The 56,495-nt window shown below is 61.5% G+C and carries 54 protein-coding genes, 1 tRNA gene and 1 other RNA gene (2 of these 56 cut by a window edge); 32 read left to right on the forward strand and 24 right to left on the reverse strand.

Annotated elements, in window-relative coordinates; translation table 11 throughout:
* The 4 genes in view from SJY36_RS04985 to pcaC are tightly spaced (each overlapping or abutting the next) and all read right to left on the reverse strand, a layout consistent with a single transcriptional unit that may run on beyond the window.
* On the reverse strand, positions 1-270 hold the start of the coding sequence (locus SJY36_RS04985) for a 3-keto-5-aminohexanoate cleavage protein (protein WP_386173417.1). 561 nt of this gene lie to the left of the window's left edge; the window shows 270 of its 831 coding nt (coding positions 1-270); it begins with the start codon at positions 268-270; the stop codon falls past the left edge of the window.
* Complete coding sequence (gene pcaG, locus SJY36_RS04990) at positions 263-868, reverse strand: protocatechuate 3,4-dioxygenase subunit alpha (protein ID WP_289079679.1); 606 nt, start codon at positions 866-868, stop codon at positions 263-265. Before pcaG ends, SJY36_RS04985 begins: the two co-directional genes overlap by 8 nt.
* Entirely contained in the window at positions 868-1,599 is a 732-nt protein-coding gene (gene pcaH, locus SJY36_RS04995) for a protocatechuate 3,4-dioxygenase subunit beta (protein ID WP_037943727.1), read from the reverse strand. The genes pcaG and pcaH overlap by 1 nt, the downstream gene beginning before the upstream one ends.
* Positions 1,596-1,976, reverse strand: a complete 381-nt coding sequence (pcaC, locus tag SJY36_RS05000; RefSeq protein ID WP_184582682.1) for a 4-carboxymuconolactone decarboxylase — start codon at positions 1,974-1,976, stop codon at positions 1,596-1,598. Before pcaC ends, pcaH begins: the two co-directional genes overlap by 4 nt.
* 234 nt (positions 1,977-2,210) lie before the next feature.
* On the opposite strand from pcaC, the gene SJY36_RS05005 reads away from it, so the two are divergent.
* From SJY36_RS05005 to SJY36_RS05020, 4 genes are all read left to right on the forward strand, one after another.
* Entirely contained in the window at positions 2,211-3,323 is a 1,113-nt protein-coding gene (locus SJY36_RS05005) for an S-(hydroxymethyl)glutathione dehydrogenase/class III alcohol dehydrogenase (RefSeq protein ID WP_005852224.1), read from the forward strand.
* 176 nt (positions 3,324-3,499) lie between these two features.
* A complete protein-coding gene (locus SJY36_RS05010) occupies positions 3,500-3,958 on the forward strand; it encodes a (2Fe-2S)-binding protein (RefSeq protein ID WP_005852225.1) in 459 nt (152 codons plus the stop codon).
* A 1-nt stretch (position 3,959) separates the two neighbouring features.
* Positions 3,960-6,200, forward strand: coding sequence for a xanthine dehydrogenase family protein molybdopterin-binding subunit (locus SJY36_RS05015; protein WP_386173420.1), 2,241 nt, complete (start codon positions 3,960-3,962; stop codon positions 6,198-6,200).
* Positions 6,197-6,808: a hypothetical protein gene (locus tag SJY36_RS05020; RefSeq protein WP_386173422.1), complete on the forward strand. Its 612-nt coding sequence runs from the start codon at positions 6,197-6,199 to the stop codon at positions 6,806-6,808. Before SJY36_RS05015 ends, SJY36_RS05020 begins: the two co-directional genes overlap by 4 nt.
* Here SJY36_RS05020 and SJY36_RS05025 read toward each other — a convergent pair whose 3' ends face one another.
* Complete coding sequence (locus SJY36_RS05025) at positions 6,809-8,323, reverse strand: malonyl-CoA synthase (RefSeq protein ID WP_386173424.1); 1,515 nt, start codon at positions 8,321-8,323, stop codon at positions 6,809-6,811.
* A gap of 155 nt (positions 8,324-8,478) precedes the next feature.
* Here SJY36_RS05025 and SJY36_RS05030 point away from each other — a divergent pair.
* The 5 genes from SJY36_RS05030 to SJY36_RS05050 all read left to right on the forward strand — a co-directional run bounded on the left by SJY36_RS05030 (position 8,479) and on the right by SJY36_RS05050 (position 14,026).
* A tRNA-Gly gene (locus SJY36_RS05030) sits at positions 8,479-8,553 on the forward strand.
* Between the two features lie 137 nt (positions 8,554-8,690).
* Positions 8,691-10,490, forward strand: a complete 1,800-nt coding sequence (locus SJY36_RS05035; RefSeq protein ID WP_386173426.1) for an ABC transporter transmembrane domain-containing protein — start codon at positions 8,691-8,693, stop codon at positions 10,488-10,490.
* 67 nt (positions 10,491-10,557) lie between these two features.
* Positions 10,558-10,989: a peptidoglycan-binding protein LysM gene (gene lysM, locus SJY36_RS05040; RefSeq protein WP_037943733.1), complete on the forward strand. Its 432-nt coding sequence runs from the start codon at positions 10,558-10,560 to the stop codon at positions 10,987-10,989.
* Between the two features lie 218 nt (positions 10,990-11,207).
* On the forward strand, positions 11,208-13,085 hold the full coding sequence (locus tag SJY36_RS05045; protein ID WP_386173429.1) for an acyl-CoA synthetase: 1,878 nt from the start codon (positions 11,208-11,210) through the stop codon (positions 13,083-13,085).
* Positions 13,082-14,026: an alpha/beta hydrolase gene (locus SJY36_RS05050; RefSeq protein WP_386173431.1), complete on the forward strand. Its 945-nt coding sequence runs from the start codon at positions 13,082-13,084 to the stop codon at positions 14,024-14,026. The genes SJY36_RS05045 and SJY36_RS05050 overlap by 4 nt, the downstream gene beginning before the upstream one ends.
* 9 nt (positions 14,027-14,035) lie before the next feature.
* Here SJY36_RS05050 and SJY36_RS05055 read toward each other — a convergent pair whose 3' ends face one another.
* The 6 genes from SJY36_RS05055 to SJY36_RS05080 form a co-directional block, all read right to left on the reverse strand.
* Positions 14,036-14,872: an alkaline phosphatase family protein gene (locus SJY36_RS05055; protein WP_386173433.1), complete on the reverse strand. Its 837-nt coding sequence runs from the start codon at positions 14,870-14,872 to the stop codon at positions 14,036-14,038.
* A gap of 69 nt (positions 14,873-14,941) precedes the next feature.
* Entirely contained in the window at positions 14,942-16,579 is a 1,638-nt protein-coding gene (locus SJY36_RS05060; RefSeq protein ID WP_005852242.1) for an ABC transporter ATP-binding protein, read from the reverse strand.
* Complete coding sequence (locus SJY36_RS05065) at positions 16,576-17,391, reverse strand: ABC transporter permease (protein ID WP_009826461.1); 816 nt, start codon at positions 17,389-17,391, stop codon at positions 16,576-16,578. Before SJY36_RS05065 ends, SJY36_RS05060 begins: the two co-directional genes overlap by 4 nt.
* A 133-nt stretch (positions 17,392-17,524) precedes the next feature.
* A complete protein-coding gene (locus tag SJY36_RS05070; RefSeq protein ID WP_386173435.1) occupies positions 17,525-18,481 on the reverse strand; it encodes an ABC transporter permease in 957 nt (318 codons plus the stop codon).
* Positions 18,482-18,495: 14 nt separating this feature from the next.
* The gene (locus SJY36_RS05075) at positions 18,496-20,100 is read right to left on the reverse strand and encodes an ABC transporter substrate-binding protein (protein WP_386173437.1); all 1,605 of its coding nucleotides are present in this window, start codon (positions 20,098-20,100) and stop codon (positions 18,496-18,498) included.
* Between the two features lie 132 nt (positions 20,101-20,232).
* Positions 20,233-22,227, reverse strand: coding sequence for a CocE/NonD family hydrolase (locus SJY36_RS05080; protein ID WP_386173439.1), 1,995 nt, complete (start codon positions 22,225-22,227; stop codon positions 20,233-20,235).
* A 366-nt stretch (positions 22,228-22,593) separates the two neighbouring features.
* On the opposite strand from SJY36_RS05080, the gene SJY36_RS05085 reads away from it, so the two are divergent.
* The 5 genes from SJY36_RS05085 to SJY36_RS05105 all read left to right on the forward strand — a co-directional run bounded on the left by SJY36_RS05085 (position 22,594) and on the right by SJY36_RS05105 (position 30,918).
* Positions 22,594-24,894, forward strand: a complete 2,301-nt coding sequence (locus tag SJY36_RS05085) for an Ig-like domain-containing protein (protein ID WP_386173441.1) — start codon at positions 22,594-22,596, stop codon at positions 24,892-24,894.
* Positions 24,895-24,983: 89 nt separating this feature from the next.
* Complete coding sequence (locus SJY36_RS05090) at positions 24,984-26,069, forward strand: Ig-like domain-containing protein (protein WP_386173443.1); 1,086 nt, start codon at positions 24,984-24,986, stop codon at positions 26,067-26,069.
* Positions 26,070-26,204: 135 nt separating this feature from the next.
* Positions 26,205-27,512 (forward strand): TolC family protein, encoded by a 1,308-nt coding sequence (locus tag SJY36_RS05095; protein ID WP_386176447.1) that lies wholly within the window; start codon positions 26,205-26,207, stop codon positions 27,510-27,512.
* Positions 27,509-29,731, forward strand: a complete 2,223-nt coding sequence (locus tag SJY36_RS05100; protein ID WP_386173445.1) for an ATP-binding cassette domain-containing protein — start codon at positions 27,509-27,511, stop codon at positions 29,729-29,731. The genes SJY36_RS05095 and SJY36_RS05100 overlap by 4 nt, the downstream gene beginning before the upstream one ends.
* Positions 29,728-30,918: an HlyD family type I secretion periplasmic adaptor subunit gene (locus tag SJY36_RS05105; protein ID WP_037963187.1), complete on the forward strand. Its 1,191-nt coding sequence runs from the start codon at positions 29,728-29,730 to the stop codon at positions 30,916-30,918. The genes SJY36_RS05100 and SJY36_RS05105 overlap by 4 nt, the downstream gene beginning before the upstream one ends.
* A gap of 60 nt (positions 30,919-30,978) precedes the next feature.
* Here SJY36_RS05105 and dtd read toward each other — a convergent pair whose 3' ends face one another.
* From dtd to SJY36_RS05155, 10 genes are all read right to left on the reverse strand, one after another.
* The gene (gene dtd / locus SJY36_RS05110) at positions 30,979-31,425 is read right to left on the reverse strand and encodes a D-aminoacyl-tRNA deacylase (RefSeq protein ID WP_386173448.1); all 447 of its coding nucleotides are present in this window, start codon (positions 31,423-31,425) and stop codon (positions 30,979-30,981) included.
* Position 31,426: 1 nt separating this feature from the next.
* On the reverse strand, positions 31,427-32,101 hold the full coding sequence (locus tag SJY36_RS05115; RefSeq protein WP_386173450.1) for a nitroreductase family protein: 675 nt from the start codon (positions 32,099-32,101) through the stop codon (positions 31,427-31,429).
* Positions 32,098-33,228 carry a TFIIB-type zinc finger domain-containing protein gene (locus SJY36_RS05120; RefSeq protein ID WP_064217395.1) on the reverse strand — a complete coding sequence of 377 codons (1,131 nt, stop codon included), beginning with the start codon at positions 33,226-33,228 and terminating at the stop codon, positions 32,098-32,100. The genes SJY36_RS05115 and SJY36_RS05120 overlap by 4 nt, the downstream gene beginning before the upstream one ends.
* 66 nt (positions 33,229-33,294) lie before the next feature.
* Positions 33,295-33,849, reverse strand: coding sequence for a cytochrome b/b6 domain-containing protein (locus SJY36_RS05125; RefSeq protein ID WP_386173453.1), 555 nt, complete (start codon positions 33,847-33,849; stop codon positions 33,295-33,297).
* Positions 33,850-33,891: 42 nt separating this feature from the next.
* The gene (locus tag SJY36_RS05130) at positions 33,892-35,010 is read right to left on the reverse strand and encodes an SPFH domain-containing protein (RefSeq protein WP_386173455.1); all 1,119 of its coding nucleotides are present in this window, start codon (positions 35,008-35,010) and stop codon (positions 33,892-33,894) included.
* A 33-nt stretch (positions 35,011-35,043) separates the two neighbouring features.
* Positions 35,044-36,003: a DUF2927 domain-containing protein gene (locus SJY36_RS05135; protein WP_386173457.1), complete on the reverse strand. Its 960-nt coding sequence runs from the start codon at positions 36,001-36,003 to the stop codon at positions 35,044-35,046.
* Between the two features lie 26 nt (positions 36,004-36,029).
* Positions 36,030-37,205, reverse strand: coding sequence for a toxic anion resistance protein (locus tag SJY36_RS05140; RefSeq protein WP_005852269.1), 1,176 nt, complete (start codon positions 37,203-37,205; stop codon positions 36,030-36,032).
* Between the two features lie 36 nt (positions 37,206-37,241).
* Positions 37,242-38,129, reverse strand: coding sequence for a 5-bromo-4-chloroindolyl phosphate hydrolysis family protein (locus SJY36_RS05145; protein ID WP_009826473.1), 888 nt, complete (start codon positions 38,127-38,129; stop codon positions 37,242-37,244).
* A gap of 3 nt (positions 38,130-38,132) precedes the next feature.
* Complete coding sequence (locus SJY36_RS05150; protein WP_005852271.1) at positions 38,133-38,363, reverse strand: hypothetical protein; 231 nt, start codon at positions 38,361-38,363, stop codon at positions 38,133-38,135.
* A 97-nt stretch (positions 38,364-38,460) separates the two neighbouring features.
* Positions 38,461-39,468 carry a pseudouridine synthase gene (locus SJY36_RS05155; protein ID WP_005852272.1) on the reverse strand — a complete coding sequence of 336 codons (1,008 nt, stop codon included), beginning with the start codon at positions 39,466-39,468 and terminating at the stop codon, positions 38,461-38,463.
* A 64-nt stretch (positions 39,469-39,532) separates the two neighbouring features.
* Between SJY36_RS05155 and SJY36_RS05160 the strand changes: the two genes are divergently transcribed.
* The 3 genes from SJY36_RS05160 to SJY36_RS05170 are packed head-to-tail and all read left to right on the forward strand — an operon-like array spanning position 39,533 to position 41,046.
* Positions 39,533-39,988, forward strand: a complete 456-nt coding sequence (locus SJY36_RS05160; RefSeq protein WP_278375645.1) for a nucleoside deaminase — start codon at positions 39,533-39,535, stop codon at positions 39,986-39,988.
* A gap of 6 nt (positions 39,989-39,994) precedes the next feature.
* A complete protein-coding gene (locus SJY36_RS05165; RefSeq protein ID WP_386173460.1) occupies positions 39,995-40,615 on the forward strand; it encodes a DUF5671 domain-containing protein in 621 nt (206 codons plus the stop codon).
* Between the two features lie 20 nt (positions 40,616-40,635).
* The gene (locus SJY36_RS05170; protein WP_386173462.1) at positions 40,636-41,046 is read left to right on the forward strand and encodes a hypothetical protein; all 411 of its coding nucleotides are present in this window, start codon (positions 40,636-40,638) and stop codon (positions 41,044-41,046) included.
* A gap of 6 nt (positions 41,047-41,052) precedes the next feature.
* On the opposite strand, the gene SJY36_RS05175 is transcribed toward SJY36_RS05170, so the two are convergent.
* Positions 41,053-41,745, reverse strand: coding sequence for a metal-dependent hydrolase (locus tag SJY36_RS05175; protein WP_005852276.1), 693 nt, complete (start codon positions 41,743-41,745; stop codon positions 41,053-41,055).
* A 188-nt stretch (positions 41,746-41,933) separates the two neighbouring features.
* On the opposite strand from SJY36_RS05175, the gene gatC reads away from it, so the two are divergent.
* From gatC to SJY36_RS05210, 7 genes are all read left to right on the forward strand, one after another.
* Positions 41,934-42,221 (forward strand): Asp-tRNA(Asn)/Glu-tRNA(Gln) amidotransferase subunit GatC, encoded by a 288-nt coding sequence (gene gatC, locus SJY36_RS05180; protein ID WP_386173464.1) that lies wholly within the window; start codon positions 41,934-41,936, stop codon positions 42,219-42,221.
* Positions 42,221-43,708, forward strand: a complete 1,488-nt coding sequence (gene gatA / locus SJY36_RS05185) for an Asp-tRNA(Asn)/Glu-tRNA(Gln) amidotransferase subunit GatA (protein WP_386173466.1) — start codon at positions 42,221-42,223, stop codon at positions 43,706-43,708. The genes gatC and gatA overlap by 1 nt, the downstream gene beginning before the upstream one ends.
* A gap of 38 nt (positions 43,709-43,746) precedes the next feature.
* Entirely contained in the window at positions 43,747-44,493 is a 747-nt protein-coding gene (locus SJY36_RS05190) for a hypothetical protein (protein ID WP_074635520.1), read from the forward strand.
* 5 nt (positions 44,494-44,498) lie between these two features.
* Positions 44,499-45,167, forward strand: a complete 669-nt coding sequence (locus SJY36_RS05195; protein ID WP_386173469.1) for an N-acetylmuramoyl-L-alanine amidase — start codon at positions 44,499-44,501, stop codon at positions 45,165-45,167.
* Positions 45,168-45,268: 101 nt separating this feature from the next.
* An RNA gene (gene rnpB / locus SJY36_RS05200) (RNase P RNA component class A) lies at positions 45,269-45,680 on the forward strand.
* A 181-nt stretch (positions 45,681-45,861) separates the two neighbouring features.
* Entirely contained in the window at positions 45,862-46,029 is a 168-nt protein-coding gene (rpmG, locus tag SJY36_RS05205; protein WP_005852281.1) for a 50S ribosomal protein L33, read from the forward strand.
* 127 nt (positions 46,030-46,156) lie between these two features.
* On the forward strand, positions 46,157-46,846 hold the full coding sequence (locus SJY36_RS05210) for a VIT1/CCC1 transporter family protein (protein WP_005852282.1): 690 nt from the start codon (positions 46,157-46,159) through the stop codon (positions 46,844-46,846).
* 331 nt (positions 46,847-47,177) lie between these two features.
* Here the strand turns inward: SJY36_RS05210 and SJY36_RS05215 are convergent, their stop codons facing one another.
* The gene (locus SJY36_RS05215) at positions 47,178-47,954 is read right to left on the reverse strand and encodes a Bax inhibitor-1/YccA family protein (protein WP_005852283.1); all 777 of its coding nucleotides are present in this window, start codon (positions 47,952-47,954) and stop codon (positions 47,178-47,180) included.
* 859 nt (positions 47,955-48,813) lie between these two features.
* On the opposite strand from SJY36_RS05215, the gene SJY36_RS05220 reads away from it, so the two are divergent.
* The 4 genes from SJY36_RS05220 (at position 48,814) to SJY36_RS05235 (ending at position 51,893) form a co-directional block, all read left to right on the forward strand.
* A complete protein-coding gene (locus SJY36_RS05220) occupies positions 48,814-49,188 on the forward strand; it encodes a helix-turn-helix domain-containing protein (protein ID WP_005852284.1) in 375 nt (124 codons plus the stop codon).
* Positions 49,189-49,257: 69 nt separating this feature from the next.
* Complete coding sequence (hisN, locus tag SJY36_RS05225) at positions 49,258-50,052, forward strand: histidinol-phosphatase (protein ID WP_386173471.1); 795 nt, start codon at positions 49,258-49,260, stop codon at positions 50,050-50,052.
* Entirely contained in the window at positions 50,049-51,389 is a 1,341-nt protein-coding gene (locus SJY36_RS05230) for an 8-oxoguanine deaminase (protein ID WP_386173473.1), read from the forward strand. Before hisN ends, SJY36_RS05230 begins: the two co-directional genes overlap by 4 nt.
* Before the next feature lie 69 nt (positions 51,390-51,458).
* A complete protein-coding gene (locus tag SJY36_RS05235) occupies positions 51,459-51,893 on the forward strand; it encodes a CAP domain-containing protein (RefSeq protein WP_386173475.1) in 435 nt (144 codons plus the stop codon).
* Between the two features lie 81 nt (positions 51,894-51,974).
* On the opposite strand, the gene guaD is transcribed toward SJY36_RS05235, so the two are convergent.
* Entirely contained in the window at positions 51,975-53,267 is a 1,293-nt protein-coding gene (guaD, locus tag SJY36_RS05240) for a guanine deaminase (protein WP_386173477.1), read from the reverse strand.
* 117 nt (positions 53,268-53,384) lie between these two features.
* On the opposite strand from guaD, the gene mgtE reads away from it, so the two are divergent.
* The 4 genes from mgtE to SJY36_RS05260 form a co-directional block, all read left to right on the forward strand.
* Positions 53,385-54,788, forward strand: a complete 1,404-nt coding sequence (mgtE, locus tag SJY36_RS05245) for a magnesium transporter (RefSeq protein WP_386173479.1) — start codon at positions 53,385-53,387, stop codon at positions 54,786-54,788.
* Complete coding sequence (locus SJY36_RS05250; RefSeq protein ID WP_386173481.1) at positions 54,785-55,345, forward strand: 5-formyltetrahydrofolate cyclo-ligase; 561 nt, start codon at positions 54,785-54,787, stop codon at positions 55,343-55,345. Before mgtE ends, SJY36_RS05250 begins: the two co-directional genes overlap by 4 nt.
* Positions 55,346-55,422: 77 nt before the next feature.
* Positions 55,423-56,235 (forward strand): TIGR00282 family metallophosphoesterase, encoded by an 813-nt coding sequence (locus tag SJY36_RS05255; protein WP_009826492.1) that lies wholly within the window; start codon positions 55,423-55,425, stop codon positions 56,233-56,235.
* Positions 56,236-56,386: 151 nt separating this feature from the next.
* Positions 56,387-56,495, forward strand: the start of a protein-coding gene (locus SJY36_RS05260) for an SLC13 family permease (protein WP_009826493.1). Its footprint extends 1,664 nt past the window's final position; only the first 109 of its 1,773 coding nucleotides appear in the window; the start codon lies at positions 56,387-56,389; its stop codon lies beyond the right edge, outside the window.

The following is a 56,495-nucleotide window of genomic DNA, read 5'->3' on the forward strand; positions in this document are numbered from 1 at the left end:
CGCACCTGACCGCCCGCCGGTCGAGAACTGGATGATCATCCCGGGGCAGTGTTTCTCCAGCCCCTCTTTCAACCGCGCGAATTTTTCAGGGTCAGAGGAGGGCGTCTCGTCTTCATTGCGCACATGGGCGTGGCAGATGCTTGCCCCGGCTTCAAAGGCTTCATGCGTGCTTTCAATCTGCTCGGTGATCGTGACGGGCACGGCGGGGTTGGCGGCTTTGGTCGGTACGCTGCCGGTGATGGCAACGCAAAGAATGCATGGATCAGACATCTAGGAACACTGTTTCTTTCTCGCCCTGAAGGTAAATATCAAACCGATAGACGCCATCGGTTTCTTTCTCCGCGATCAGGGTCGCAACGCGGTTTTGATGTTCAATACGGGTCAGCAGCGGGTCGGCGCTGTTATCGGCATCGGGGAAATACATGCGTGTATTCAAGCCGATATTGATCCCGCGCGCGACGATCCACAAGCTGATATGCGGGGCCATCATACGCCCGTCGGGAAAGGGCACGGCACCGGGGCGGATGGTGTCGAACTGCCATTCGCCGGTGTCATAATCGCCCGCCTTGCGCCCCCAGCCGGTAAAGTTCGGATCGGCGGCCCCACGGGGGTCGTTGCCCGGATACAGCCCCGCCGCATCGGCCTGCCAGATCTCGACCAGCGCGTCTTTCAGCGGCGTGCCGGTGCCATCATAGATCGTGCCCTTCACCGTGATCCGTTCGCCTTTGGTCTCGGCATTGACCATACGCGCGCCCAGATCCTCGGGGTAGACGCCGGTGATGTCGCAAAAATTCGGCACGCAGCCGATATGCACATAGGGCCCCGCGGTCTGCGACGGGCTTTCTTTCAACTGGGTCAGCTCTTGCATCAGTTCCCCTCCATCCGGTTTTCAAACATGGTGGACCGGCGGCCCCTGAGCACGATGTCGAATTTATAGGCCCGCGCATCCATAGGCACGGTATTGTCCATGTCCAACGGCGCGATCAACTGCTCTACCGCGGCGCGCGACGGGATCGTCTGCACGATGGGGCATTTCCAGATCAGCGGGTCACCCTCAAAATACATCTGCGTGATCAAGCGCTGCGCAAAACCCTGTCCGAAAACGGAAAAATGGATATGCGCCGGGCGCCAGTCATTCACCCCATTGGGCCAGGGGTAGGCACCCGGTTTGACCGTGCGCAGGCTATAGCCGCCGTTCTCATCGGTCACAGTGCGGCCACACCCACCAAAATTGGGGTCGAGCGGGGCCAGATATCCCTCTTTCTTGTGGCGATAGCGCCCGCCCGCATTGGCTTGCCAGAATTCAAGCAACACACCAGGCACACCGCGCCCGTTCTGGTCGAGCACACGACCATGCACGATGATCCGCTGGCCAATCGCCATCTCGCCCTCGGCGGCGTAGTTGAGGATCAGGTCATTATCCAGCGCCCCCAGCATATTGTGGCCAAAGACCGGGCCGGTCTGCTCGCTCAGCGTGGTATTCATCGAGATCAGCGCCTTTTGCGGCGACCGCACCACCGATGTCTTATAGGCCGGTGCCAGCGCGGGCGGGTGCCAGCTGCGGTCACGGTGAAAGAACGCTCCGTTCTGATCGGTCATTCGGCGGCTTCCATTTCCTGATAGGTCTGTTTGGCGAGTTTAAGCGCATGGTTCGCCTTTGGCACCCCCGCATAAATGGCAACATGCTGGAACGCCTCGATCACATCGGATTTGCTGGCACCGGTATTGGCGGTTGCGCGGATGTGCATGGGGATTTCCTCGAAATTGCCGGTCGCCGCCAGCAGGGCTAGCGTCAGCATCGACCGTTCGCGGTGGCTGATCTTGTCGCTGGCCCAGACGGTGCCCCAGGCCGCTTCGGTGATCAGACTTTGGAACGGCGCGTCCAGCTCGGTCTTGGCGGCTTCGGCGCGGTCCACATGGGCATCGCCCAAAACGGCGCGGCGGGTGGTCATACCGATCTCGGTTCGGTCGGCCATGTTCTTCTCCTCGGTCACGGTGGGTGTTCATTGTCGCGCTGCCGATTGGACAGGAAAAACACGCGGCGCGCAAACGCATATCCGCCCTTCCAAATGGATGAAAATCCCGGGGGAGGGGCCGCAAAGCGGTGCCGGGGGCAGCGCCCCCTTATGCCTGTCCGGCCTCCCCCTGACCTTGACATCGCAGCGCTTTTTCGTCCTTTTGGCCGAAACAGCAAAAGGACGCTTCTTATGATGAAAACACGCGCCGCCGTCGCCGTTGCCGCAGGGCAACCGCTTGAAGTGATGGACGTAAATCTCGAAGGCCCCAAGCGGGGAGAAGTCCTGATCGAAATCAAGGCCACCGGCCTGTGCCACACCGATGAATTCACCCGTTCGGGCGACGACCCCGAAGGGATTTTCCCGGCCATTCTGGGCCACGAGGGCGCAGGCGTCGTGCTTGAGGTCGGCGAGGGCGTCACCACGCTCGAGGTCGGCGATCACGTGATCCCGCTTTACACGCCCGAATGCCGCGAGTGTGAGTATTGCCTATCGGGTAAAACCAACCTCTGTCAGGCGATCCGCGTGACCCAAGGCCAAGGGCTGCTGCCCGATGGCACCACGCGGTTCTCGATGATGGATGGCACGCCGATCCACCACTACATGGGCTGTTCGACCTTCGCCAATCACACGGTCATCCCTGAAATCGCCCTTGCCAAGGTCCGCAAGGACGCGCCCTTTGACAAGATCTGCTATATCGGCTGCGGTGTGACCACGGGCATCGGCGCGGTGATCAACACCGCCAAGGTAGAGATCGGCGCGCGCTGCGTGGTCTTTGGCCTGGGCGGCATCGGGCTGAACGTCATTCAGGGCCTGCGCATGGCGGGGGCCGACCAGATCGTCGGCGTCGATCTGAACGACGACAAGGAAGAGACAGGCCGCTACTTCGGCATGACCGACTTTGTGAATCCCACCAAGGTCGAGGGCGATATGGTCGCGCATCTGGTCGAGCTGACCAAAGGCGGCGCGGATTACACCTTTGATGCCACAGGCAATACCAAGGTCATGCGGCAGGCGCTTGAAGCCGCGCATAAGGGCTGGGGGGAGTCGATCATTATCGGTGTTGCACCGGCGGGGGCCGAAATCTCGACCCGTCCGTTCCAGCTGGTCACGGGCCGCGTCTGGAAAGGCACGGCATTCGGCGGGGCCAAGGGCCGCACCGATGTGCCCAAGATCGTGGATTGGTACATGAACGGCAAGATCGAAATCGACCCGATGATCACCCACAAGCTGACGCTGGATCAGATCAACGAAGGGTTCGAATTGATGCACAAAGGTGAATCCATTCGCGCCGTCGTTGAATTCTAGGCGCGCATTCGTAAAACTTGCGACAAACGCCGTCCTCACGGGGGCGGCGTTTTATGTTTTCTGAAACCCCTCGTGACACGATGTTTTGACGTGAGGGCACGAAGGGATGCGGGACAGATTGGGTTTACCACCCCGTTCCCGCTGGTATTTATAGAGTGAACGTCGGGAGACAAGGCATGAAACTTACAGTAAATGGCGTGACACATGATGTGGACGTCGAGGAAGACATGCCCATGCTCTGGGTCTTGCGCGACGTTCTGGGGATCACCGGCCCGAAATACGGCTGCGGGATCGCGCAATGCGGGGCCTGCACCGTGCATATGGACGGGATCGCGGTCCGGTCGTGCCAGTTGGCCGCGGGCGATGTCGAGGGCGAGATTACCACCATCGAAGGATTGGGCTCTCCGGCGGTGCGCCATGCGGTGCAGGAGGCCTGGATCGACCTGCAGGTCGCGCAATGCGGCTACTGCCAATCGGGGCAGATCATGCAGGCGGCCTCTTTTCTTGAGCTGAACCCGACCCCTACGGATGACCAGATTGACGCCGCGATGAGCGGGAACCTTTGTCGTTGCGGCACCTATCCCCGTATTCGCGAGGCGGTGAAATCCGCCGCGATCAAGCTCAAGGCGGTGTGATATGGGACGTGTGAAAACAATTGCGCGCCGCAGCTTCCTGATCGGCTCTGCCGCTGTTGCAGGCGGCGTCGTCTTTGGCACCTATCTTTACAAACGCGAGGGCGCGAACCCGCTGCTCGACGGGTTGAAACCCGGCGAAACCGCGATCACCCCCTACGTCAAGATCGACGCTCAAGGGATCACGCTGATCACGCCGCGCGCGGATGTGGGGCAGGGCGCGTGGTCGATGCAGGCGCATATGATCGCCGAAGAGCTCGACATTGATCCACGCAGCGCCAAGCTGTCGCCCGGTCCGGCGGATGCGATTTACTACAACGGCGTTGTCGGGGCAGAGGCGCTGCCGATTGCCGCGACCTCTGACACGATGCTGGCACGCGGCGGGCGCGGTGCGGTTGATGTCATGGGCAAGCTGATGGGGCTGCATATCACCGGCGGCTCGTCCACCGTGCCTGATATGTATGATCGCCTGCGCATGGCCGGTGCCGTCGCACGCGAGACGCTGATCAAGGCTGCGATGAAGCAGACCGGCCTGCCGCGTGACCAACTGGGGACAGAGAACGGCTGCATCGTGCTGCCGGATGGGTTGAAGATCGAATACATCGACCTTGCCAGCATCGCCGCTGAGATCGAGCCGGTACAGGATGTCACCCTGCGTGATCCATCGGAATGGCGCTATCTGACCAAGCCGCAGAAGCGGACCGATATCGTGGCGAAATCCACCGGTCGGCAGATCTACGGCATCGACATGCAGATGGACGGTATGGTGATCGCCACGACCCGCACCAATCCGGCGATTGGCGGCGGGCTGAACGGTTTTGACGCCGAGGCGGCACGCCAGATGCGCGGGGTCAGCGCGGTCTTGCCCATCACCGGCGGCATCGCTGTGGTGGCGGATAACACATGGCGCGCGTTTCAGGCGGCTCAGGCGGTTGAATGTGACTGGGGCCCGTCGCCCTATATCGGTGACAGCGCCGACCAGTTTGCCGCTGTGGCGGCCTCTTTCACCGACGATCACCGCGACAGCCGGTTCAAGGATGAAGGCGATGTAGAGGAGGCGTTGCAAGATGCCTCGGTGGTCGAGGCGGAATACCGCATCCCCTATCTGGCCCATGCGCCGATGGAACCGATGAGCGTCGTGGTCAAGCTGACCGAGGGGCGGCTGGATATCTGGACCGGCACGCAAATCCCCCGTTTCGTCAAGGCGAATATGGCGCGGCTGACGGGGTTGGACGGGGATGACATCCACGTGCATGTGCTGATGTCCGGTGGCAGCTTTGGCCGGCGCCTTGAGGATGATTATATCGCCCAAGCGGTCGAGATCGCGATGCAGATGCCGGACACGCCGATCAAGATGATCTGGCAGCGCGAGGAAGACTTCACCCATGATTTCCCCCGCCCGCTGGCCATTGCGCGCGGGCGCGGTGCTGTGGCGGATGCCGGTATCGCGGCGTTTGATCTGTCTATCGCGGCCCCTTCGGTCGCTGAATCCTCGCTCGCAAGGTTGAACCAACCCGCCTTCGGCCCTGATGTCGCGATTGTCGCGGGGGCCTGGGACCAGCCGTTCCAGATCCCCAACTACCGCGTCACTGGCTACCGCACGCCAGCGATGGTGCCCATCAGCTCTTGGCGGTCGGTCGGGGCGTCGGGCAACGGGTTCATGCACGAAAGCTTCATGGACGAGATGTGCCACGCAGCGGGTGCAGACCCGTTGCAAGAGCGGCTGCGCCTGTGCTGGCACGACGCATCGCGCAAGGTGCTGGAGGCGGTGGGCGAGATGTCGGAGTGGGGCAGCGATCTGGGGCCGAACCGGGGCCGGGGGCTGGCCTTTACGCTGGCCTTTGGCGTGCCCGTGGCCGAGGTGGTCGAGGTCACCAATACCCCAGACGGCATCCGTATCGACAAGGTGTTCGTCGCCGCCGATGTGGGCCGCGTGCTGGACCCCGTGAACTTTGAGGCGCAGCTGCAAGGCGGTGTGATCTTTGGCCTAGGCCACGCGATGAACTGCGAGCTGACCTATCGCGACGGCGTGGCAGAGCAGGATAACTACCACGCCTACGAAGGGATGCGCCTGCACCAGACGCCTCAGATCATGGTGCGCGGGCTTGAGAATGGCGACAAGATCAGGGGCATCGGTGAACCCGCCGTCCCCCCCGCAGCACCTGCTTTGGCCAATGCGATCTTTGCCGCGACGGGGCAGCGTATCCGCGAACTGCCGCTGTCCAAGTCGATCGACTTTGTATGATCTCCCTTCGCGGGGGGATCATCGGCGGGATCATTGCGCTGGTCTGCGCGGGCGGTGCTTTTGCGCAAGAAGCACCCGATCGCGCAGCGGCGCTGGCGGCGTGGGATGATATCCACACGGTCGTTTCGCATCCGCGCTGTACCAATTGCCACGTGGGCCCTGCTGGCGTGCCGCTCTGGGAGGGGTTGGGCCACGAGGAGGCTGGCGACCAAGCGCCCGTGCACGGCATGAACATCCTTGCCGATGAAAGCCGCATCGGGGCCGAGACGATGCCTTGCCGCACCTGTCACATCAGCGCCGCGTCGGAAAATACCGTCCCCCACGCGCCACCGATGATTGCGGACGCATGGCGGCTTCCCCCGATAGAGATGGCGTGGAAAGGCAAGACCAGCGCCGAGATATGCGTACAACTGCGTGACCCCGACAGCAACGGTGCCTTTGCGCCCGAAGACCTCTCCGATCACCTGCGAACGTCGGCCTTTGTGGCATGGGGCTTTGACCCCGGCGCAGGGCGCGCGGCGGCCCCCGGTAGCATCCCCGAGATGCAGGAGGCGCTGGCGATCTGGGTGGCAGGCGGCACGCCCTGTGTGGGCGACCCGCACCCGTAGTCAGCCCTTGAACAGATCCGCATAGGTTTCGCGCAGCCGGTTCTTTTGCACCTTGCCCATCGTATTGCGGGGCAGGGCATCAACCACCACCAGCTTGCGCGGACATTTGAACCGCGCCAGCGATTGCGCGACGGTCTGCGACAGCGCCTCTAGGTCCAGATCACGGCTGCCATCGGCGACCAGCACACCAACCGGTGCCTCGCCCAGATCCCCATGAGCCACGCCGATCACGGCGCTTTCCAGCACGCCGGGTTGATCGTCCAGCACCTGTTCGACCTCTTTGGGATAGATGTTATAGCCGCCGGATATGATCAGATCCTTGCCGCGCCCGACGATCTGCACATAGCCGTCTTGATCAATCAGCCCCAGATCGCCGGTGATAAAGAACCCGTCAGCGCGCAGTTCAGCGGCGGTTTTTTCGGGCATCTGCCAATAGCCTTGGAAAACATTCGGCCCGCGGACCTCGACGACGCCGATCTCTCCCTGTGGTAGGGTTTCGCCGGTATCGGGGTCGCAAATCTTGAGCTCGACCCCCGGCAGGGGCGTGCCGACGGTACCGCCGCGCCGCGGCCCGTCATAGGGGTTCGAGGTGTTCATATTGGTTTCCGTCATCCCGTAGCGTTCCAGAATACGGTGGCCTGTGCGTTCCTCGAACTGCTTGTGCGTTTCGGCCAGCAAGGGGGCAGAGCCCGAGATGAACAGACGCATATGCGCCGTCAAACCGGCGGTGAAGTCATCAGAGCCCAGCAAACGGGTGTAGAAGGTCGGCACGCCCATCAACGCGGTGGCCTGCGGCATGAAACGGATCAACTGATCGATATCGAGCTTGGGCAGGAACACCATCGCGCCACCGCTGAGCAGCATGATATTGGTCGCCACGAACAGCCCGTGTGTGTGGAAAATCGGCAGCGCATGGAGCAGCACATCAGCCTTGGTAAATTGCCAGACATCGACCAGCGTTTCGGCGTTGCTCAGCAGGTTTCGCTGGCTCAGCATCGCGCCTTTTGATCGGCCCGTGGTGCCCGAGGTATAGAGGAAGGCGGCCAGATCCTCGGCCCCGCGGTCGACGGCCTCGAATGTGTCGGGCAGGGTGGCTGCCAGATCGCGCAGCGTGCCACGGCCGGTGTTGTCCATCGTCTCTACCGCAGCACCGGCGGCGGCAGCGACCGGCGTGAGTTCGGTAACATCGGCAGGATCGCAAACCAGCAGCCGCGCGCCCGAGTTGCCGACGAAATAATCCACCTCGGACGCGGTGTAGCCGGGGTTGAGCGGCAAGAACACCAGCCCTGCCTGCACGCAAGCGGCATAAAGCGCCAGCGCATCCGGCGATTTGCCGACCTGCACCGCGACACGGTCGCCCGCTGTCAGCCCCTTGTCCGAAAACGCATTGGCATAGCGCGCGGCAGAGCGGATGAATTGGTCATGGGTGATGGTGCGCCCGTCCGGCAGGATCAGGAACGGCGTGTTTTGCCCGATGTGGCGACCGAATAAAGCGTCGTAAAGCGGGTTGGGCATCGTCGTCTCCTTCTGACCTTTGGTAGCGCGGAATTTGCGCCATCGGCAGGGCCAGGTAAAGGGCGGCAAATGGCGCATTTTGATCTTTGCTGCATTTCGCGCGTGCAGACGGCCTTGACGACCCGCAGCGTATGACTTACCCCTCCTCCCGTAGCGCGGGCGTTGTGTAATGGTAAGACCTTCTGCCTTCCACGCAGAAGACGCGGGTTCGATTCCCGCCGCCCGCTCCACTCCTTTCCCGACATCCTTTTGATTTTGGCTATTTGCGCTGGATCAATGCGCTTTTGTCGCAAGCGCCTTAGGGGTGCAGCCCTTGACCCCGCGCGATGTGCGGGCGATGACACGGCAGCACTCCAAAGGATATCTCATGGCACGTACCCCGACGCCCGGCCCCGGCACCGAAGAACGCGAAAAATCGCGTGAGTTGGGGGCCCTGCGCGCGCTGCTGCCGTTTCTTGCGCCCTATCGCGGGCTGATGATCGCGGCCATTCTGGCGCTGGTGCTCACGGCGATGATCTCTTTGACGCTGCCGCTGGCCGTGCGCCGCGTGATCGATAACTTCGGCACCGGTGAGGCCGAACTGCTGGACCAGTATTTCGTTGCCGCCCTGATCATCGCGGCACTTTTGGCTGTGGGCACGGGGCTGCGCTATGCGCTGGTGACGCGCTTTGGCGAACGGGTCGTTGCCGATATCCGCAAGTCGGTGTTCGATCGCGTGATCTCGATGAGCCCGGCGTTCTACGAGAACCTGATGACCGGCGAGGTGCTGAGCCGGATCACCACGGACACCACGCTGATCCTGTCGGTGATCGGGTCGTCCGTGTCCATCGCGCTGCGCAATATGCTGATCGTGACCGGTGGGTTGGTGCTGATGTTGTTCACCTCGGCCAAGCTGACGGCGATGGTGTTGTTGATCGTACCGGCGGTAATTGTGCCGATCCTTGTTCTGGGGCGGCGCTTGCGGGTGCTGAGCCGCGAAAATCAGGACTGGATCGCGGCCAGCTCGGGCAATGCGTCCGAGAGTTTGGGCGCGGTGCAGACCGTTCAGGCTTTTACCAACGAAGCCGCCAGCCAGTCGCAATTCGCACAGATGACCGAGGCGTCCTATGATGCGGCGCAGCGTCGGATCAAGACCCGCGCGCTGATGACGATTATTGTGATCTTTCTGGTATTTGCCGGCGTCGTGGGCGTTTTGTGGATGGGCGCGCGGGATGTGCGTGCCGACCAGATGACCCCCGGTGCCTTGGTGCAATTCGTGATCTATGCCGTGATGGTGGCAGGCGGGGTCGCGGCGCTGTCCGAGATCTGGGGTGAACTTCAACGCGCCGCCGGTGCCACCGAACGTCTGGTAGAGCTGTTGCGGACCGAAGACACCGTGCAAGATCCCGCTGCGGCCATCGCCTTGCCCAGCCCTGTCGCCGGTCGGATTGGCTTTGAGGACGTGCATTTCAGATACCCTGCGCGCCCCGATGTGCAGGCACTGGACGGGGTCAACCTGTCGATCAACCCCGGTGAAACGGTCGCGTTCGTCGGGCCCTCGGGTGCAGGCAAGACCACGATCATTCAGTTGATTCTGCGGTTCTATGACCCTGCTTCGGGGCGGATCACCCTTGACGGGGTCGATCTGCGCGATGTTTCGCGTGCGGCCTTCCGCCGGTCGGTCGCCTTGGTGCCGCAAGATCCGGTGATCTTCGCCGCCTCTGCCCGCGAGAACATCCGCTTTGGCCGCCCCGACGCCACAGACGCCGAGATTGACGCCGCCGCCGAGGCCGCCGCCGCCCACGGGTTCATCAGCGCATTGCCCGACGGCTACGACAGCTATCTGGGCGAACGCGGGGTGATGCTGTCGGGCGGGCAAAAGCAGCGTATCGCCATCGCCCGCGCCATCCTGCGCGACGCGCCGGTGCTGCTGCTGGACGAAGCCACAAGCGCCTTGGATGCAGAAAGCGAACGCGCCGTGCAGGCCGCCGTGGATCGGTTGAGCGCGGACCGCACCACCCTGATCGTTGCGCACCGTCTGGCGACGGTGAAAAAGGCCGACCGCATTGTCGTGCTGGAAGCAGGGCGGATCGTCGATATGGGCACCCATGACGAGCTGGTCACCAAGGGGGGGCTCTATGCGCGCCTGGCGCGGCTGCAATTCACCGATGGGCGCGCGGCCGTATAAAAAACCTTGTGAATTTTACGGTTAGATGGAAACAATCACACCCGAATGGATCCAGAAGGAGAACAACATGGGTTTGTGGAGTTTCGTAAAAGACGCCGGCAAAAAAGTATTTGGCGGCGGTGATGATACCGAAGTCACCGGAGCCGCGCTTCAGGATGAATTGAAAGACCTCGGGCTTGACGCCGAAGGGCTCGATATTTCTGTCGAAGGCGACAAGGTCAAGGTATCGGGCAAGGCGGCGAGCCAAGAGATGAAAGAAAAGGTCATTCTGGCTGTGGGGAACGTCGAAGGCGTTGCCGCGGTTGAAGAAGACATGGACGGCGGCGAGGGGGACGGCACCTTCCACACCGTTGAAAAAGGCGACACGCTTTGGGCCATCGCGGCCAAGACCCTTGGAAATGGCGCGCGCTATGAAGAAATCTTTGAAGCGAATAAACCCATGCTGACCCACCCCGATAAAATTTACCCCGGTCAGATGCTGCGTATTCCTGCCAAGTAATCGCACTACACATAAGGGGTGTGCCACGCGCTTTTACCCCATAAAAGAGAGCGGCAGGCGGCGTCTGCCGCTCTTTTTCGAGCCTTCCGTTGGGTCAGTGGGCTTGAACGCAGCGTTTGAGCGCCTGCAAATGCTTGCGAAAGCTGAAATTAGCAATCATCTTTGACAACAGGGAATAACGGGATGCGGGCAAACCGCACCACTAAGGGAGGAAAATAATGTCATTTGCCGGTGTAGAAGACCGTAACGCAATCGAAGCAGAAATGCCGTGGGCTGACCGCGACGTGCCCAAAACACTTTGGAGCATGTTGAGCGAAACCGCCGGGAAGTTTCCAAGCCACGACGCAATCAGCTACCAGATTTTCTCTGGGCCGAAAGATCACGCGGAAACCCTAAGCTGGTCGCAGCTGCGGGGGCAGGTGGGTCGTGCGGCCAATCTGTTCCGGTCGCTGGGTGTGGGGCCGACCGATGTGGTCGCCTATGTCCTGCCAAACTGTAACGAGACGGTCATCACGCTTCTGGGCGGTGCCGTCGCAGGGATCGCGAACCCCATCAACCCGCTGCTTGAGGCAGAGCAGATCGGATCGATCCTGCGTGAAACCAATGCCAAGGTCGTTGTGACCCTGCGGCCTTTCCCCAAGACGGATGTGGCCGAGAAAACCGCCGAGGCGGTCAAGCTGGCACCGAATGTCACGACCGTGCTCGAAGTGGACCTGTGCCGCTATCTGACCGCGCCAAAGTCGTGGATCGTGCCGCTGATCCGTCCAAAGTTGAAGGTCACCAATCAGGCGACCTACAAGAATTTCAATTCCGAAATCGCCAAGCAACCGGCCGAGCTGACATTCGACGATCCGCAAGAGGATCGCGTCGCCTTCTACTTCCACACCGGCGGAACAACGGGCATGCCGAAAGTGGCGCAGCACAAGTATTCCGGCATGGTCTATAACGGCTGGCTTGGGCACACGCTGCTGTACACGGAAAACGACAACATCATGTGTCCGCTGCCGTTGTTCCACGTTTTCGCCTGCCACGTGATCCTTATGGCCGCGGTGAAATCCGGTGCGCATGTGGTCTTCCCGACGCCTCAAGGCTATCGCGGGGACGGGGTGTTCGACAATTTCTGGAAACTGGTCGAGCGCTGGAAAATCACTTTCATCATCACCGTGCCTACGGCGATTTCCGCGAAGATGCAGCGCCCGATCAACGCTGATATCTCGACCGTGAAAACCGCCTTCTCCGGCTCGGCACCCTTGCCGCTGGAACTGTTCCGCCGCTTTGAAAAGGCCACCGGCATCACGCTGATCGAAGGCTACGGCCTGACAGAGGCGACCTGCCTTGTGTCGTCGAACCCGACGGACGGCGTGCGCAAAGTGGGCAGTATCGGCATCACCTTCCCCTATACGGATGTGAAGATCGTCAAAAGCACCAGCGACGGGCTGGTCGAGGCAGAGGTCGACGAGATCGGCGAGATCTGTATCTCGAACCCCGGCGTCTATGCGGGTAACACCTATACCGAAGCCGATAAGAACAAGGATCTCTACTATCAGGGCACGCACCTGCGCACAGGGGATCTGGGCCGTATCGACAGCGACAAATACCTCTGGATTACAGGCCGCGCCAAAGACCTGATCATCCGTGGCGGTCACAACATCGACCCCGCCGAGATCGAAGAGGCGCTTCTGGGCCACGAGGCGGTCGCCTTTGCCGGTGCCATCGGCCAGCCGGATGCCCACGCGGGCGAGGTGCCTTGCGCCTTTGTCGAACTGGTCGCAGGTGCGTCGATCACCGAAGCCGAACTGCTGGAGTTCTGCAAAGAACACGTGCAGGAACGCGCGGCGCAGCCCAAGCATATGACCATCATGAGCGAACTGCCCAAAACCGCCGTCGGTAAGATCTTTAAGCCCGACCTGCGCAAAAACGCGATCACGCGCGTCTATGACGAGACGTTGGAAGCCGCCGGTCTGCCCGCGCGTGTTGCCTCTGTCACCGATGACAAGAAACGCGGTCTGGTTGCGCAAATCGCCATGAATGGCGCAAGCGAGGCTGATATCGGCGCGTCGCTGGACGTCTTTACCTTCGGTTGGGAGGCCGCGTGATCCAACCCGACTACCGCGTTCTACTGGATGAAGAGATCTGGGCCTATATGGACCGCTCGGACAGTTTCTATCCACCGGACGCGGTGTCACTCACCATCGACCAGCAGCGCGCTGTCTATAACCGGATGTGCGCTGCTTTTCACCAACGCCACCCTGATGGGGTCCGCACATGGGACGTCGCCTTCGGCGGCGTCCCATGTCGCGTTTACGAGGCCGACACATCCGATATCACGGTCGTCTACTATCACGGCGGCGGGTTTGTTGTTGGCGGGCTCGACAGTCACGATGATGTCTGCGCCGAAATTTGCGCCGCGACCGGCTACCGTGTGATCTCTGTCGACTACGCGCTGGCCCCCGAGGCCGTCTTTCCCGCTTGCTTCAACGACGCATGGGCCGCGTTTCAGGCGATTGCAGCCGCATATGACGGCGGGATTGTATTGGCGGGGGACAGTGCGGGCGGCAATCTTGCTGCCGCCGTCGCCCATACCGGGCGAGCATCTTTTCAGGGGCGCATAGCGGGTCAGGTTCTGATCTATCCCGGACTGGGCGGGGATCGCAGCAAGGGCAGCTATATCACCCACGCCAACGCGCCGCAGCTGACGGTTGCGGATATGGAGTTTTACCAGCAGGTGCGATCCGGTGGGGCACCGCCTGTGGACGATCCACGCTACGCCCCGCTGCACGATACCGACTTTACCGACCTGCCGCCTACGGTGATCCTCACGGTCGCCTGTGACCCGCTGTCGAGCGACGGGGAAGCCTATGCCGCCGCGATCAACGGGGCAGGCGGGCAGGCCCATTGGCACGAGGCCGCGGGCCTTGTCCACGGCTGTCTGCGCGCGCGGGTGATGTCACGCAAGGCAGGGGCGTTCTTTGATCAGGTGACAGCGGCGATCGGCGCTGTCGGGGCAGGGCAGTGGCCTGCGATCAGCACGGGCTAAGAAACGGCATCATTTCAGGAAAGACTGCGCCTTCATGGTATCAGCAACCGGCGCACCCAGACGGCCAAGGATCGTCGGCGCGAGCTGCAGCTGGTCGATCACCGTATCTTCGGACGGCCCTTCGGCATCGCCAAAGTAATACAGCGCGGTTTCCTGCTGCAACGCACTGCGTCCGCCGTGGTGCCCGCGTTCGTCCTGCCCGTGATCCGCTGTAACGATCACCTCATACCCCAGGGCGCGCCATTTCGGGATGAAGGGGGCCAGCATCTCGTCCATGACGGCGCAGGCGTGGTCCATTTCCTGACAATCGTGGAAAAACCGATGCCCCATGCTGTCCAGCGTGCAGGTGTGCAGCATCCCGTAGTTAAGCCCGAACCGCAGCGCCAGATTGGTGAGGGAGCCAAACAGATCCACATCCGAAGGGGTCATCTGGTTCACCAGCCCGTAGCCGGTCATCGTGTGAAACCGCCCGTGGTTGATCGTGTCGCTATCGGGTTCGTCGTATTCCACATCGCGCACATAGTCGAAGGGGTGGCGGTTGAAGAATTGCGACCAGAAAGAATGGGCCACGGCCCCTGTCACACCGCCCGCCGCACGGGTCTGGGCGAAGACGTCCTTGTGCCTTAGCCGGAACACATTGCCGTTGCCCGTGCAGCCATGTTCAGCCGGTGCCACACCCGTGTGGATCGAGGCATAGCAGGAGGCAGAGATTGACGGCAGCACCGCACGCTGGGTCCAGACCCGCGCCTCGCCACTATCGACCCAGCCTTCCAGATTGCCGAACAGCCGACGGAAATTGCGGTAGGGCACACCGTCGAGGATGATCAAAAGCAGCTTGTTCTTCATGTCGATACCTTTTCGGCCGGCCACAGCGCTTGTATTTGTCCGATACAAACCGCTGTGTTGCCCACAGGCTTAATTGCCAGCACTTTCCATTTTGCGATGTGCGATGGTTTCTTCCAGCCAGCCGATCTTCATCTCGGGGACAGAGCTCAGCAGCAGGTCGGTATAGTCGTCAAAGGGCGGTGATAGCACCTGACTTTTGGTGCCATACCGCACCACTTCGCCCTGATACATCACAGCAATACTGTCTGCGATGGCTTTTACCGTCGCGAGGTCATGGGTGATGAACAGATAGGCGACATCCTCGATCTTTTGCAGGTTCAACAGCAGCTTGAGGATGCCATCTGCCACCAGCGGGTCCAGCGCGCTTGTCACCTCGTCGCAGATGATCAGCTTGGGCTTGGCGGCCAGCGCACGGGCGATACAGACACGCTGTTTCTGCCCGCCCGACAGCTCTGCCGGATAGCGGTCCTGAAACCCGTCGCCCAATTCGATCTCGTCCAGCAGTTCCTGAATACGCTTCTGCTTTGCCTTGCCTTTCAGCCCGAAATAAAACTCGAGCGGGCGGCCGATGATGGTGCCCACGGTCTGGCGCGGGTTCATCGCGGTATCAGCCATCTGGTAGATCATCTGCATCTCGCGCAGGTCTTCGATGGGGCGTTGCGCCAGGGCGGGGGCAAGCTCGCGCCCGTCAAAGGTGATCGTCCCGTCGCTTGGGGGCAGCAGGCCGGTGATTACGCGGGCCAGCGTGGATTTGCCCGAGCCGGATTCCCCCACGACAGCCAATGTCTGGCCCGGGTGAATATCGACGTTGATCTTCTTGAGCACGTCAAAATCCGTGCCAGCATAGCGGGCGGTGACGTTTTCGACCCGTAGAACAGGGGTATCGGTCGGCGTTTTTTCCTCGTGGCGGATCGACCGGACTGAAACCAGCGCCTTGGTGTAGTCTTCCTTGGGCGCGTTGATGATCTGATCAACGGTGCCGTATTCGACCATATCCCCTTGTTGCAGCACCATAATATGATCGCTGACCTGTGCCACAACCGCGAGGTCATGGGTGATATAGAGCGCGGCAACGCCGGTGGCGGCGATGGCTTCTTTGATGGCGGCTAGCACGTCGATCTGCGTGGTCACATCCAGCGCCGTGGTGGGTTCGTCAAAGACCACCAGATCGGGCTGCGGACACAGTGCCAGCGCGGTCATGCAGCGCTGCAACTGCCCGCCAGACACCTGGTGCGGGTAGCGGTTGCCGATGGTTTCAGGGTCAGGCAGACCAAGCTTGCGGAACAGATCAACCGCGCGTTCCTCGGCCTCGGCCTTGGTGAACTTGTTCTGATAGATCGCGGCTTCGGTCACCTGATCCATGATCTTTTTCGCGGGGTTGAAAGACGCCGCCGCGGATTGCGAGACATAGGTCACCTCGGCGCCGCGCAGGCGGCGCACGGCGCGCAGACGCTCCTTGAGGATGTCGCGCCCGTTGACCCAGACCTCGCCGCCGGTGATCTCTACCCCGCCGCGGCCATAGGCCATCGCGGCCAGCCCGATGGTGGATTTGCCCGCGCCGGATTCCCCGATCAGTCCCAGCACCTTGCCGGGTTGCAGATCAAAGTCGACGCCGTGCACGATCTTGATATCAATCGGCTTTTCGCCGGGCGGATAGGCGGTCGCGCCGATTTTCAGGCCGCGTACCTTGAGGAGTGGCTCGGTCATCCGCGGCCCCCTTTCAGCGATGTGGTGCGGTTCAAAATCCAGTCCGCAACAAGGTTGATAGAGATGCAAAGCGTGGCGATGGCATAGGCAGGATAGAGCGCCGCCTGAATACCATAGTTGATGCCTTCCTTGTTCTCTTTCACGATGCCGCCCCAGTCAGCTTGAGGGGGCTGTACGCCCAGACCCAGAAACGACAGCGTCGACACAAAGAGCACCGCAAAGATAAACCGCAGGCCCATCTCGGCGATCAGCGGCGACAGCGCGTTCGGCAGGGTTTCACGGAAAATGATCCAGCCGATCTTCTCGCCGCGCAGGCGTGCGGCCTCGACATAGTCCATCACGGTGATGTCCACGGCCACAGCGCGCGCCAGACGGTAGACACGGGTGCTGTCCAGCAGACCCATCAGGATAATCAGGATCGGCACGGTGGTCGGCATCACCGACAGCACGACAAGCGCAAAGATCAGCGACGGAATTGACATGATCAGATCGACAAAGCGCGAAATGGCTTGGTCGACCCAACCGCCCGAGACGGCTGCGAAGAAGCCCAGAATGGACCCCAGCGTAAAGCTGAGGATGGTGGCTGCAGTGGCGATAAAGATCGTGGTGCGCCCACCGTAGATCATACGCGACAGCAGATCGCGCCCGATGCTGTCGGTGCCCAGCAGGAACTCCGACGACGAAGGCTCCCACACATCGCCGACGATTTCAGCCATGCCATAGGGGGCGAGCCAGGGGGCAAAGACGGCCATGATGAAATAGACGCTGGTAAAGAACAGGCCGATCATGGCGGAGATTGGAATGTTTTTCATGGGTTCGCTCCCAAACAAATGAATGGGTCAACGTCAGGTGGCGATACGGGCTTGCGGCAGGGGGCCGCGTTGATGCGAAGCTGAACTGCGGCCCCGTGCGTCGCGCATTGCCTCGGGGGGAGATGCGCGGCGCTCATTTGGGATGCCTCAGGCGCGGGTTGGCAAGGATCGACACGATGTCGGCCACAAGGTTCAACCCGATATAAACGGCGGCAAAGATCAGACCGCAGGCTTGCACCACGGGCACGTCGCGCTTGGAGACGTGATCGACCAGATATTGCCCCATGCCGGGATAGGCAAAGACGACCTCTACCACCACGACGCCGACGACCAGATAGGCGAGGTTCAGCATCACCACATTGACGATCGGGGCGATGGCGTTGGGGAAGGCGTGCTTTCGGATAATCTTCAGCATGCCCAAGCCCTTAAGCTCGGCTGTTTCGATATAGGCCGATTGCATCACGTTCAGGATCGCGGCGCGGGTCATGCGCATCATATGCGCCAATACGACCAGCGTCAGCACCATCACCGGAATGGCAATCGCGTTCAGCTTGGCGCCGAGGCTCATGCTGTCGTTGATGATCGCCACCGACGGAAACAGCCGCCATTTGATCGCCACCCAATAGATCAGCACATAGCCGATCATGAATTCCGGGATAGAGATCGTGGTCAGCGTGACGGCCGAAATGAGCTTGTCCGGCCAGCGGTCTTTGTAGCGCACAGCCAGCAGACCCAGAAAGATCGCCAGCGGCACAGAGATTGCAGCAGCCCAGAAGGCGAGGAAAAGCGTGTTCTTCAGACGCCCGCCAACGCTTTCTGCGATATCACGGCCATTGGTCAGCGCGGTGCCCAAGTCTCCTTGAAGCACGCCGCCCAGCCAAGCGAAATAGCGGGTCATGGCGGGATCGTTCATGCCAAGCTCTCGGCGCAGGTTCGCAAGCGCTTCGGGCGTGGCGGATTGACCTAGGATGGATTGTGCCACGTCGCCGGGCAAAATCGAAGTGCCTACGAAGATCAGGATCGACGCGGCAAAGAGGAGAAGAAGGCCCAACGCTAAGCGTTGGGCGATCAGTTTGACGATGGGATGCATAAGCTGGGTTTACCTTATGCGTCTTTGACCCAGCATTTGATCCCGGCTTTGTTGTTGGACAGTTCCGCGTTGGGATCTTCGACCCAGCCGCCGACATTGTTGGCGACACCATCCACAAAGTCGTTGAACATCGGCAGGATCAACCCGCCTTCGTCGCGGATCATCTGACCCATCTTGGAGTAGGTCTCTTTGCGCTTGGCCTCGTCTAGTTCGGCGCGGGCCGACAGCAGCATCTCGTCGAACTGGGGGCGTTTCCAGCGGGTGTCGTTCCAGTCCGCGGTCGACAGATAGGCGGTCGAATACATCTGGTCCTGTACCGGACGGCCACCCCAGTAAGAGGCGCAGAACGGCTGTTTGTTCCAGACCTCGGACCAGTAGCCATCGTTCGGCTCGCGTTTGATCTCCAGCGGGATACCGGCGGCTTTGGCGGATTCCTGGAACAGCGATGCCGCATCGACCGCACCGGGGAAGGCACCGTCTGCAACGCGCAGGATGATCGGGCTGCCATCGTGACCGGAGGCGGCGTAATGCTCTTTGGCCTTCTCGATGGAATGTTCGCGCTGCGGGATCGATTCATCGAACAGCGGATAAGAGCCATTGATCGGCATGTCGTTCCCGATGGTGCCGTAGCCGCGCAGGATCTTGTCGACCATTTCCTCGCGGTTGATCGCATATTTCAGCGCCAGACGCAGGTCGTTGTTGTCGAACGGTGCGGTGTCGACATGGGCGATAAACACATAGTGCCCCCGACCGGCAACGGATTTCACCGTCAGGTTGGGCGCGCGGTCCAGCAGGGCGGCAACCTTGGGATCAACGCGGTTGATCATGTTGACTTGACCCGACTGCAGCGCCGCGGTCCGTGCGGTGGCATCGTTCAGCACCAGCACTTCGTTATAATCGGTGTGGCCGCGGTTGTCGGCGTCCCAGTAGTTTTCGTTGCGCTTGAAGCCGTGGCGCACGCCGGGCTCGTCGACTTCCAGTGTGTAAGGGCCGGTGCCGATGCCCGCGCCGGGGTTGTCCATGCCGCCATCGGGCTGGATCATCAGGTGGTAGTCGGCCAGCAGGTAGGGAAGGTCAGCGTTGCCGACGCCCAGTTCAACGATGAAGTTGTCGCCATCGACCTTCATGTTCTCGATACCGCGCATGATGCCCAAGGCGCCGGATTGGCTGTTTTCATCCGAATGGCGCTGCATGGTTTTCAGCACGTCTTCGGGTGTCATTTCCTTGCCGTTGTGGAACTGGATGCCCTTGCGGATCTTGAACGCCCAGGTTTTCGCATCGGCCGAGGCCTCGTAGCTTTCGGCCATGCGGTTTTCGATTTCCCCGTTGGGATCGACCTCGACAAGGCTTTCGTACAGGTGGCGCAGGTTGTTCAGCGGCACTTCGGAGGCGGTCAGCGCAGGATCAAGCGTATTGGTGGATTCACCGCCCGACGACCCGATTTTTAGTGTGCCACCGCGAATTGGTGCTTCGTGGGCTGCAGCCTGCGCGTGGTTCGCCAGCATCGAGTTGGCGACGGCGGCTGTCACGCCCAAAGCAGCGGCACGCCCGACGAATTCGCGGCGTGTCATAGTGCCCTTGGCCACTTGGCCGGTCATATGTTTCAGTTGATCATCCATGATGAGAACTCCCTGTTTTAGGTGATACTTCCACGCATTGGTGCGCAGGTTTTTTTATTGACTGGTGGCACAACGTTAAGCATTTCGGCCCGTGTCGCAAGTGGTAATACCGGCGGCCATGTGACGAGTTTGTTACATAAAGTGTCGCTTAATGTCTTCCGTCACGTCGCGTTCATAGATCAATTTGTCGTTTTCGTACGCTTCAAGACGGGCCGTCAGATGAAAATGGGTCGCGTCCGACCACATCTGCGACCGGGTTTCTGTGCGCAGGATGATGTCGTCCCGCTCCAGCTCTTCGGTCCAGTGACAGGTGCCTTTTGCGGATAGCGGATCGTCGGGGTGAATGCGCCACACCTCCCGCGCGACAGAGCCCGCGATCAGCCCGTGATCGGCATCGCGCAGCTTGCCGAAGTCATCCTCGATGATCAGAGAGACGATGCCCGTGACGCGGTCGATCTCTTGGCGGCGGATGTGGTTTTCGGGGCGCAGTGTCTCTGTCTCCCACGGGGCGGCAGAGGTGGGCGGGGCAAAGCTGTATTCGTCCCCGCCGCTGGTCGGGCGCTGCGGCAGGTCGATCTGGCCGGACGACAGCGTGACCTCTGCCGCTTCGGGCGCAGGCCAGAGCAGGGGCCAATAGGCGGTAGAGATCGACACCCGCAGCCGGTGCCCCTTGGGGATGCGATAGGCGATGTGGTCAAGGTCCAGCGTGATGTCGGTCATGGCACCGGGCGCCATCGCCTGCGGATTTTCGGCGCTGTCGCGATGGGACAGGTTCAGCACGCCATAGGTGATCCGCGCCGAGGCTCCATCAGGGTGGATATGGTTCAACCGCACCGCGATCTGGCCCTGTGGCTTGTCGCAGGCCAGACGCAGGCGCAGACGCGGCGCGCCAAGGATATCCATCTGCTGCGCCAAGGGCCCGCTGTCAAAACAGACCGATAGCGCATCGTCTTGCCTCTGGTCGCCGGGCATTTCGGGGCCAAGCCAGATCGCACAATATTCCCCGCCATCCGCGCCGCAATGCGCGGGGGAGGCGACGCTGCGGTCCAGCGGGGCAGCTGTGTCTTGCAGGCCCTCATCCGTCAGATGCAACGTCTTGACGGGCAGATGCGATGTCGCGCCCGTGGGTTCGGTGATCCAGCGGCCGGGGCGTTCATGGGTCCAGGTGGCGGGGCGCATGCCGTCCATCAGATACGCGCGATAATCGGGGTCGTCCTCGACGCCCGTGTCGATCCCCTTGAGCCACCTATCCCACCAGCGCAGCGCCTCTTGCAGAAAGCCGATACGGGGTTCAGGGATGGCGAAATGCGGGTATTTATGCACCCAAGGCCCAACGATCCCCTTCGCACCGGGCAACGCCTCGACCAGCTGAGGGACCGCGTTCTTGTAGGAATTGCCCCAGCCGCCAATTGCCAGCACTTTGGCCTTGAGCGCGCTATACTCCTGGATCACCGACCCTTGCTTCCAATAGGCGTCGCGTGATTGGTGGCGCAGCCAAAGCGCGGGAAGAAACGGTTCTGCCTCTAGCCGCTCCAGCCACATTTCGCGCCAGTCGGGGCGCAGGGCAGGGTCGGGCGCGCGGCTGGAATAGGCCCACATCGTCGCCCCCCAGCCAAGGTTCTCGTTCAACAGGCACCCGCCCTTATAGTGGATGTCATCAGCAAAGCGGTCGACGGTGGAACATAGCGTAATCACCGCCTTAAGCGGCTCTGGCGCATGGGCTGCGACCTGCAGCCCGTTAAAGCCGCCCCAGCTGATGCCCATCATGCCCACCGTTCCGCTGCACCACGGTTGCGCGGCAAGCCAGTTGATCACCTCTATGCAGTCGGCCTGTTCCTGGGGGGTGTATTCATCCTCCATCACGCCATAGCTGTCGCCATTGCCGCGCATATCGACCCGCACGCAGGCATATCCGCGTTGGGCAAACCAAGGATGGGTCAGCGCATCCCGTGCGGTGGTTCCGTCACGTTTGCGGTAGGGGAGATACTCCAGAATCACGGGCACAGGCGCGTTATCGGAATTTTCAGGCCGCCAGACTCGTGCGGAAAGCCGGCATCCATCCGAGAGGGTGATGCCCATGTCGGGGTCTTCGATCAGTGATAGCGGGGTGTTCTGGGCGGTATCCATGCCGCGAAGGTCAGGGGGGAGCCCGGTATTGTCAACCGTTTGCAAGGGCTTGCGGTGTGGCACCTATGGGGTTTTTCCTGAGTGAAATGAGGCGGTTAATTATCTGGCAACGTTAACTATTATTAACGCTTTCCCGCAGTAGTAGAAACTGTGGCCGTGTTGCACTGTTGAAATAAGGCAAGAATGTGGCGTTCCACTTTAACCTTGGCTTTTATGTGTCTAAGCGGCTACCTTCTGCCTCAATAATACGTTTCGTTTTTTACGACGGACATAATCAGGCGGCTGCACGATGCGATCAACGCGTTGGCGGTCATAAAATTTCTCAGGTGTCGCGCGCAGAATGCGCACCGAGGTGGAGCAGATATTATGAAGACGATAGATTTCGTCGTTCGCGATCAAGCGGGCGCATTGCAGCGTGGCACGGTTGCGGAAAACGCAAACTTCCATGTTATCCAGGCGACATCAGGTCAGGAAATCTCGCTGAACCTGCGTCAGACCGATTTCCAGTCGCATCAGCGGTCGGGCAACGACCTTGTGCTCACGCTGAATGACGGGTCGGTCATCACCATCGAGAATTACTTTAACGAAACCGGTGCCGCGAACCGCCTGTTCATTTCGTCGGATGGCTATCTGAACGAAGTCGCATTCGTCGAGGCCGAAGGCGGCGGGCTTTATGCGCAATACGGCCCGACCGAGCAGTGGGGCAAATGGAGCCCCTCTGACGATCTGATCTATCTGGGCCGCAGCGATGTGGCGTCTGTGCCGGGCGGTGTCATGCCGGGCGCGGGTGACGACGAAGTGTCGATGTTGGCGGCACCCTTGCTGGGCGGCGTCGTTGGCGGTGGTGGTGCCGCGGCAGCAGCCGGTGCGGCGGTTGTCGGCGGGGCAGCTGTCATCGGTGGTGGCGGCGGTGGTGGCAATGGCGGCAGCCCTTCGGTCGCACCTCCGTTCGTGAATGAACCCGACGCAACCGGCACGGTCGGCGGCGACGGCGCGGTAGAGCAGGTCGTTGTCACCGGCGGCGGCGAGCCCGGATCGGATGTCGTGGTCACCATCGGCGATAAAGAAGTCACAACAACAGTTGGCGACGACGGCACATTCGAAGCCGTGTTCGAAGGCGATAACTTCCCCGACGACGGCACCTATGAAGCCGAGGTCGTCGTGACCACGGACGGCAATGAGATCGTGCTTGACGGGCCGAGCTTTGTCATCGACACCACAGCCCCCACGGTCACCATGTCCGAAGGCACGCAGAGTGTCGGCGACTTCTTTAACGGCGAATCCTTTGCGAATGGCGTCACGCTGACCGGGAACGGTGAAGCGGGCGCGACCGTTGACGTGACCGTCGCGGATGTCACACGCAGCACCACCGTCGGCGAAGACGGCACATGGTCCGTCACATTCGAACCCGGCACGCTGCAGGGGGGCGAATACGAGACAGAGGTTCTGATCAAGACCACCGATCAATACGGCAATACCTCCACCACCACCGAAACGCTGGTGGTTGATACCATCGCACCGACTGTCGCTGTGACATCAGGCACGCAATCCGTGGGCGACAGCTATAATGCCGCCTCGTTTGGCAACGGTGTCACCCTGAACGGCACGGGTGAGCCCGGTTCGACTGTGCAGCTGACCATCGGTGGCATCACCCGCACCGCAACTGTGGGCGACAACGGCACATGGTCCGCGACATGGCAGGCGGGCACCTTGCCCGAAGGCGAATACGTCAGCGATGTCACCATCGTGACCACCGACGCTTTCGGCAACAGCTCCACCTCGACCGAGCAGCTGGTCGTCGATACCGTCTCTGAAGTCGCGATTGCGGCGGATACTGTCGAAGTTGACGGCGTGATCAACGCGGCAGAGCGTGGCGACGGCGTCACGCTGACCGGCACATCGCAGCCCGGGTCGACCGTCCAGGTCACCTTTGGGGGTGTGACCCGTGACGCGGTGGTTGACGCAAACGGCAACTGGTCCGCGGATTTCGCGGCCTCCGAAATCCCGACGGGCGAGACGACGGCGACAGTGACCGCAGTCGCGACCGATGCGGCGGGCAACACGGCCACCGCAACCGGCCAAGTCGATGTCGATACTTTGGTCAACAACCTTGCCTTCACCGGCCAGACCGGCGGCAGCGACGGGGTCGTGAACGCGGCAGAGGCGGCGCAGGGTATCGTGATGACCGGCACGGTTGAACCCGGCTCGACTGTTATGGTCCAGCTTGGCCAGGTGTCGCGTGCGGCCACGGTTGCGGCGGACGGCACATGGACCGTCAGCTTCGCCCCCAGCGACATCCCCGCAGGTACCTACACCAGCACAATGACCGCCACCGCCACAGATGCGGCAGGCAACGTTGATAGCGTATCGCAGTCTGTTTCAGTCGATACCGAAGCCGGTTCGCTGACCATCAGCCCGCTGCCGATTGAGGGCGACGACGTGGTCAACGCGGCCGAGGCAAGTGACGGTGTGGCGATCTCGGGCACCGCCGATGCGGGGGCTGTTGTGCAGGTCACGCTGGCGGGTGTCACCCATACGGTTGTTGCAAATGGCAACGGTCAGTGGACCGCCTATTACGCCGCGGGCGAGGTCGCCCAAGGCGTTTATACCGCCGACATCACCGCAACCACGACCGACGCGGCGGGCAACAGCCGCAGCGCCTTCTGACAGCGTGCGCGTGGACACCCGCGTCGACAATCTGTCGCTGAACACCGTCGAAGGCGATGACATCGTGAGCGGGGCAGAGCGTCTGGCGAATGGCGGCGTTCTGGTCACCGGCACCTTCTGAAATCGGCTCGTCTGTTGTCGTGTCGCTTGGTGCGGCATCGGTGAACGGCGCGGTGGATGCGAATGGCAACTGGTCCGTCACCTTTGCGCCGGGTCAAGTGCCCGAGGGCACGATCAACACCACCGTTTCGGTCAAGGCAACGGATGCCGCGGGCAACTCTGCCACGGCAAGCCACGCGGTGTTGATCGACACGGTCGTTGATCCGCTCGACATGAACCAAGCGGGCGGCAGCGACGCTGTGGTCAGCGCACGCGAAGCCCAGACCGGCATTGATCTGAACGGTCAGGTCGAGGCGGGATCTAGCGTTGTGGTCAACTTTGACGGCACCAACTACACCGCCTTTGTGGACGGTGCGGGCAACTGGTCGGTCACGATCCCGCCTTCGGAAATCCGTCAGGGCACCTATGACGCCGACATCTCTGTCACCGCGACGGACCATGTGGGCAACATCGCGTCGATCTCCGACACGCTCGCAATCGATACCTATGCGCCCGAAGGCCCCGTCATCGCGTCCTATACCCGCGACGGCGACGGTATCCGTGGCATCTCGACCGAGATCAGCCCCGATACGCTTGAGGTGCATCAGGTGAACGCAGACCGCTCCATCTCGGAAGTGGAATCGACCAGCTTTGACATCGACGCCATCGGCGAGCGTAACTTCCAGTTCGAAAGCAATGTGCCAGACGGGTCCGACCTGATTGTCACAGCCACTGACGCTGCGGGAAACTTTTCCGGCACGTATCTGGCGCTGGATGATGAAGCGGCGAACACGCAGTTGACCCTGACCAACCCGAACCTGGGAAACTACAACATCGAAACCGTTGATCTGCAGTTCGCCGAAGAGGCGCATCTGACGATCACGGAAACCGCGCTGGTCAACCTGTCGAGCAATACGAACGAACTGATCATCGACGGGCATAACGACGACACCGTGACGATCACAGGCGCGGTACGTGGCGGTTCAGAGGTGCGTGGGGATCAAACCTATGACATCTATACACTGGGCGACGAAGCCACGCTGATGATCGACAACGATATCAACGTCATCGTCTAAAGATTGCACCGCGCCCTCTGTTCAAGGGGGCGCGGTTGGCACACGCAGGCGGCAACGACCGCAGGCGTTTCCAGAATAAAAAACCGGCACGTTAAGGGCAGGATAATGAGGCAGAGTGTAAAACGGGCAGGGGGCATGTGCGCAGCAGCGCTGGCCCTATCCGGCTGCATGTCGGATTTCGGCAGCGGTATGATGCCCGGTGACCTGATGCAATCTGACATCGTTACCCGGTTCCGCACCCCCGATGCCTCGCAGGCGATCAAACCCACCTACGCCGAAAAAATCACCGCAGACAGCCAGATCATCCAGGGTCTGGCGCTGCGGTCTTCTGTTTTGCCCGATGACACCGTGTCGGATCAGGTGGCCTCTGCCGTGTTGGCCGCCAACAGCCGCACCGCCGAGGCAGAGCTGCGCGCCGCCACCCTCCGCTCTGAAGCGGCAAGCAAGAACTGGTTGCCCAAGATCGGGCCGCAGGTCAGCCTGACATCCTTGGGGTCGCTGGCGGCCAATCTGGTGGTGGATCAGGTGCTGTTTGACAATGGCCGCCGTGCGGGTGAACGCGCCTTTGCCGTGGCCGATGTCGAGGTCGCTGCCGTGTCGCTGGCGCAAGATACGAATGACCGCGTGGCGACCGCGCTGAAGCTCTACACCAATGCGATCGAGGCGCGCGATACCGCCGCGCTGAACCGTGTCGCGCTTAAGGATATGACGCATTTCGAATGGGTGATGCAGGAACGGGTCAAAGGCGGCGTGTCCGATGTGTCCGACCTGACCATTCTGCGCCAGAAGCTCCTTGAAATCCGCGCCACGCTTGATGCCTCCGTCGAACGCGAAGCCACGTCGATGTCCGAGCTGAACGCCATGTCGATCCGCCCGCTGGATACGCTGCACGGCTTGCCCGAAGTGCCCGTGAACAGCTTTGCCGGTGCGCCTTTGTCCGTGGTGCGTGCCGAGGCCGAAAAGACCCGCGCCATCGCCGCCGCCAAGGTGGAACGCGCCGGATTGCTGCCGGGGTTGTCGGCGGGTGCGACCATCGGTGAAGGGGGCGGCGCAGGGCTGAGCCTTGAATCGGATCAGCTGCTGGGTCTGGGCACCAAAGCCTCGCTTGATGCCTCGGCCATGGCCGAGGAAACCGCGACCCGCAAGGTCCGGCAATCGGTCGAGGATGCCAACCGCGCGCTGCGCCGTCTGGAAAAGCAGCTGAGCGCCAAGACCCGTCAGGCCGCCGAAGCAGCGACCCTTGCGGCACAGGCCAAACGCAACCTTGACCTGTTTCAGGAACAATATGACGCCGGTCAGCGTCAGGTTATGGATGTCGTCGGCGTCTACGAGACCTATGCGCGTCAGCAGCAGTCGCAGATCAGCCTCAAGTACGAGGCCGTGCGTCTGAAGATCGAGATGGCGCAGATACAGGGCGTGTTGGCGGACGGGAGCGCGATTTGACCCAGAAGCCGACCTTTACGCTGACAATCACCAACGGCAATCAGGGTCGGATGGCGGCGGCGGATGCAGCCCGGCCCAAGGCAGAGAACGCCAACCGCCCCGAAGACCGTCTGATGGCGCGGGCCAAACTGGCCGCGACCTATGCCGGATTGCTGGGCGTCACCACCGCGCCACGCGACATCTTTGAAATCGTCGCCACCGCCCCCTTGCAGGGCAATGATCCGCAGGTAGAGGCCGAAGCACTGGCCCGCGGGATGGAAAGCGCCGGACTGGTAACACAAGTCAGCCGTGCGCGGGGGATCTCTAAGGATATGTGGCCTGCGCTGGCCTATATGACCTCGGGGCAGGTCTTGCTTGTCATGGGGCAGCAGCGTGGCGATCTGATCTTGTATGACACGACGTGCACCGACAATCGCGCGATGGTGCCGATCAGCGATTTCAAACCCTTCTTTGCGGGGCTGATCCTGCGGGCCGAAGCCTCGCTGAAAACGGTGGCCGAAACCCATAAGACCGATGGCGCGCCTGCGCATTGGTTCTGGGGGCAGTTCCCGCGCTTTCGCCGCCAGCTGATAGAGGTCGCGACGGGGTCTTTCGTGGCCAACCTGCTGGCCGTCGCTGTGGCGCTGTTTTCCTTGCAGGTCTATGACCGCGTGATCCCGCATCAGTCCGAAGCGACGCTTTGGGTGCTCGCCGCCGGTGCGGGGCTCGCGTTGCTGATGGAAGCTTTCCTCAAGATGGCGCGGGCGCGTCTGATGGATGGGGCAGGGCGGCAGATCGAGCTGTCAGTGCAGGACATCCTGATGCGCCGGTTGCTGGGGATGCGGTCCGACACGCGCGGCCAAGCCCCGAACCAGCTGTTTTCCGCGATGCGCGAATTCGGATCGGTGCGTGAATTCTTTACCGCGTCGACCATTGGCACGATCGCGGATATCCCCTTTATCTTCGTGTTCCTCTTCCTCGTGGCCAGCATTGCGGGGAATGTCGTCTGGGTGCTGGTGCTTGGCGGTATCCTGATGCTGGTGCCGGGGTTCTTTCTGCAAAAGAAAGCGATCCAACTGACGCAGGAGACCCAAGGCGCGTCGACCAAATCCTCGCGGCTGCTGCACGAGGCGATATTCGAGCTTGATACGGTCAAGACCCAAAGGGCAGAGGACCGCGTGCTGCGCCTGTGGACCGAGCTAAACACCCTGTCGTCCGTCAAATCGTCAGAGCAACGCAAGCTCGCGTCCTTCCTCACGTTCTGGAGCCAAGGGGTTCAGCAGGCCACCTATGTTGCGGCGGTCATCGTGGGCACCTATCTGGTATTTGCGGGGGAATTTACCGTGGGGTCGATCATCGCGGTCGGTATCCTGACGGGCCGGACGCTGGGGCCGCTGACGCAACTGTCGGGCACGATGGCGCGGTGGGGCAATGTCAAAGGCGCGCTTGACGGGCTCGACACGATTGTCGCCGCGCCGCAGGACACCGCAGAGGCGCGCACCTATCTGCGCCGTGAAAAGCTGAAAGGCCAGTTCGAACTGCGCGATGTGATCTTCCGCTACGAGGATGACGGCGCACCGACAGTGGATATCAAAGCCATGTTGATCCAGCCGGGGCAGCATGTCGCCGTGCTGGGGGCCAATGGATCGGGCAAATCGACATTGCTGAAGATGCTTAGCGGGCTTTATGCCCCGACCGAAGGGCGCATTCTGGTGGACGGCACAGAGCTGGGCCAGATCGAGCCGCGCGATCTGCGCCGGCTGATCGGCTATCTGGGACAGGACGTACGCCTGTTCTCGGGCACGCTGCGCGACAACCTGAACCTCACCATGCTGGAGCGCGACGACGACCGCCTTCACGCAGCCCTTGATTTCGCAGGGCTGGGGCCGTTCGTGCGCAACCACCACAAGGGGCTGGACCTAGAGATCAAGGACGCGGGCGCCGGCCTGTCCATCGGGCAGCGTCAATCCATCGGCTGGGCGCGCCTGTGGTTGCAGGATCCGGCGATCTGCCTGCTGGATGAACCCACAGCAGCGCTGGACCAAAGGTTGGAGGCAACGCTGGTCTCGCGGTTACAAAGCTGGATGGCAGTGCGCACCGCGATCATCGCAACCCACCGCGCCCCGATCCTTGCGCTGACCGAACGCACGCTGGTGCTGCAGGATGGCCGCATGACCATCGACGGGCCCAAGGAAAAAGTGCTTGCCCATCTGGCGGGACAGAAGGGGCACGTCGCATGAGCAGTCTCAGCACCACGCCACTGGGCGCGCAGATGACGGGGCAGATGCGCGGGCCATCCATGGTGATCTGGCTTTGCGGCGCGTCGGTGCTGGTCTTCCTGCTGTGGGCTGCCTTTGCATGGGTCGACGAAATCGTGCGCGCCGAAGGGTCGATGATTTCCAGCTCGCGACCCCAGATTATCCAGAACCTTGAAGGTGGTATTCTGGCAGAGCTTGCCGTGGGCGAGGGCGATCATGTGGAGAAGGGCGACGTGTTGGCCCGTCTGCATGGCACCCAGTTCCAATCCGCAGTGGACGACCTGCGCGACCAGATCAGCGCCTTTGAAATACGCCGTCTGCGCCTGGAGGCAGAGCTGGCCGGACAGTACGACTTTGACGTGCCCGACGCCTATGCCACGCGCACGCCCGATATCGTCGCCTCTGAACGGGCATTGCTGAAAGCGCGGCAATCGGACTTTGTCTCGCGCTCCGAAGGGGCGGGGCGGGTGCTGACCGAAGCCACGAAAGAGCGTGAGCTGCTTGAGAATATGCTCAAGAAAAAGATCGTTTCGCTGATCGAGGTGACGCGCGCGCGCAAGACCCATGCGGATGCGCGGATCAAACTGGACGAGATCGTCACCGGCACAGAGCTGGAGCGTGCGCAGGAATATTCCGATGTGCTCAAGGAACTGGCGACGCTGAAACAGAACCTCAAGGCGAGCACGGACCAGTTGAACCGCACCGTCCTGGTCAGCCCCCTGCGCGGCATCGTCAACAACCTGAGCGTGACCACCATCGGCGGCGTCGTGCGCCCGGGCGAGGAGATTTTGCAGATCATCCCGTTGGACGAAGAGCTTTTCGTCGAGGCCCGCGTCAAGCCCGAAGACATCGCCGGCGTGCGCCCCGGCCAAGAGGCGACGGTCAAGCTGTCGGCCTATGACTATACGATCTATGGCACGTTGAAAGGCACGGTCAAATTGATCTCGGCCGATACGTTCAAGGACGAACGATCCCGCGCGCCGGATGGGGATCCGCACTATAAGGTCACGTTGCAGGTGGACACAGAACACCTCACCCCGCGGCAGGCGTCGTTGCAAATCCGACCCGGCATGCAGGCGAGCGTGGAGTTGCACACAGGGTCAAAGACGGTTCTGCAGTATCTGTTGAAGCCGCTTTACAAGTCCAAAGAGGCGTTTCGGGAGCCGTAGGCGGGACAAGGGGGGCTGTCTGCCCCCCGACCCCCCGAGGATTTTGGACCATTTGGAAGATCAGGGGTTTTCTGTGTCGAGCCAGAGGGTGACGGGGCCGTTGTTGGTGAGCGCGACGGACATATCGGCTCCGAAAGAACCGGTTTGGACATGAATGCCGAGGGCGTCGACGCAAGCGATGAAATCTTCGTATAGCGTTTTGGCCTGATCGGGCTTGGCGGCCCGCGAGAAACCGGGGCGGGTCCCGCGGGAGGTATCGGCGGCAAGGGTGAACTGGCTGACAATCAGCGCGCTGCCGCCCGTATCCGGCAGGCTGCGGTTCATTTTGCCAGCATCATCCTTGAACAGACGCAGCTTGGCGATCTTCTGTGCCAGCGTCTGCGCGGTCGCATGTGTATCGTCGGGCATGGCGCAGACGAAGATCAGCAGCCCGTGTTCGATGTGACCGATGATCTGGCCGTCGACAGTGACCGAGGCGTTGCTGACGCGTTGTAGGAGTGCGCGCATATCAGGATTTCCAATCGATGATGTCTTCAGGGGTGGCCCGCTGCGTGCGGAACCGGTTGATCGGTGCCGCGTCATCCGCATAGCCAAAGGAAATCGCGCAAAGGATCAGGCGGTCTTGCGGCAGGTCGAAATGCTGTCGCACGGTGGGCGCATAGGCAGCGATAGCGGCCTGGGCGATGGTGGCCACCCCAAGCGCCGTTGCCGCCAGCGTAAAGGCCGTGACAAAGCCGCCGCTGTCCATTGCCCCGTAAGCCCCTAGCTCAGCCGGGGCGGTCACGATCGCCACATGGGGCGCGTCAAACAAGGCATAGTTCCGCATCATCTGCGCCATGCGGCCCGCATGGTCCGATTTCTCGACCCCGACGGCGTCATACAGCTGGAACCCGCAGGTCCGCCTCCGGTCGCCGTAGACGCCGCTGTAAGAGGTCGGCCAGTCCAGATCGGGGGTGGGGGGCGTGCCTTTGGCAATCTCTAGCGCCAAGGCGTCGCGGAAGCGGTCGGTCGCGGCCCCTTTGGTGATGGTGAGCTGCCAAGGCTGCGCATTGCACCACGACGGCACGTGGCGCGCTGCGTCGACGATACGGGTGATGATCGCGTCGTCGACCGGATCGGGGCGAAAGGCGCGGCACGAAGAACGCGCGCGCAAGATGTCGGTGAATGTATCGATCTGGGTCATTTTTGGAGCGCCATAAAATAGCCAACGACCCCGGCGACAATCAGGCCAAGGATCACGGCAAAGGTGATTTTCACAGCGGAATAGGGGCGTTCGCCCTGTACGCTGCCTGTGCGGCCGTTGACCACAAAACGATAGGTCTTGCCGCGGTACTTGTAAGCTGCCAGCCAGACCGGCAGCAGGATATGTTTGAACGTCACATCGCTGACCTGCGTCTGGATATTGTGGATGCGCTGACGGTCGCCGCCGATATCAAAACGCACATCGCGCTGGATCATCGCGTCCATCACCTCGCGTGCCTGTGCATAGCCTTCATCAAGCGTCACCGCATAGGCTTCGGCGCGAAACCCGGCGAGGTATTCCGGGGCATAGGGTTCAAGGGCCGCCAGATCCCACGGGGCCAGCGCATCGGTGAACCTTTTGGGGAGCGATTTCGACGCCAGCACCAGCACATCATCAAAGAACCGCGCCACCCGACCCGAGGTCGCCCGCCAGCGGATTTTCGGCACCTGCTGCTGCACCCGTTTGCCGTCGCGCATGACGGTCTGGGTGACGTAATAGACCGTGCCCCTTTCGCCCGAATAGCTGGAGCGCGTGTCGGCGTCATAGGTCCAGTAGGGCACATAGATGCCTTGCATCTTGCGGCCCTTGCGCGCGTATTCCTGCAGGCCATTGGGGGCAAACCACAGGCTGCCCAGCCAGTCGGTCATAGCATCGCGTGCTGTATCCTCGGTCAGGCCAAAGGGCAGCACGGCACGGGGTTTGATATGGCGGTTCACCCCTGTATCGATCACAACAGGGGTCGCGCAGAACGGACATTCGGTGGCGTGTTTGCCGGGGTCGAACTCTACCTGTGCGGCGCAGTTGGGGCAGGTTGTGACCCGTGTATCCTCCATCTGCGATTGGGGGAGAGCGCTGGCCAGAGCGGCCTGGAAATCCAGCTCGGCGATCGGGTTATGCACGCCGCGTGTGCCTGAAATCTCTTCGGTATTGCCGCAGTGGTCGCAGACCAGCAGATATCTTTCAGGATCAAACCGCAGATCGGACCCGCAGGTGTCACAGGGGAACCGGTGTTCCTCGGTCGGTGTGGGGGGCAGGTCGGGGTCGTCAAAGCCGGTGCTGGCGGGCATAGAGCTGTCCTTTGGTCAGGCCTGCCCCAGACATAGGGCAGTGCGCCCCCTGCCGCCAGAGCAGGGTCACAAAAAACGGTGCAGCACTTTCGGAGCCATGATGCGCAGGGCGTTGTCGTGCAGGCGAAGGTGACGCCAGATGTGAAACGCGGCATGGGCCAGTGCGATGCCTGCAAGAGCGTAGAATTCGATGCTGTGGATCAGCCCGACGAGGTCGTTGGCGCGCGGCATATCAAGGGGCACGGCAATCGGGACAATCCCACCAGCCCAAAGCTGAACGGTCGAGGTCACCCCGATCAGCAGCCCTGTCAGGGCGACGCCAAAGATACCCCAGATCAGGGTCTTATGCAGCACCGGATGCATCCAACGGGCCCAGCCCCGAAGCTTGGGGCCGGGGCGCCCCAGCAGGCCGCGCCGCATGTAGGACACCCACCACAGCAGTGCCGCGCTGACAAAGACCAAACCCATGACCGAATGGAACCGCACCGCCGCAGGCCCGATCCGCGCCACATCCGCCGGCTGCACCAGCAGGAACCAGATAAACAGCGGCACCATGCCCCAATGCAAAAGCTTTATCAGGGTCCGACGGTGGGGCAGCAAGGGGCGACGGCGTGGGGTCATAGCCTAGACACGCGCGTTGCCCGTTCCAAGTTTCACAGAGCCTTACGCAGGCGGCGGCGGGGGCGGCAGCACGGTAAAGAGCTGCGCCAGCTCGGCCACATCGTCTGCTTTCAGCCAGCCATCCTGACCGGGGGTCCAGACATAGGTCTCGCGGGTCAACCCGCCATCCGTGGCCATGCGGCCCAATGCGGCCTTTGAAAACGGGCCCTTGGTTTGGCCGTTCTCTGCCAGATGCCAGACCTTTTCAGGTTGCGGCGGGGGCGGTGGCGTCTGTGCAGCGGGGGCCGCAGCCGCGGGGCGCGGGCCCCACGGGCCTGCCTGCGCGGCGGCGGCCTGGCCCATCTGCATGCCCAATCCGGCGCCCAGACCGGTCTGCATTGCTGCGCCCGCAGCGCCCTCGCGGCCCAATGCCTCTGCCGCCTGGAACTGCGTGAACTTGTTCAAATCCCCGATCACCCCCATCGACGACCGTTTGTCCATCACCTCCTCCACGGCGGGGGGGAGCGAGATGTTTTCGATGTAAAGTTCGGGGATGGTCAGCCCGTATTCTGCAATGGTGGCCGAGATTTCGGTGCTCACCAGTTTGCCCAGCTCACGGGTGTTGGCGGCCATATCCATGACCGGAATATTGGACAGCGCGATGCTGCGCGAGAATTCCTGCACGATGATATTGCGGATTTGATAGCTGATCTCGTCCATGGTGAATTCACCATCGGTGCCCACGATTTCGGTCAGGAACCGCGCGGGGTCCGACACTTTGACAGAGTAGGTGCCATATGACCGCAGGCGCACGGGGCCGAATTCAGGGTCGCGCACGATGATCGGGTTCTTGGTGCCCCATTTCAGATCGTTGAAACGGGTGGTGTTGACGAAATAGATCTCGGACTTGAAGGGGCTTTTGAAGCCGTGATCCCAATGCTGCAGCGATGTCATGATCGGCATGTTGTTGGTTTCAAGCATATAAAGGCCGGGCGTGAACACATCGGCCAGTTGACCTTCGTGGACAAAGACAGCGGCTTGCCCTTCGCGGACCGTCAGCTTGGCCCCGTATTTGATCTCGTGGCCTTCGCGCTCGAACCGGGACACCATCGTGTCGCGGGTGTCGTCCGTCCAATGGATAACGTCGATGAATTGGCCAGAGAGAAAATCGATAATACCCATGTCTTGGTCCTTTCGGGGGAGGTCGGTGGCGGGTTAAACGGGCCCGCCGATCAGTTCGAACGCGATCTTGCGGGCCACGGGGGTTGCCTCTTCGGCGGTCATGCCGGCGTGCAAGCGCGGGTCATAGAGCATTTTCAGCAGCAGCTCGTCGTGACGGGTGAGCAGCGCGAATTCATCGTCATCGTTAAAGATCGACGGGCGTGCGGTCGGGCTGTCGTTGGCAAGGCCAAGGCCCTGCGCAAGTTCTTCATGGATACACGACAGCCGCATAAGCGAGGGGTTCTCGGCACGGATGACGGCGACGGCAGCGGTATAGGTGCTTGGGTCCGCGCCACCGGCATAGGCGGCGACGATGCAATAGGTATCGCGGCGCAGATCGCTGAGCGCGGCAAGGCTTTCGGCGGTCACACCGGGGATGCGTTCGGCGGCTTGGGCGAGGGCGGCAGGGCGGTCATCCTCGCCCGCGATAATCACCATAAAGTTCGGCTTGCCGCCCACGGTGATGGAATGCTGCGTCGTGGCGGCGAGGCGGGTGGCATAGTCGCGGATCGAGGCCGCATCGCGGTCACGTTCGGACGGGGGAACGCTGTCGCCAAAGACGACCTCCATCCGGACGGGGCGTTCCCAGCGGCGCATGGGGGTCTTATCGCCGCGTCCGGTCAGGGTGGCGTTATATTCGTTGTAAAAAGCGATCTGTTCAAAGTTGCGCACCAGCATGTCGGCGGTAAAGGGCGTATCCTGCCCGCCACCATCCCGGCGCAACAATCCCTGGCTCAATTGGGCCTGCTGCACCTGGTTGAAATAGCTGCGCAGCTTGGCGCTTTTTTGCGACGTGGGTTTGGCCACCACGGGGGGCGGGGCCGGCGGTGTGTCGGGGCGCGCGATGGGTTTCAGCGTCGGTTCAACAGGGGGCTGCGGGGTGCAGGCGGCCAGCGCGGCGACCACAGCCACCGTGCCGATCCATCCTGTTCGCCCCAACCGTTGCCATACCATATCGCGCGCTCCAGGTTGTGACGGGGTTATGCCGCAGGGGACGCGGGCTTGGCCGCTTTGGCAGAGGCCAGCGTGTCGCGCAGATTGGCCTCCATCTCTTGCAGGTCTTTCTCGGCAGAGGCACGGCGCGCCTTGCCTTCGTCGGCGATCTGCAGCGATTCCTGAATGGTCCCGATCAGGTCGGCATTGGCCTGTTTGACGGCTTCGATGTCGAACACACCGCGTTCCATCTCGGTCCGGATGACCTTGTTGCTTTCGCGCAGGTTCTGCGCGTTAGAGGTGAGCAGCTCGTTCGTCAGGTCATTGGCGTCACGCACGGCGGCGGCGGCTTCGACGCTGCGCTGGATGGTGACCGCCTGCGCCAGCTGGGTTTCCCACAGCGGCACGGTGTTCACGAGGGTCGAGTTGATCTTGGTCACCAGCGACTTGTCGTTTTCCTGCACCAAGCGGATCGAGGGGAGCGATTGCATCGTCACCTGACGGGTCAGTTTCAAGTCATGCACACGGCGTTCCAGATCGTCCCGCGCGGCGCGGATATCGCGCAGTTCCTGTGCGACCATGACCTGATCCGCCTCTGGTGCGGCGTCGACCTCTGCCTGTTTGGCGGGGATTGTGGTCGCGTCAAGCTCTGCCAGCTTGGCCTCGCCCGCAGCGATATAAAGCGCGAGCTCATCATAGAACTGCAGCGTCTTTTCGTACAGCATATCAAGCGATTTGATATCCTTGAGCAGGGTATGTTCATGGGTCAGCAGCTCGTCCGTGACGCGGTCGATCTGACCCTGTACCTTTTCGAACTTGGCGGTGAATTTGGCAAAGGGGGCCGCGCGGCCCAAAAGGCGTTCCCACCAGCTGCGTTCACGGCGCACGTCCAGCTCGGACACGGAAAAGCCGCGGATGGTTGTCACGATCGTGCGCAGGCTGTCACCGGCAGGGCCCACATCCTTGTTGCGCACGTCCTGCAACATCGCCTGACTGATCTCCTGCAGCTCGGCCTGTGCGCCGGACCCGAAACCGATGATCGACTGCGTGTCGCCCATGTCGATCTCTGCCATGCGGCTTTTTATCTCTGCCGATTGTGGCGCATCGGCTTTCTCAAGCGAGACGACGGCATCCGCAGGGGCGGGGTCGGGCAGGATCTGCGCGTTGACCTCTTCCACCAACGCTACGGATTGGGTCGCTTTGTCACGAACGGTATCAGACATGTTTCAAGTATTCCTATGCTCTTGGGGCGGGGCGCGTCAGTCGAGACGCACGCCTTCTCGGGAAAGCCGCTCGCGCAGCACGTCGATTTCGATGTTCAGGTCGGTCTTGTCTTCCAATAGCGATTTTTGGGTGCGCGCGGCAAAGTTTTTGTCCAGATCATCCAGCAAAGCCAGATAATCGGCGCGTGCCTGCGCATCGCCGGTGCTAGCGTAGATATCCGCAAACTTGATTGTCGCGTCACGCGCGCCCAGCAGATAGACCGACAGGTATTTACGCGCACCGGTCAGATCACGCGGATCATCCTGCACGGTGCGGATCAGGGTGCGCGCGGTGTCCTGAAACTGCGCCAGCCGGTCGCGCGCCTTGCGATCGCCAGCGCGTGCAATGGCGGTGTTCATCGCGGCAAGGTGCTTTTCGGCCTCGTCCACGACACGGGCGACGCGGTCTTTCTGGAAGCTGTCCACGCCCTCCATCCCCTTGGATGTCAGCGGATCGATGCCAAAGGCCGACACATGCAGCCCCATCGCGGCCAGCGCATAAAGCACAGGGGCCGCCAGTCCGGGGTCATTCTTGTAGGCTGCAAGCGCCACGCCGGCACCGGTCAGCAGGCTGGCGATGATCTTGCGCGGCAGGGCGGGGCGTTCGGCGACCTTGCGCGCGGTATAGGCGGCTTCGGCTTTCAGCCCCTCGCGCAGCATCCACGCGGCACCGGTCAGCGTCGCCGCCGCCAGCAACCCCAATGCAAGCCCCTGCGCCCCGTCGTTCAACGACATGAACACAAGCGGAATGGCGGGGATGAACAAAATTTTGGCCCGCCCGCTTGCGGGGTCGACCTCTATCCGTTTGGCACGGGTGCCCTGCGGGGGCGGCGTGCTGCCGTTCGTGTCATGATTGCTGTATTTACCGCCAAAGCGCTGCGCCATGGATCAAAGCCCCCCGAGCCAGCCGGTAGAGACACCGAAGAGCAAGACGACAAGCGCGGCATAGGTGATTTTCTGAAACGGTGTCGGTGCCATGGGGCGATAAACCTCCTGTCCATGCGCTGGTGTCGATGCACGACGGCCCGCGTCCAGAATCCTTGCGATGATTGTCACCAAAACGGCGACAAACGCAACAATCAGCGCCAGCGTGGCGACAAAGACAAGCAATCGACCCATCGGACCTTCCTTTGCACGACATATAGTCGCAGTGCCCGCCACCCGCTAGGGTCACGCACGCAAAAGTAGCGGCCAAAGGGCCGTAAACCCACAGAAATCAGGGTTTACGGGTGGATTTTACGCGGGTGCCGAACTTGCGCGGCGCGGGGTCGGACGCGGGCCGTGCGGGCTTGGACTTGCCATAGCCGGGCTTGGGCTTGCCGGGGATGGTCTTGCCTGTCGCGGTCTTGTCACCGGGTTCCTTGGGCAGGCCTGGGCGACCGGGGCCCGGCTCTCCGGGTTTGCGGGCCTTGCGCTTGATGATGCGCGCGGGCTTTTTCTTGATCGCGGTGCCAGTGGTATCGGCAATCTCGAGGCCCAGCTGGTCACGGACCACCTTGCGCTTGAGTTCCTCGACCTCGCCGGTTTTCAGCTCGCCAAGCTGGAACGGGCCATAGCTGGTGCGGATCAGCCGGTTCACCGACAGGTTCACCGCCTCCATCGCGCGGCGGATCTCGCGGTTCTTGCCTTCGCGCAGACCGACGGTCAGCCAGGCGTTCGCCCCTTGTTGCCGGTCCAGCGTGACCGTCATCGGCTGAAAGTCCTCGCCATCGACGGTGATGCCCTTGCGCAGCGGTTCAAGCATATCGTCGGTGGGGCGGCCATTGACGCGCACGCGGTAGCGGCGCAGCCAGCCGTTCGACGGCAATTCGAGGCGGCGCTTGACCTCGCCATCATTGGTCAGCAGCAGCAACCCTTCGGAGTTGAGGTCAAGCCGACCGATGCTCATGACGCGGGGCATGTCTTCGGGCAGATCGTCAAAGATCGTGCCGCGGCCCTTTTCGTCGCGGTTGGTGGTGACCAGCCCCGTGGGCTTGTGGAACAGCCAGACGCGGGGCGGTTCGGGCTCGCCCACCGGTTTGCCGTCGACGGTGATCGCGTCCGAGGGCGTCACGTTCAACGCAGGCGAATCGATCTGCGCACCGTTGACGCGCACGCGACCGGCCTCGATCATGCGTTCGGCCTCGCGGCGGCTGGCGATGCCGGCACGGGACAGGACTTTGGCAATGCGGTCACCGGGAGGGGTGCCGGATTTCGGGGGCTGGGAGGGTGTATCTGCGCTCATACTTCAGCGCTTACCCTGTTTCCCGCGCTTGCGAAAGGGCGGCGTTTGCGGGCAAGAGAGGTGTATGAGCTTTACGTCCTATATGTCCCAAGCGCTGGAAGAGGCCCGCGCCGCCGCCGCCCGCGGTGAAGTGCCCGTGGGCGCGGTCATCGTGGCACCCGACGGACAGGTCGTCGCGCAGGCGGGCAACCGGACGCGCGAGCTGAACGATCCCACCGCCCATGCCGAGGTGCTGGCGATCCGTGCTGCCTGTGCGGCGGCGGGGTCCGAAAGGCTGGGCGGGCATGCGCTTTATGTGACGCTGGAACCCTGCGCCATGTGTGCCGCCGCGATCTCTGCCGCGCGGGTGGCACGCTTGTACTACGGCGCGTCAGACCCCAAGTCTGGCGGTGTGGCGCAGGGGGCGCGGGTGTTTTCCCACGCGCAATGTCACCACGCCCCCGACGTCTATGACGCCATTGCAGCGCCCGAAAGCGAAGATCTGCTGAAGGCGTTTTTTGCAGAGAAACGAAAAGGATAGACCCATATGGCCCAACGGGACGAGCTGAGCATTTTCGTGCGCGACGCCTTGGCCGCGGGCAAGTCACGGGCCGAGATCACAGCCGCGCTGACCCATGCCGGTTGGCGCAGCGCCGAGGTGCAGGATGCGCTGAACGGCTGGGACGAGATGCCGTTCTCTCCGCCCATTCCGCGGCCTGTGGCGACGGTGTCTGCGCGGGACTTCTTTACCTATGCGCTGACGTTCTGCGTCTTGATCCTTGGCGCGTTTAATCTGGTTGTCGTATTGCAGGCGCTGGTCGATGTGGTCTTTGCCACGGGCGACGGCGGCAGCGACCGGTCGATCCGCTGGGGTGTTGCGGTGTTGATCGTGACCGGACCGATGTATCTGTGGCTGACCTTGCGCGAGCGGCGGAAACTGGCGCGCGACCCTGCGCTCTACCGCTCTGCGATCCGCAAATGGATGATCTACATCGGCCTGCTTTTGGCGGCGCTGACGATGTTAGGGGATTCGATTGCCACCATCTATGCGCTGCTGACCGGTGACCTGACGGCGCAATTCCTGCTCAAGGCGCTGGTGGTGCTGGTCGTCGCCGGGGGCATCTTTGCCTATTATTTGCGCGATCTGCGCGAAGAGGCCCCGTCGTGAACAGGTTGCTGCTGATTTGCATGTCTGTGTTGGTCGGCGGTGCCATCATCGGCGGCCTGGTCGTGGTGGGCGGCCCGCAGCACGCAAGGCTCGCCCAGCAGGACAGTCAGCGCCTCAGCGATCTGCGGACCTTGCACAGGCATCTGATGTGCCTTGGTCACCCGCGCAAACCATTGCCGCAAGCGCTTGCGGATGACAGCTATTGTCCCGGCATGCGGCCCGGATTGCGCGATGTGCTGACCCAAGGCGACCCTGCAACGGGCGCGCCTTACGCCTATCACCGCGTCAGCGATACCGCGTTCGAGGTCTGCGCCACACTGGCGCTTGATCCGGCAGAGGCGCGCAAAGCTGCGTTTGACCAAAACACCATCGCCCTGCGCGCCAACGACACCCTTTGTTTCATCGGGGATCGCGCCGGTTCTGTTAACTAGACCGTTTTACAGGCTGATCGGTTTAAGCACCTCGGGCTCGATCACATCGACGCCGGGCAAGCCGTCGATCAGTACCTGTGCCGATTGTTCAAGCGCGTCGAAGGTACGGTAGTGGCAGGGGATGACGGTCTTGAAGTCAAAATACCGTTTCGCCGCATAGGCCGCACCGGCCATATCCATAGTGAAATGGCCGCCCGCGCTGAGGATGCCGATATCGGGTTTATGGTAGTCGCCCATCCAATCCATATCCGCCATAATATCCGTATCGCCCGAGACATAGATCGTGCGGCCTTCGCCCTTGATCATAAAGCCGATCTCGGCCCCCATATAGACAGGCCCCGCGTCCCCATCGACGGAAGAGGAATGCGACGCAGGGACCATGGTCACATCGACCTTGCCGCAGCGGATGGTGCCGCCTTTGTTGAAGCCGGTGGTGTTCTCCACGCCCTGCGCGCTGAAATAGCCCATCAGTTCGACCATGCCTGCAACCGGCGCGCCGGTTTTCTCGGCCACCATCTTGAGGTCCTGAGTGTGGTCGAAATGCCCGTGGGTCACCAGGATTTGCGTGACGCCTGCCAGTGCGGCCTCGTGCTGCGCGTCGTCCAGCATCGGATTGCCGGTGAGCCAGGGGTCGATCAGCAGAATCTGATCCTCGATCTCGATGCGAAAGCTGCCGTGGCCTAGCCAGATGATATCCATTTGGGTCTCCCTTATTCCGTGTCTTTAGCGGACTGTAGCGCGTGATGCCGCTTTGGGGAGCCTCCGGCGGGAGTTTATTTGGCAAAATGAAGGATCAACCGGCGCGATTGCGGGTCAGAGGCAGCCCCCAGACTTGCGGGGGCGGGCAGGGGGCGATAAACGGCACCCAATCAGATGAAGGAGCGCCCATGTCCATTGACGAGTCCACAGCCGCGCGGGTGGCGAAACTGGCCCGCATCAAGGTCGAACCCGACGCCTTGCCCGCGCTGGCGCAAGAGTTCAACAATATCCTCGGCTTTATCGAGCAGTTGAACGAAGTCGATGTCGACGGGGTAGATCCGATGACATCGGTCACGCCACAGGTGTTAAAAAAGCGCGAGGACGTGGTGCGCGATGGCGACCAGCAGGCCAAGGTGCTGGCCAATGCGCCCGACGCGCGCGAAGGATTTTTTGCGGTTCCGAAGGTGGTTGAATAATGGCTGATCTGAATAAACTGGGCCTTGCCGATGCACGTGACGCGCTGCGCAAGGGGGATGTGACCTCGGCCGAGCTGACGGCGGCATGTCTGAGCGCGATCGAGGGCGCGGGCGCGCTGAATGCTTTTGTCCACCACACCGGTGATCTGGCGATGGATCAGGCCAAGGCCGCCGATGCGCGGATCAAATCCGGTGAAGCGCCTGCCATGTGTGGTCTGCCCATCGGCATCAAGGATCTTTTCTGCACCAAAGGGGTGCCGTCGCAAGCTGCATCGCGCATTCTTGAAGGCTTCTTGCCCGAGTATGAAAGCACCGTATCGCAGAACCTGCTGGATAGCGGGGCCGTCATGTTGGGCAAGCTCAACATGGATGAATTCGCGATGGGATCGTCCAATGAAACCTCCGTGTATGGCAATGCCGTCAACCCGTGGCGGCGTTCGGGCGATGAGACAGCGCTGACACCCGGCGGATCTTCGGGTGGGTCGGCGGCAGCTGTGGCGGCGGATCTTTGTCTTGCGGCCACCGGCACCGATACCGGCGGCTCGATCCGCCAGCCCGCGGCCTTTACCGGCACCGTGGGGATCAAGCCGACCTACGGCCGCTGCTCCCGCTGGGGCGTCGTGGCCTTTGCCTCGTCGCTGGATCAGGCGGGCCCGATGACCAAGACCGTGCGCGATGCGGCGATCATGCTGGGTGCCATGGCGGGGTATGACCCCAAGGACAGCACCTCTGCCGAGCTGGCGGTCCCTGATTTCGAAGCCGCCTTGACCGGCGACATCCGTGGCAAGAAGATCGGCATCCCGCGGGAGTACCGCATCGACGGTATCCCTGCCGAGATCGACAAGCTGTGGCAGGACGGTATCGCCATGTTGCGCAACGCCGGGGCCGAGATCGTTGATATTTCCCTACCGCATACGAAATACGCCTTGCCTGCCTATTACGTGATCGCACCGGCGGAAGCCTCGTCGAACCTCGCGCGCTATGACGGGGTGCGCTATGGTCACCGCGCCAAGCTGGACCACGGCGACGGCATCACCGAGATGTACGAAAAGACCCGCGCCGAAGGCTTCGGGGCCGAGGTGCAGCGCCGTGTCATGGTCGGTACCTATGTGCTAAGCGCGGGCTTCTACGACGCCTACTACAACCGGGCGCGCAAGGTCCGCACGTTGATCAAGAAAGACTTCGAAGACGCCTTTGCGGCCGGTATCGACAGCATCCTGACCCCGACCACGCCCTCGGCGGCCTTCGGTCTGGGCGAGATGACGGATACGGATCCGGTGGCGATGTATCTGAACGACGTGTTTACGGTCACCGTGAACCTCGCGGGGCTGCCCGGTATCGCATTGCCCACCGGCACCAGCGAGACCGGCCTGCCGCTTGGCTTGCAGCTGATCGGCCGCCCATGGGAAGAGGCCGATCTGCTGTCTACCGCCTATGCGCTGGAGCAGGCGGCGGGCTTTGTAGCCAAGCCGCAGAAATGGTGGTAAACCCCCGCCGATAAACCAGAGCAGATAAAGCAGGTCCGATGATGATACGTTGTTCAATTGTTGCAGCCTTGGGGCTCGCCCTGGCGGCCTGCCAGCCCGCAATCCCCGACAGTGGACGGGGTGTCGGTTTTGACGGGTCGTTCGACGCCGCGCAATCCCAGCGGGATACAGCTTTGGCAGGCGGGGCGGTGGCAACGATGCCAGCACCCGCCACGGTGGACGCCACGCCGCTGGACGCTGTCGATGATGGCTCCGCTGCGGCGACGGCTGCGGAAACGGCACGCATCCTGGATGCCACGCGCCCCGGTGGGCTTGGCAATGATGCCGCGACCAATTCGGGCGTGGCCCCTGTGAACGCCAGCCCGTCCAACCCTGCGCCACCGGTGCTGGGGGCAGGGGGAATCTCGCAAGAGAACAACTTTGACGCCGTGGCTGACGAGCGCAGCATCGAAGGCGACGCGGCCCGCATCGCGGCCAATCGCGCGCAATACCGTGTGGTGCAACCCGAAGCCCTGCCGGACCGCGCCGATGCCGGGCCCAATATCGTGGCCTATGCTTTGCAGAACAATCACGCCGTCGGCACCCCGATCTACACCCGTCGGGGGTTCAACAAGCAGCGCAAATTCGCACGGGCTTGCGCCCAGTATTCGCACCCGGATCAAGCGCAGATCGCCTTCCTCAGTGCGGGCGGCCCTGAAAAGGACCGCTCTGGCATGGACCCTGACGGCGACGGATACGCCTGCAACTGGGACCCGAGCCCCTATCGCAAAGGGGTGCAGGGCTAGGCCCCATGGCAGACGCGCCTGACCGCTACCTTTCCCCGAACCATGGGCCGCGCCGCAACGGGCTGCGGCCCTCTTTGATCGTGCTCCACTATACCGCGATGGACAGTGCAGAAGCGGCCTGCGCGCGCCTTTGCGACCCTGCGGCCGAAGTCTCGGCCCACTATCTGATCACGGGCAAGGGCGAGACTGTACCACTCGTCCCGGAAGACCAGCGTGCCTGGCATGCCGGTGCAGGGGAATGGCGGGGTCAGGATGACATCAATTCACGCTCTATCGGGATAGAGCTGGATAACCGCGGCAATCACCCCTTTTCCGAACCGCAGATGGTCACGCTCGAAACCCTGCTGCGCGGGATCATGGAGCGGTGGTCAATCCCGCCCGAAGGGGTTATCGGCCATTCGGATATGGCCCCCGGACGCAAGATCGACCCCGGACCGCGATTCGACTGGCCACGTCTGGCGCGTCAGAACCTTGCCGGCAAAGGCAGTCGGTACGCGGAAAACGACTGCATATCCGACCCCACGCCGGCTGCCTTTATCGCGGCGGCACATGCGGCAGGCTACACCGCCACCGATGATATTGACCTCCTGCTGCACAGCACGCGTCTGCGGTATGCCCCTTGGCGCAAGGGGCCCCTCTGCGCCGCGGATATGACCCTCGGGCATGATCTCTAGCACCACACCCTTTTCCAAATGGTTAAAAATCCTCGCCGAAGGCATCGCGGCGGGTGAAACTGATTGACCCCACCTGAAGTTAGGCGCTAGGCGTGCAGCGCGCGGAAGGCTGGATGGCCGCGGTCTTGGCGACAAGGTCGAGGAAAGTCCGGACTCCCAGAAGAAACGGTGCCGGGTAACGCCCGGGCGGGGTAACCCGACGGAAAGCGCCACAGAAAACAGACCGCCGCTTCGACGGGTCGGGCAACCGATACCACCGGGGAGGTAAGGGTGAAACGGTGCGGTAAGAGCGCACCGCGGAGGTGGCAACATCTCTGGCAAGGCAAGCCCCACCGGGAGCAATGCCAAATAGGGACCGCGCGCCGCGTCTGGCAACAGGCAAGGCGGGGCCACTTCTGCCCCAGCAGGTCCGGGTTGGCAGCTGTAGCTGTGCAGGCAACTGCATGGTCAGAGGAATGGTCATCCCCTGTCGCAAGGCGGGGACAAAATCCGGCTTATAGGCCTTCCGCGCATAATCATGGTCTTTATCCCTGTTCTTCGGGGGCTTGGTCCGGAAAACTTCAATTTTTCCGGTTCGTTTGGGCCATGGGCAGGAAATAGCGGTTGACTCAGGCGCAGGCGTGACTAGAACCCAAAACTCAGGATTTCACGAGCGGTCGATCAGCGGCCTGCTCGTCGTTGCAGGAGAACGACTATGGCGAAGCCAACCACGATCAAGATCCGTCTGAACTCGTCCGCGGGCACAGGCCATTTCTACGTAACCAAGAAAAACGCACGTACCATGACCGAGAAAATGGTCATCAAAAAGTACGACCCCGTTATTCGTAAGCACGTTGAATACAAAGAAGGCAAGATCAAGTAAGATCTTACCGTCGACGCGATATGAAGGCCGCGCCTCGTGCGCGGCCTTTTGCGTTTTTCTACCTCGGACATGGGAACAGCCCTGCTGTCGCGGCTGAGTACCGGATGTGATCGCAAGGAGACGGGCAATGCCCAAAGAAGGCCATTACATCAACCGGAGCAACTGGTTGCGCGCCGCTGTACTGGGGGCGAATGACGGGATTGTTTCCATCTCTAGCCTTCTGGTCGGCGTTACCTCAGCGGGGATGGCGACCGGAAATGTCGCCCTGACCGGTTTCGCCGGATTGACCGCGGGCGCACTGTCCATGGCCGCGGGGGAGTATGTCTCTGTCTCGGCGCAGGCCGATGTCGAAGCCGCGGATCTGGAGCGTGAGCGTATCGCGCTGGAGGAAGACCCGGACTACGAGCTGGAAGAGCTTGCCGAAGGGTTGGAGAACCGCGGCGTCGATGCCGCGCTCGCCGTTAAGGTTGCCACGCAGATGACCGACCACGACGCTCTTGGTGCGCATGCGCGCGAAGAGCTCGGTATGTTTGGCCTGGCAGGGCAGGCTAATCCGCTGCAGGCCGCCGGGGCTTCCGCGCTCGCCTTCGCTCTGGGTGGGGCCTTTCCGTTGATTGCGGCACTTGTCGCCCCTGCCGGGTACGCTTTGATGGCGATTGCCGTGACCGCTGTGCTCGCTCTGGCACTGCTTGGCGGCGGCGGTGCGCGGCTTGGCGGTGCGCCCATGCGTTCGGCGACTATTCGTGCGGTGGTCTGGGGCGCGCTTGCGATGGCCGTGACCGCTGCGTTGGGGCAAGCCTTCCACGTTGCGGTTTAGCTTGTTGGGGTGAGCTGGCGCCTAAGCTGAGACCTTTGAAATCATCACTTCTGTGAGCATTTCAAGAGGAGGTTCGCTCCTCTGCGGGGGTGCTTTTCTGCGCGCCCGACTGGAAGACGTACAGTCGCAAGGTCGTGTCGGCACGCTTGTAGAACCGAATGTCACTGAACGGACTGCTTAAGGGGGATCGCAGTTATACGGACGCGTCGCGGGCAGATTAGGTAGTCGGGCCGACGGTCGTGATCCCGCCTAGGACAAAAGAAAGCGCCCACCGGACGGATGTCGATGGGCGCTCGATCTTAGGTATTTCCCCGCGTCGTGGGGCAGTCTGTTATTCGCGGTTGCCGAACAATTGCAGCAACATCATGAACATGTTGATGAAGTTCAGGTACAGGCTCAAAGCGCCCATGATACCGGACTTCTGCAGCCATTCTTGGTCACCGTGATGTGCATGTGCCAAGTAAGTGTTCTTGATGTTTTGCGTGTCATAGGCGGTGAGGCCAGCGAAAATCAGAACACCGATAGCCGATATCGCGAACACAAGGGCAGGGGAGGCGAGGAAGATGTTCACGATCGACGCAACAACCAGGCCAATGACGCCCATGATCAGGAAGCTACCCCAGCCAGAGATGTCCTTTTTCGTGGTGTAGCCCCAGAGCGACAGGCCCGCGAAAGCGATCGAGGTGATCAAGAAAATCTGGATGATCGAATAGCCCGTAAAGACCAGAAAGATCGAGCTGATCGAAACGCCCATGACGGCAGCGAAAACATAGAACAATGTCTGCGCAGTCGCGGCCGAGATCTTATTCATCGCGGCACCCAAGCCGAAGACAAACGCCAAAGGTGCAAACATCACAACCCATTTCAGCGGCGACATATACAGCGCAGAGCCGAAGGAAGTCAGGTATTTGTCCGTGCCAATCTGCGCAACCGCGCCGGAAGGATCGGTCGTCACGGCCAAGCCGGAAATGGCCCAAGCCGCTGCAAAGGTGATCAACATGCCAATCGACATGGTGCCATACACCTTATTCATATGGGTGCGCAGCCCTTCATCGATAGCGGCGGCGCGGGATCCGGCCGCAGACCGGATTGTGTTCACGTCGGCCATGAATATCCTCCAAATAATAGACGTGTTGCAAAGTCGGTTCTCCGACCTCGGTATTGGGTCAAATATCGGCACACACGTCTTTGTTTTCAAGAGCTTTCGCATCCAATTCTAGCGCAGCGGGCACTATTGGCGTTTTGCTTTGCCAAATGTGGCGCAACATAGGCATTTCTACCGTCGAAACACGCAGCCTTTCGGTTGCACATCTGCGTGTCCGTGATGAATGAGCTAAAGAAGAGATATGAAGATTTGCCTAACGCGTTTGCGAATTTTGCGTCGCGGCGGTTTGCTGCGTCGTTCTCGCGGCTCTGAACGGTATTTTAAGGTTTAGACTGCAAGCCTTTTGCCCATGAAAAGGATGATTCTTCCCTGTGATATGCGCAATTGTGCCGTAACGTTTTCGTTATTAGCGCTAATCAGGCGGTATTCAGGTGCCGTGAGCAAAACATCGCGCACCCGCGCAGAATGTAGTGGCGAAGCTGAGGGACGGGGCTATCTTACTGACAAATATGGTATTCTTGAGCGTGAGAGGAGCGGGTCTCAATGTGTTGAAAATGCTGACACACAGCATTGCGGCGAATTTATGGTGCTCGGCTCAGGTAAAAAGTTTTGCGAGTTCCCGAACGCTTGCTACGTTCAATTCGCGTATAAGGGGTATTTTTCTCGCGGAAACAACGCTTGATTAAGTGCTGGCGCTGATTGGAATGATAACTGAACGTATGTCCATTTTCATTTTATTTGCGCATAGTGAGTATATTTGCAAGTAGCACGTTTTGTCGGAAATGACCACGTGAATTGGTCACTTCCTCTCCACAAATACAAGCGTCGAAATTATGGGCGCTGAGTTAGAAAGAAGATCGTGATGCCTCATAAAGTAGATGTTCATGTTGGTCAGCGAATACGGCAGCGCCGTTGGCTGACAGGCATGACACAGCAGCGCTTAGCAGAACTTGTTGGCATAAAATTCCAGCAAATCCAAAAGTATGAAACCGGTGCAAACCGTGTCAGCGCGTCCAGACTTTGGGACATCGCCTTTGCCCTGAACGTGGACGTTTCGCATTTCTTTGAAGGTCTGGAAGCCGAAAAGCCGCAGCCCGAAAAGGCCTTGGACAATATCCCCGCCGATCTGAGCGGCGATAAAGAGGCGATGGATTTGATCCGCTCTTACTATGCGATCCCCGAAAACCAGCGTCGCCGCCTGTTCGAACTGGCGCGTGTCCTCAGTGATGTGGCTTAACCTTTAGCGGGAAGTGTTATCTTGCAAGGATCTGGCGAAAGTGTCAGATCGGTAGCTATGATACCAAATATGCACTCCGATCCCGATATATTGCGTGTGGGCCATTTGCTGGCGGACGCCGCCCGTGCCGCGATACTTCCCCATTTTCGTCAAGCAGATCTGATTGCGGACAACAAATTCCAGTCGGGCTATGATCCCGTCACTGAAGCCGATCGTGCGGCCGAACGGGCCATGCGCGATATCTTGGCACGCGAACGCCCCAACGACGCCATCCTGGGCGAAGAATATGGGACTGCGGAAGGGACCTCCGGGCTCACCTGGGTTTTGGACCCCATTGACGGCACGCGGGGTTTTGTCTCCGGCACGCCGACCTGGGGCGTGTTGATCGCGGTCAGCAATGCGGATGGGCCGTTTTTCGGGATCATCGACCAGCCCTACATTCGCGAGCGTTTTGTTGGGCATAGCGGCCAAGCCGAGGTGTCGGGCCCGTCTGGCGTTCATCCGCTGCGGACGCGTGGGGCGCGTGCACTGTCACAGGCGACCGTTTTCACTACTTTTCCAGAAGTCGGGACGACATCCGAAGCGGCCGCCTTTGCCGAGGTGGCGCGACACGCGCGTTTGGCGCGCTTTGGGATGGATTGCTATGCTTATGCTTTGGTGGCCTCGGGGCAGGTCGATCTGGTCATCGAAGCGGGCCTGCAACCCTATGATATTCAAGCACCAATCGCCCTTGTCCATGCAGCGGGTGGCATCGTTACCGACTGGGATGGCGGCCCCGCCCATCATGGTGGACGTGCCATCGCGGCGGCCAATGCCGATATTCACGCCGAAGCTTTAGAGTTTATTAGGAATTGTCCGATATGACCGAACTGCTGATACGCAACGCTGATTATCTTTTGACGATGGATGAGACGCGGCGCGAATTGGTATCGGCTGATGTTTTACTGCGCGATGGGGTTGTCGTGGCGGTGGGACAAAACCTGACAACTGAAGGGGAGGTGATAGAAGCATCAGGGTGCGTTGTGACGCCAGGGTTGGTGAACACCCATCACCACCTTTATCAAAGTCTGACGCGGGCGGTGCCGGGGGGGCAGGACGCGCTGCTGTTTGGCTGGCTTAAAACGCTTTATCCGATCTGGGCGCGGTTTACGCCGGATCACATGTATGTCTCGGCTCAGGTGGGGTTGGCAGAGCTTGCCTTGTCCGGATGCACCTTAAGCTCGGACCACCTGTATATGTATCCGAACGGCAGCCGGTTGGAGGATACGATACACGCCGCGGCAGAGATCGGGGTGCGGTTTCAGCCCACGCGCGGCGCGATGAGCATCGGGGAAAGCGACGGTGGGTTGCCACCTGACGCTTTGGTGGAACGCGAGGCTGCGATACTGGAGGATTGCATTCGTGTGATCGACGGTTTTCATGACCCATCGGCCTCTTCCATGTGTCGGGTTGGGATCGCGCCCTGTTCGCCCTTCTCGGTAAGTCGGGACCTGATGCGGGACGCAGCGCTGTTGGCGCGGGACAAAGGCGTGATGCTGCATACGCATCTTGCCGAGAACGAGGAGGATATCGCCTATTCATTGGCGCAATTCGGCTGTCGTCCGGGTCAATATGCGCAGGATCTGGGCTGGGTCGGGCCCGATGTCTGGCATGCCCATTGCGTGAAGCTCGACCCGAGCGAGATCGCGTTATTCGCGCAGACCAAGACTGGCGTTGCACATTGCCCCTGTTCGAATTGCCGCTTGGGCTCGGGGATCGCGCCCCTTCGTGCGATGCGAGATGCCGGAGTTCCCGTAGGGCTCGGGGTCGATGGATCCGCAAGCAATGACGCCGGTAATCTTGTCGCGGAGGCTCGGCAGGCGATGCTTTTGCAGCGCGTTGCAGGCGGGGCGGATGCGATGAGCGCACGCGAAGCGCTTGAGATTGCTACGCGCGGCGGTGCAGACATCCTGGGCCGCCCCGAATGCGGGCGGATCGAGGTGGGGGCGCGGGCAGACATCGCCATATGGGACGTGAGCGGGATTGAAAGCGTCGGGAGCTGGGATCCGGCAGCACTGTTGCTTGCGGGGCCGACAACGGTCCGCGATTTGCTTGTTGAAGGGCGCAGCGTCGTGCGGGATGGGCAGGTCGTGACCATAGATCTACCCGCGCAGATCGCGCAGCAAAACAAGCTCGCGCGGGCGCTGCGGGACGCGATATAAACACGCATAGCTCTATCTCGGGAGGAGGTAGAGGCGCGGGTAGCGCGAAGGCGGGGGGGAGTTGACAGTATGAATATTCTGCGAAGGCTGGCTTTGGCCGTGGCTCTGTTGATTGCCGCGATATCGCCTTTGCGCGCCGACCCACAGGCGGTTCAGATGTTGAATGCCATGCGCGCGCAGCAGGGGGTGGCCCCGCTGTCCTATGCACCGCGGCTAGAGGCCGCCGCACGGGCACATACGCTGGACATGGCGCGGCACGGATATTTCGCGCACACGGGACGCGATGGGTCTGGTGTTGGTGATCGGGTGCGGGCGCAGGGCTATCGCTGGTGCTATGTGGCCGAGAATCTTGCCAAGGGGCAGGGGGATCTGACGCAGGTCATGCGGGGATGGGCGCAGTCGGCACCGCATTATCGCAATATGATGAGCCGGAATGCCACGGGTTTTGGCCTGTTTCAGGGGCCGGACCGGATTTGGGCAATGGTTCTGGCCGCACCCTGTTAGGATGGGCCCGAAACCGTGCCGCAAGGCGCGCCTGCGGGACGCGCCGCGGGGAGTTTAAAGGCAAAATGAAGGAGGCTGGCGTCAGCCTCGGCGCACCCCGTTGACCCAGACGTCGCTGATAGCGCGGTCATCGCCCATCATGATTGTGGCGAAAAGCTGATCCCATATGCTGTGCGCATTGTCGCTGCGCTGCTTGATCGCGGGGGTGGAGGCGAGGTCGAGCACGGTGATGTCGGCCTCGAAGCCTTCGGCGAGTGTGCCGATCTTTTCGTGCAGATGCAGGCTGCGGGCAGAGCCGGCGGTGGCAAGCCACATCAGCTGCGCCGCATGGGTGGGGGTGCCGCGCAGCTGGCCGATCTCATAGGCCGCAGCCATTGTGCGCAGCATCGAGAAGGACGACCCGCCGCCGGTGTCCGTGGCCAAGCCAATCGGTATCTGCTGCGCGGCGATATGCGCCATGTCGAACAGTCCCGATCCGATGAAGGTGTTCGAAGTGGGACAATGCACCACCGATGCGCCGCTGTCGGCAAGGCGGTCGATCTCGCGCGGGGTCAGGTGGATGGCATGGCCAAAGACGGCGCGATCACGCACCAGCCCGTGTTCCTCGTAGGTGTCCAGATAATCGCGGGCGTGGGGTACAAGGTCTTGGACCCAAGCAATCTCGTCGATCTGTTCGCTCAGGTGCGTCTGCATCAGGCAGTCGGGGCGCTCCGTCCAGAGCGCACCCAGGGCCGCGAGTTGCTCCGGCGTCGAGGTCGGCGTGAAACGGGGCGTAATCGCATAGCTGGCGCGGCCTTTGCCGTGCCAGCGGTCGATCAGCATCTTGCTGTCGTCATAGGCCGATTGCGCCGTATCGCGCAGCCCGTCGGGGGCGTTGCGGTCCATACAGGTCTTGCCCGCCACGATCCGCTGACCACGCTCTGCTGCCGCGTCGAATATCGCGTCGACGCTGGTGGGGGCGATGGTGGCGAAAGAGCAGACAGTGGTCGTGCCGTTGGCCAGCGTTAGATCCAGATAGCGCCCGGCGATGTCGCGGGCATAGGCGGGGTCTGACAGGCGCATTTCCTCGGGGAAGGTATAGCTGTTGAGCCAGTCAATCAGCCGTTTGCCCCAGCTCGCGATGATGGCGGTCTGCGGATAATGCACATGGGCGTCCACAAACCCCGGGCAGATCAGCCGCTCGCCATAGTCCTGCACCGTCGCCTGCGGGTGCGCCTTGCGCAGGTCGGCGCCGCGGCCCACGGCCTTGATCTGCGCGCCTTCAAGCAGCACGCCACCGTCGCTGTCGATATGAACCGTCTCCTCCCACGGGTCAGAGAGGGGATTGCCCGTAAACCGGAGCGTTTGGCCGAGGAGGAGTGTTTGTGTTTTCATGCCGCCTGTCTAACCGCAGCCCGCCGTGCCGACAATCCGATAGCGCAGGGTTCCGCGCCATTGTATCCGCGCTGTGGCACGCTTATGGTCTGCGCAAAATCGCAAGTGGGGGCAGCCATGGTTGACGACGCACAGGAACTTGAACTTTCCCCCGACGCCGAGGATGAAGGCGAGGCATATCGGCTGAACAAGAAGGCCGTGGCGTCCATTCTCTATGCGGTGGAAATCGATGACGCCGCCAAGTTGACAGAGCTGATGGAGCCGCTGCACGCGGCCGACATCGCCGACCTTCTGGAACAGATCAGCGCCTTTGAACGGACCAAGCTGATCCGGCTCTATGACCGCGAGTTCGATGGCGAGATTTTGTCGGAGCTCGACGAATCGATCCGCGAGGAAGTCGTTGCGATTCTGACGCCCGAGGTATTGTCGGACGCCGTGCGCGACATGGACAGCGATGATGTTGTCGATCTGATCGAAGACCTTGAGGATGCGCAGGCCGAGACCATTCTGGGGGCACTGGAAGATGCGGACCGGGTCGCTGTCGAACAGGCGCTGACCTATCCCGAATATTCCGCTGGTCGTTTGATGCAGCGCGAAGTTGTCATGGCCCCCGAACACTGGACCGTGGGCGAGGCGATTGATCACCTGCGCGCCACGCCCGAGGAAGACCTGCCGGACCAGTTCTATCACATTGTCATGGTCGATCCGCGGTTGCACCCTGTGGGCAATGTCACTCTTGGCAAGCTGATGCGGTCCAGACGCGCCACCCCCATGCGCGACATTCTGGAGGATACGTTTCAGGTCATTCCCGCCCTGCGCGACGAGGGCGATGTCGCCTATGCGTTCAACCAGTATCACCTGATCTCTGCGCCCGTTGTCGATGACGAGGGGCGTTTGATCGGGGTGATCACCATTGATGACGCCATGTCGGTGCTGGACGAGGAACACGAAGAAGACATCCTGCGTCTGGCCGGTGTTGGCGAAGGGTCGCTGTCTGACCGTGTGATAGAGACAACCAAGCAGCGGTTGCCCTGGCTGGCGGTGAACCTGGTGACGGCCATCGCGGCCTCTATGGTGATTTCGCAGTTCGAGGCGGCGATCGCGCAGATTGTGGCGTTGGCGGTGTTGATGCCCATCGTGGCCTCTATGGGGGGGAATGCCGGTACGCAAAGTCTGACCGTGGCCGTGCGCGCCATCGCGACTCGGGATTTGACCGGATCGAACGTCTGGCGCGTGATCCGGCGTGAATGTCTTGTGGGGCTGGTGAATGGCCTGATTTTCGCGATCATCATGGGGATCGTCGGGATCCTGTGGTTCGGGTCACCCGCGCTTGGCTATGTGATCGCGACGGCGATGGTGATCAATATGGTCGTGGCAGGGCTTGCGGGGACGGGCATCCCGATCCTGCTGGAACGTTTCGGCGTGGATCCGGCCCTTGCCTCTGGTGCTTTTGTGACGACGGTGACGGATGTCGTGGGCTTCTTCGCCTTTCTGGGGCTGGCGGCGGCGGTCCTGCTGTGATGGATATGGCGGCGGTCAAGGCGGCAGCGCGCAAGGCGGCCTTCGCCCGTCGCAAGCCGCTGTTTGATGGTGCCAACGCCGCGCAAGCCGGCTATCTGAGCGAAGTGCTCGCGGGGTATCGCGGCGTCCCGCTGTCCGGTTTTCTGCCCATACGCACAGAGATTGACCCGCGCCCCGCCATGGCCGAGGCGGCGGCCCATGGCCCCGTGGGCGTGCCGGTGATCATGGGCGCAGCGCAGCCTTTGCGGTTTTCTCGCTGGACCCCGGATACCCCTTTGGTGGACGGTGCCTTTGGCGCTCAGATCCCCGCTGTCGAGGATGTCTTTGACCCTGAAATCGTGATCGTACCCCTGCTGGCGTTCAACCGCGCTGGCGGGCGTCTGGGGTATGGCGGCGGGTTTTATGACCGCACGCTGGAACAGCTACGTGCGCGGCGGGCGACCTTGGCGATCGGTTTTGCCTTTGCGGGGCAAGAGGTTGACGACCTGCCGCTTGAACCCACCGACCAGCCGCTTGATCTGATCGTGACAGAGACGGGCGTGATCGAGATCGCCTAGGCGCGCCCGCACCCCGCGCGCAAAAACCGCAGCTCCGCCCCTTGCCCTCGGGCGCTGCGCAGCCTAACGCTTGGGGCATGAAAATACTCTTCCTCGGCGATGTCATGGGCCGCGCGGGCCGTCGCGCAATCAGCGAAAACCTTCCCCGTCTGCGGACGGAATGGAAGCTGGATTTTGTGGTGGTGAACGGTGAAAACGCCACCTCTGGCATGGGACTGTCTGGCAGCCACGCCAAAACGCTGCTGGACGCAGGGGCCGATTGTCTGACCTTGGGCGACCACGCCTTTGACCAAAAAGACATGCTGAGCTTTATCGAACAGGAGCCGCGTGTCATCCGGCCGCTGAATTTTTCGAAAAACGCACCGGGCAAGGGCGCGCGTCTGTTCACCGCCAAGAACGGGCGCAAGGTGCTGGTCACCCAGGCGCTTGGTCAGGTCTTTATGAAACGCCCCTTTGACGATCCGTTCTCGGCGCTTGAACCTGTGCTCAAGACCCACCCTCTGGGCGGCATGGCATCGGCGGTGATTGTCGATATGCACTGCGAGGCGACTTCGGAAAAGATGGCGATGGGGCATTGGTGTGATGGCCGCGCCAGCCTTGTTGTGGGCACGCATACCCATGTGCCCACGTCTGACGCGATGATCCTGCCGGGCGGGACGGCCTATCTGACAGATGCAGGCATGAGCGGCGATTACCATTCGGTGATCGGCATGGAGAAAACAGAGCCTTTGCGCCGCTTCATCACCGGCATGCCCAAAGACCGCTTCACCCCCGCCAACGAAGAAGCGACCCTATCCGGCGTCTATATCGAAACCGACGACCGCACCGGCAAGGCGACCCGTATCGTGCCCGTGCGTCAGGGCGGCAAGCTGCAGCAAAGCGCGCCCTGACCTCGTTGCGGCTGGCACGCTTTAGACCCGTATCCGGAATAGCGCAGGGCAGGCGCATCTGACGCTTGCCCCAAGGCGACGCTTGCCGTGGACGTTGCAATCAACGACACTGCAGTTTGATTTTCATCTGCCCAAGGCCGGATATACCTGAATGGACTTTCTAAACCTGTCGGATAGCACCTCTGCCATCCTGGCATTGACCGTCGTTGTGATCATGTTCGTCATGTTCCTGCGTGAATCCCTCCCGACCGAGGTCGTGG

The sequence above is a fragment of the Sulfitobacter sp. R86518 genome (assembly GCF_042466275.1).
Lineage (GTDB): Bacteria > Pseudomonadota > Alphaproteobacteria > Rhodobacterales > Rhodobacteraceae > Sulfitobacter > Sulfitobacter pontiacus.

Coding starts and splice junctions, on each gene's coding strand:
- pcaG (WP_289079679.1), bottom strand. CDS start 868: ATGCAAGAGCTGACCCAGTTGAAAGAAAGCCCGTCGCAGACCGCGGGG.
- pcaH (WP_037943727.1), bottom strand. CDS start 1,599: ATGACCGATCAGAACGGAGCGTTCTTTCACCGTGACCGCAGCTGGCAC.
- pcaC (WP_184582682.1), bottom strand. CDS start 1,976: ATGGCCGACCGAACCGAGATCGGTATGACCACCCGCCGCGCCGTTTTG.
- SJY36_RS05005 (WP_005852224.1), top strand. CDS start 2,211: ATGAAAACACGCGCCGCCGTCGCCGTTGCCGCAGGGCAACCGCTTGAA.
- SJY36_RS05010 (WP_005852225.1), top strand. CDS start 3,500: ATGAAACTTACAGTAAATGGCGTGACACATGATGTGGACGTCGAGGAA.
- SJY36_RS05015 (WP_386173420.1), top strand. CDS start 3,960: ATGGGACGTGTGAAAACAATTGCGCGCCGCAGCTTCCTGATCGGCTCT.
- SJY36_RS05020 (WP_386173422.1), top strand. CDS start 6,197: ATGATCTCCCTTCGCGGGGGGATCATCGGCGGGATCATTGCGCTGGTC.
- SJY36_RS05025 (WP_386173424.1), bottom strand. CDS start 8,323: ATGCCCAACCCGCTTTACGACGCTTTATTCGGTCGCCACATCGGGCAA.
- SJY36_RS05035 (WP_386173426.1), top strand. CDS start 8,691: ATGGCACGTACCCCGACGCCCGGCCCCGGCACCGAAGAACGCGAAAAA.
- lysM (WP_037943733.1), top strand. CDS start 10,558: ATGGGTTTGTGGAGTTTCGTAAAAGACGCCGGCAAAAAAGTATTTGGC.
- SJY36_RS05045 (WP_386173429.1), top strand. CDS start 11,208: ATGTCATTTGCCGGTGTAGAAGACCGTAACGCAATCGAAGCAGAAATG.
- SJY36_RS05055 (WP_386173433.1), bottom strand. CDS start 14,872: ATGAAGAACAAGCTGCTTTTGATCATCCTCGACGGTGTGCCCTACCGC.
- SJY36_RS05060 (WP_005852242.1), bottom strand. CDS start 16,579: ATGACCGAGCCACTCCTCAAGGTACGCGGCCTGAAAATCGGCGCGACC.
- SJY36_RS05065 (WP_009826461.1), bottom strand. CDS start 17,391: ATGAAAAACATTCCAATCTCCGCCATGATCGGCCTGTTCTTTACCAGC.
- SJY36_RS05070 (WP_386173435.1), bottom strand. CDS start 18,481: ATGCATCCCATCGTCAAACTGATCGCCCAACGCTTAGCGTTGGGCCTT.
- SJY36_RS05075 (WP_386173437.1), bottom strand. CDS start 20,100: ATGGATGATCAACTGAAACATATGACCGGCCAAGTGGCCAAGGGCACT.
- SJY36_RS05080 (WP_386173439.1), bottom strand. CDS start 22,227: ATGGATACCGCCCAGAACACCCCGCTATCACTGATCGAAGACCCCGAC.
- SJY36_RS05085 (WP_386173441.1), top strand. CDS start 22,594: ATGAAGACGATAGATTTCGTCGTTCGCGATCAAGCGGGCGCATTGCAG.
- SJY36_RS05090 (WP_386173443.1), top strand. CDS start 24,984: ATGGCGGCGTTCTGGTCACCGGCACCTTCTGAAATCGGCTCGTCTGTT.
- SJY36_RS05095 (WP_386176447.1), top strand. CDS start 26,205: ATGTGCGCAGCAGCGCTGGCCCTATCCGGCTGCATGTCGGATTTCGGC.
- SJY36_RS05105 (WP_037963187.1), top strand. CDS start 29,728: ATGAGCAGTCTCAGCACCACGCCACTGGGCGCGCAGATGACGGGGCAG.
- dtd (WP_386173448.1), bottom strand. CDS start 31,425: ATGCGCGCACTCCTACAACGCGTCAGCAACGCCTCGGTCACTGTCGAC.
- SJY36_RS05115 (WP_386173450.1), bottom strand. CDS start 32,101: ATGACCCAGATCGATACATTCACCGACATCTTGCGCGCGCGTTCTTCG.
- SJY36_RS05120 (WP_064217395.1), bottom strand. CDS start 33,228: ATGCCCGCCAGCACCGGCTTTGACGACCCCGACCTGCCCCCCACACCG.
- SJY36_RS05125 (WP_386173453.1), bottom strand. CDS start 33,849: ATGACCCCACGCCGTCGCCCCTTGCTGCCCCACCGTCGGACCCTGATA.
- SJY36_RS05130 (WP_386173455.1), bottom strand. CDS start 35,010: ATGGGTATTATCGATTTTCTCTCTGGCCAATTCATCGACGTTATCCAT.
- SJY36_RS05135 (WP_386173457.1), bottom strand. CDS start 36,003: ATGGTATGGCAACGGTTGGGGCGAACAGGATGGATCGGCACGGTGGCT.
- SJY36_RS05140 (WP_005852269.1), bottom strand. CDS start 37,205: ATGTCTGATACCGTTCGTGACAAAGCGACCCAATCCGTAGCGTTGGTG.
- SJY36_RS05145 (WP_009826473.1), bottom strand. CDS start 38,129: ATGGCGCAGCGCTTTGGCGGTAAATACAGCAATCATGACACGAACGGC.
- SJY36_RS05150 (WP_005852271.1), bottom strand. CDS start 38,363: ATGGGTCGATTGCTTGTCTTTGTCGCCACGCTGGCGCTGATTGTTGCG.
- SJY36_RS05155 (WP_005852272.1), bottom strand. CDS start 39,468: ATGAGCGCAGATACACCCTCCCAGCCCCCGAAATCCGGCACCCCTCCC.
- SJY36_RS05160 (WP_278375645.1), top strand. CDS start 39,533: ATGAGCTTTACGTCCTATATGTCCCAAGCGCTGGAAGAGGCCCGCGCC.
- SJY36_RS05165 (WP_386173460.1), top strand. CDS start 39,995: ATGGCCCAACGGGACGAGCTGAGCATTTTCGTGCGCGACGCCTTGGCC.
- SJY36_RS05170 (WP_386173462.1), top strand. CDS start 40,636: ATGTCTGTGTTGGTCGGCGGTGCCATCATCGGCGGCCTGGTCGTGGTG.
- SJY36_RS05175 (WP_005852276.1), bottom strand. CDS start 41,745: ATGGATATCATCTGGCTAGGCCACGGCAGCTTTCGCATCGAGATCGAG.
- gatC (WP_386173464.1), top strand. CDS start 41,934: ATGTCCATTGACGAGTCCACAGCCGCGCGGGTGGCGAAACTGGCCCGC.
- gatA (WP_386173466.1), top strand. CDS start 42,221: ATGGCTGATCTGAATAAACTGGGCCTTGCCGATGCACGTGACGCGCTG.
- SJY36_RS05190 (WP_074635520.1), top strand. CDS start 43,747: ATGATGATACGTTGTTCAATTGTTGCAGCCTTGGGGCTCGCCCTGGCG.
- SJY36_RS05195 (WP_386173469.1), top strand. CDS start 44,499: ATGGCAGACGCGCCTGACCGCTACCTTTCCCCGAACCATGGGCCGCGC.
- rpmG (WP_005852281.1), top strand. CDS start 45,862: ATGGCGAAGCCAACCACGATCAAGATCCGTCTGAACTCGTCCGCGGGC.
- SJY36_RS05210 (WP_005852282.1), top strand. CDS start 46,157: ATGCCCAAAGAAGGCCATTACATCAACCGGAGCAACTGGTTGCGCGCC.
- SJY36_RS05215 (WP_005852283.1), bottom strand. CDS start 47,954: ATGGCCGACGTGAACACAATCCGGTCTGCGGCCGGATCCCGCGCCGCC.
- SJY36_RS05220 (WP_005852284.1), top strand. CDS start 48,814: ATGCCTCATAAAGTAGATGTTCATGTTGGTCAGCGAATACGGCAGCGC.
- hisN (WP_386173471.1), top strand. CDS start 49,258: ATGCACTCCGATCCCGATATATTGCGTGTGGGCCATTTGCTGGCGGAC.
- SJY36_RS05230 (WP_386173473.1), top strand. CDS start 50,049: ATGACCGAACTGCTGATACGCAACGCTGATTATCTTTTGACGATGGAT.
- SJY36_RS05235 (WP_386173475.1), top strand. CDS start 51,459: ATGAATATTCTGCGAAGGCTGGCTTTGGCCGTGGCTCTGTTGATTGCC.
- guaD (WP_386173477.1), bottom strand. CDS start 53,267: ATGAAAACACAAACACTCCTCCTCGGCCAAACGCTCCGGTTTACGGGC.
- mgtE (WP_386173479.1), top strand. CDS start 53,385: ATGGTTGACGACGCACAGGAACTTGAACTTTCCCCCGACGCCGAGGAT.
- SJY36_RS05255 (WP_009826492.1), top strand. CDS start 55,423: ATGAAAATACTCTTCCTCGGCGATGTCATGGGCCGCGCGGGCCGTCGC.